Source organism: Allokutzneria sp. NRRL B-24872, from assembly GCF_002155965.1.
GTDB lineage: Bacteria > Actinomycetota > Actinomycetes > Mycobacteriales > Pseudonocardiaceae > Allokutzneria.
Genome location: NZ_MUMH01000169.1, coordinates 1 through 56431, shown reverse-complemented (window position 1 = coordinate 56431; position 56431 = coordinate 1). Strand labels below are relative to the sequence as shown.

Sequence of the window (56431 nt, the reverse complement as noted above, 5' to 3'; positions counted from 1 at the left end):
CGACTACGGCACCGCCGTCTCCGACATCACCGGCGAGGTGGAGCGCGCGGTCAGCCGGATCTCCGCGCAGCTGCCGGAGAACGTCACCCCGCGCGTGGTGGCGGGCACCACCAGCGACCTGCCCGTGGTGCAGCTGGCCGCCAGCGGCGGCTCCGACGAACAGGCGCTGGCCAAGGCGCTGCGGCAGAACGTGCTGCCCGAGCTCCAGGGCATCGAGGGCGTCCGCGAGGCCGCCCTGACCGGAGCCCGCGATCCGCAGATCACGATCACCCCGGACACCGCGAAGATGCTGCGCGCCGGGATGACCTCGCTGTCGGTGAGCAACGCGCTCAAGGCCAACGGCATCGCCATCCCCGGCGGCACCCTCACCGACGACGGCAAGTCCTCCTCGGTCTCCGTCGGCGGCGCCTTCTCCTCCGTCGACGACCTCAAGAACCTGCCCCTGACCTCCACCACCCGCCCCGGCACGACTGTCAAGCTCAGCGACGTCGCCACCGTCGATCAGGGACTGGCCGAGGCCAGCACGCTGACCAGGACCAACGGCCGCCCCAGCCTCGGCGTCGGCGTCACCGCGGGCCCCGACGGCAACGCCGTGGCGATCTCGCACGCGGTCAACGACAAGCTCCCGCAGCTGCGCACCGCGCTCGGCCAGGGCGCCGCGCTGACCGTCGTCTTCGACCAGGCACCCTTCGTCGAGCGCTCCATCGAGGGCCTGACCACCGAAGGACTGCTCGGCCTGGTCTTCGCCGTCCTGGTGATCCTGGTCTTCCTGTTCTCCGTGCGCTCCACCCTGGTCACCGCCGTCTCCATCCCGCTGTCGGTGCTCATCGCGCTGATCGCGCTGTGGATGGGGGAGTACTCGCTGAACATGCTGACCCTCGGCGCGCTCACCATCGCGGTGGGCCGGGTGGTCGATGACTCCATCGTGGTGCTGGAGAACATCAAGCGGCACCTCGGCTACGGCGAACCCAAGGGCGTCGCGATCACCACGGCCGTCCGCGAGGTGGCCGGCGCGGTGACCTCCTCCACGATCACCACCGTCGCGGTGTTCCTGCCGATCGCCGTGGTCGGCGGCATGGTCGGCCAGCTCTTCGCGCCCTTCGCCCTCACCGTCACCGTGGCGCTGCTGGCCTCGCTGGTGGTGTCGCTGACGATCGTGCCGGTGCTGGCGTACTGGTTCCTCAAGCCCTCCACCGTCGACCGCGAGGAAGCTGAGGAGAAGGAGCGCAACGGCTTCCTCCAGCGCAGCTACGTGCCGGTCCTGCGGTGGTCGGTCACCCACCGCGCCACGGTCCTGCTCGTCGCGCTCGGCATCTTCCTCGGCACGCTGGCCCTGGTGCCGCAGCTCAAGACCAACTTCATCGGCGGCGACGGCCAGAACACCCTCTCGGTCAAGCAGGAGATGCCCGTCGGCACCAGCCTCGAGGCCACCGACGCCGCGGCGAAGAAGATCGAGAAGGTGCTCGGCCAGGTCAAGGGCGTGCAGTCCTACCAGGCCACCATCGGCGGCGGGGGCGGCTTCCCCGGGCTCGGCGGCCCGGCGGGCGGCGCGACCTCCGCGACGTTCTCGGTCACCACGGACGTGGAGGCCGACCAGGCCGCGATCGAGAAGGACCTGCGCACCCGGATCACCTCCCTGGTGGAGGTCGGCAAGGTCAGCGTGCAGGCCGCCGGTGGTGGCTTCGACGGCTCCAAGCTGGAGGTCGTCGTCCAGGGCCCCGACGACGCCGCGCTGGCCAAGGCCACCGAGGACGTCCGCCGCACCGTCGCCGAGACCCCCGGCACCACGGACGTGGCGAGCAACCTCACCGCCGACGCCCCGCTGGTCGACGTGAAGGTGGACCGCCAGGCCGCCGCGCGCGCCGGGCTGACCGAGGCCGCGGTCGGCCAGGTCGTCGGCGAGGCGCTGCGCGGGAGCACGCTGAGCAAGGTCGTGGTCAACGGCACCGAGCAGGAGGTCGTGCTGCGCGGCTCCGGCACTCCGTCCAGCGTGGACGGCCTCAAGGCGATGCAGGTGCCGACCCTGGCGGGCCCGGTGCGCCTGGACAGCATCGCCGAGGTGAAGACCTCGACCGGCCCGACGCAGCTGACCAGGACCGACGGCACCCGCAGCGCCACCGTGACCGCCACGGCCACCGGCTCCGACCTCGGCGCGACCAGCGCGGAGCTGGCCAAGCGGTTGCAGGCGCTGAAGCTGCCCGCCGGTGCTTCCTACGAGATCGGGGGAGCGACCTCGCAGCAGCAGGACGCCTTCGCCGACCTCGGCGTGGCCCTGGTCGCCGCGATCGTGCTGGTGTTCCTGGTGATGGTGGCGACCTTCCACAGCCTGGTGCAGCCGCTGATCCTGCTGGTGTCGGTGCCCTTCGCCGCGACCGGCGCGCTGGGCCTGCTGCTGATCACCGGCACCCCGCTGGGCGTTCCCGCGCTGATCGGTCTGCTGATGCTGGTCGGGATCGTGGTGACCAACGCGATCGTGCTGATCGACCTGATCAACCACTACCGGGCCGAGGGCATGGGCGCCACGGAGGCGATCGTGGAGGGCGGGCGGCACCGGCTGCGCCCGATCCTGATGACCGCGCTGGCCACGATCGGCGCGCTGACGCCGATGGCGCTCGGGCTGACCGGTGGTGGCGGGTTCATCTCGCAGCCGCTGGCCGTGGTGGTGATCGGCGGCCTGGTCAGCTCGACGCTGCTGACGCTGGTGGTGGTCCCGGTGCTGTACGCGGTGGTGGACAAGCTGACCGGGCGCAGGCCCGAGGAGATCGACCCGGTGACCGAGACGATGCCCAAGCACGCCCGCCTCTGATCCTCGCGCTGCCAGCGGCCCCCGCCCGAACCTGGGCGGGGGCCGCTTCGTGCGCAGCTCAAGGCACTTGCGCAACCATTAGGTTGACAACGCCGGGGGCGGCTCCTACAGTCTTGCTCAACCAAATGGTTGCAAACGAGCTGGAGGTGACCCGATGACCGCGCCCCAACCCGACGACCGGCTCAACCGGGTCTTCGCGGCACTGTCGGACCCCATCCGCCGCGACATCGTCGCCCGGCTCTCCGTCGCCGACGCGACCGTGGGCGAGCTGGCCGAGCCCTACGAGGTCTCCACCCAGGCCGTCTCCAAGCACCTCAAAGTGCTCGAAGACGCCGGACTGGTCAGCCGCAGCCGCGACGCCCAGAAACGGCCGTGCCACCTCGAAGCGGAGGTGTTCGACCTCATGACCAAGTGGATCGAGCGCTACCGCCGCCAGGCAGAGGAGCGGTTCACCCGCCTCGACGCCCTCCTGGCGGCCATGGACGACACCGAAGACGCACGCGAAGACACCGAAGGAGCAGCGTCATGAGCACCAGGACCAGCAACGAGACCACCATCGAAGCCGACCCGAACCTGCCGACCATCCGCATCACCCGCGAGTTCGACGCCCCCGCCGCCAAGGTCTTCCGCGCCTACACCGACCGCGAGCTCTACGCCAAGTGGATCGGCCCCCGCAGCGTCACCACCGACATCCAGGACTGGGACGCCAGCACCGGCGGCAGCTACCGCTTCACCAACTCCCGCGACGGCGAACTGCTGGCCTCCTTCTACGGCTCCTTCCACGAGGTCCGCGACGGCGAGCGCATCGTCCAGACCTTCACCTACGAGGGCTACCCCGACGGCGTCAGCCTGGAGACCATGACCTTCGAGGACCTCGGCGACGGCCGCAGCCGCATCGTCGGCCTCTCCGTCGTCGACACCATGGAAGCCCGCGACGCCATGATCGCCAGCGGCATGGAGACCGGCGTCGTCGAGGGCTACCAGAAGCTCGACGAACTCCTCGCCGACCTCTGAAGATCCACACCAGACCCCGCTCCGCGCCAGCCACGTAGACTCTTCCCCGTGCACCCCACCGCCCGCACCCCCTCAACGCGCCTCGCGGTGGTCTGGAAACCCCCGTTTCGTACTCATAACGGGAAATAGAGCGCTCCCAAAGGCCGTCATGAGTACGAAACGGAATCTTGGCGCGCCTGGGAGACGTGGAGTGGGCGTTGGCCTGGGGCGGCGCCGACGCCGGCAGACGCGGCTCAACCACGCGCAGGACCGGCGCTAGAGACGACGACGCAACTCCCGCCGCACCAACGTCCCCGCGAAGGTGCGGGGGAGAGCGTCGACCATCTCGAACCGATCCGGCACCGCCACACCACGCCCCCGCAGGTGCTCACGCACAGCCTCGTCGTCGAGAACGTCCGCGACCACGAACGCGCACACCTCGCCCTCCGGCGACGCCACCACCGCGGCCTCCGCAACCAACGGGTGCTCCGCCAACGCCGACTCCACCGCAGACGGCACCACCCGCACCCCGTCCCGCACGATCACATCCCGTACGCGGTCGACATAGCGCAGCAACGGCCCGACGAACTCGAACAGATCACCCGTCCGCAGAAACCCCAGCTCATCAAAGGGATCGTCCCCGGTCCCCAACAGATAGCCCGGGAACACCGTCGGACCCGCCACCCGCAGCTCACCCACGCGGCCAGGCTCAGTGATCTCCCGCTCCGACACCGGATCGACCAAGCGCATCCGCAACGCCCCACGCGGGAACAACCGCGCCCTCGCCTCCGGATCAGCGACATCGGCCGCCGTGCTGAACAGCACCGTCCCCTCGCACGACCCGAAGAAACTCACCACCGGCACACCACGCCGCTCCTGCCACTCCCGCACCACACCAGGGGAGAGCGACCCCGAACCCACCATCGCGCGCACCGACGGCAGCTCCCGCCGCACCAACGACGCCAACAACGCGGGCGGCACCACCGCACACGTCACGTGCTCCGCCGAGATCTGCCGCACAAGATCAACCGGCTGCCCCGCAACCAACCGACATCCCGACAACAACCACGGCAACACCGCACCCGCGATCCCCGCCACGTTCACCAGCGGAAACGCATTCACGATCACATCGTCCGCCGCCAACGCCACCGCGCCGGCACACGCCCGCGCGATCGCCAACCAGTCGTAGTGCGCCCGAGGAACCGCCTTCGGCGTCCCCTCGGTCCCCGACGTCCAGCAGATCGACACGCAATGGTTCGGATCGGCCTCATAACCCCCGACCGGGACCGCCCGCTCCGCCGCGTCCACAGCCACCACCCGACGCGGCACCTTCGGCCCGAACGCCAACACCGTCACCACGTCACCGCACACCTGACGCGCCACCCCCGCCGGCCGCCGCCCACCGATCCGCGTCGCCGTCACCAACGTCCGCACACCAGCCAACGGCAACAGCGCCCGCAGCTCGTACTCCCGGTACCGCGCCGGCAACGGACACACCACACCACCCAGGCGCACCACCGCCAGGAACGTCGCGACCAGCTCCACGCAGCCCGGCAACTGCACACCCACGATGTCGCCCGGCCCCACACCGTTGCGCTGCAACAGCGCCGCCAGCCGGTCCACCTCCACGTGCAACCGCGCCCAACTCCACCGGTGCGGCGCGATCCCCGTCAGCTCCACCTTCTCGGGGGAGTCCACCACCGCCAGCGCACCCGGCCGCTCCCGCACCTGCCGCCGGAACAACCCGTCCACCGTCTCCGGCCCCCACCAACCACGCGCGGTGAACTCCAGCACGCGGGAAAGCGGGTGCAACGCGGAGGCGGTCACGGGTCCTCCCTGGTCCAACAGGGGGTAAGGCCAGCGACGCTACGTCACGGCCCACGCCACCCACACCCGCTCGTCACAACCCGTTACCAGCAGGTAATCGGCTTGCTTTGCACCCTGCCGCAAACGACTGGGCCACCCCTCCGCTGGGTCAGCAACAGAACGAACAAGACCATCAAGGCGATCAAGAGCTGGGGCACGAGGAGCCGCCGCACACTCCGCCCCGGCCAGTCCACGCTCCGAGCACTGGACTACGACGGCGTCGACCTACCGCGCAAAGCCAGCGGCACCAAATCCACTGCTACGACATGCTCATCGTCACGAAACTGCACTGCTGAGCACTCAACCCGCGCACAGACGACAGTCCTCGAACACACCCACGAACAACCCGTGCCGCCCACACCGCCGCAGATGCGCCTCATCGCGCTCGTACTCCCACCAACCCACCACCGACGACAACGGCGGGGCCGGCACGTACCCGCGCACCACCTCGCGATACCGCCGCAGGTAGCCCAACGCCGCAGGCGGGTCGTACCCCAACACCTCCCACCGGTGCCGACCCAACGCCGTGTCCACCACCCGCAGCAGGAACTCCCGCTGCACCGGCCACTCCGCCTCACCCCACGGCAGCTCGTCCAGATCGAACCCGTCGTTGCCCCCACCGATGCGGGAGTTGCAGCACAGCAACGCGAACCGCACCTCCCACTCCGACGCCGCCAGATCGCACGCCGCCAGCGCGAGCACGTCCAGGAACACCTCCGTGCCCCCGTTCGACAGGTACAACCCATGCTCCGCGTCGGCCCGAGACCGCCCGAACGAACTACCCATCGCTCACCCCGCGCCACACCGTGAAGAACCCGTCCGCCCACTGGTCCTCGTCCACGACGCAGCTGGACGTGAAGAAGCAGTCAGGCTCATCAGCGAAACCAGGAAGCTCCCGCGCGCGCTCGATCCGCTCCTGAGCACGCCGCTCCGACGAATAGACACCGAGGAGCTTGAGGTCATCGCCCTCCTCCTCGTCCAAGGCCAGCTCGCCCTCATCGTCGACGTGATCGATCGAGCCGTCCAGGTTCCTCGCGTGCCGCACGTGCCAGAGCAGGACAACCTCCACCTGAGCCACCTCAGCCCCGCACCGCCACCGCTTCGACCTCGACCAACTGGTCGTCATAACCCAGCGCCGCGACACCCAGCAACGTGCTCGGCGCATCGTGGTCACCGAACGCCGCGCGCACGACCTCCCACACCGCCACCAGATCCGCCTGCTCCGACGACCGCACGTACACCGTCGACTTCGCCACCCCCGCCAACGACGACCCCGCCGCACGCAGAGCGACCTCCAGGTTCTCCATCACCTGCCGCGCCTGCCCCACGAAATCGCCGACCGCGACCGTCCGCCCCTCCGCGTCCAACGGACACGCACCCGCCGTGAACACCACACCGTTGGCCACCGACGCGTACGCGTACTCCGCGACATCACTCAGCTTCACACCACGAACAAGCTCAACACCCATGCCACGATCCTGCCGACACCGGCAACCGGATTACTCGCCGACCAACCCGTCAGCGAACTCCCGCAACACATCCAGGTGCCCCACGTGCCGAGCCGTCTCCTGCACCACGTGCGCCAAGACCCACCGCACCGTCCGATCACCACCGACCTCGCGCAGCGCCAGGTCGTCCGGCCCCAACCCCGCCAACGCCTCCTCCGACCGCACCCACTCCGCCTGGTACGCCGACAACACCGCCTCCGGAGTGTCAGCGGGGGAGAGGCGGAACTCCGCGCACTCGTCCTCCGAATCCCACAGCAACGGCACGTCCAACCCACCACCGACGCGCGACATCCAGAACCGCTCCACCGCGGTCAGGTGCTTCACCACACCCAACAAGCTCATCAACGGCGACGTCGGCCACGGAGTCGCCGCCGCCAGCTCCGGCGCCACACCCACCACCTTGTTCACCGCCGTCGCCCGCAAGAACCCCAGGAACTCCCACTGCAACCGCAGCTCGTCCTCAGCGAGCTCCGTCGGCCACGATCGGGCAACACCGTCGAGCCCCCACACCTCATTCGCCATTCCGCTGAGGCTAGACGCGCCTAGAGTCGCCGGTATGACAGATGATCTGGCCGACCGCCTCCACCGAGTCGAGAGCGAACTGGCCATCCAGCGGCTCGTCCACGAGTACTGCCACGGCGCCGACAAGCAGGACCTGCACCGCTTCACCGCCATCTGGCACGAGGACGCCGTCTGGGCACCCACCCCCGGCCGCCGCCACGACGGACTCGACGCCATCCGCGCCGGCATCAAGGCCGAGTGGCAGAAGTACCAGCAGATGCACCACTGGACCGCCAACCACGTCATCACCCTCGACGGCGACCGCGCCAGCGGCGAGGCCGACGCCGAGATCTCCGTCCAGTTCCCCGACGGCTCCTGGGTCCGCGGCGGCGGCACCTACCGCGACGTCTACACCCGCCGCGACGGCGTCTGGCGCATCACCTACCGCGAGATCTCCACGTCCTTCGACATCGACCGCCTCCCACCCGGCGCCAGCTCACCCGCCTGACCCGCGCAGACCCGCGCTCAACACCCCGAACAACCGCGCAGCCCGTTCCGCGGACACCTCGCCGAGCGACGAGTCGTGCAGCCCGGCCAGCACCCCCTTCAACAGCACGACCACATCCGCCGTCTCCAGATCAGCGCGCACCGCACCCACCCGCTGAGCGCCCCGCATCAGCTCACCCAGCACCTCGTGCAGCTCCTCGCGCACCGCGCTCGGCACCGCGATCGCATCCGTCAGGTCCCGCTTCGACACGGCCTGCTCACCCAGCCGCGCCAGGAAGCCGAAGAAGGCGGCGCCGGGGTCCTCGTCCCCGGCCCGCTCCCTGGCCCCGGCCACCAGGTCCTGCACCTGCGCCGTCACCACGGCCTCGAACAGCGCCTCCTTGGTGGGGAAGTGCCGGTAGACCGTGCCCGGCCCCACGCCAGCGCGCGCGGCGATCTCGTCCAGCGGCACCCCGAAGCCGGAGGCCGCGAACACCTCCTTCGCCGCCTTGAGCACCAGTTCCCGGTTGCGCCGAGCGTCGGCGCGCAGCGGACGCTCAGCCACGGCTACCAACCGGGGCGTGCGTTCCGTATAGTCGAAGCGGAGTCACCGTTCCGATTCTACGAGGAGCGCCCATGAGCGCAACGAACCAGCAGGTCGCAGAGCAGGTCCGGCGCATGGTCGAAGGCCGGGAGCACGTCGACTTCGCCGACCTCTTCGCCCCGGACGGCGTCATGACCTTCCCGTTCGCCCCGCCGACGATGACGAGGGAACTCGTCGGCCAGGACGCCATCCGCGCGAACCGGCGCGCCGCGGCGGTGCACCGTGAGCTGATCGACGTCCACGAGGTCGGCCTGGTCACACACCAGAGCACCGACCCCGAGGTGATCGTCATCGAGATCACCCACCACGGCTGGGCCAAGGCGCCCAGCGAGGCATACTCGTTCACCGCGCTGGGCGTCCTGCGCATCCGCGAGGGCAAGATCGTGCGTTACGACGACTACATGGACCCGATCGCCTTGACCCGAATGCTCGGCCGCACTCCCGACCTCATCAACGCCCTTGCCGCCGCCTAGCGTCGCCAGGGGAGCGGTCTCATTTCCCGCTATGAGTACGAAACGGATTCTACGACCCGCTGAGCAGCTCCTTCGCCCATGGGAGAGAGTCGCGCGCGTTCTTGTCCAGGGTGATGCGCCTGCGGGAAGAATTGATCGCGCGAGTAACCACCGTTGCCAGTTTGGTGGATAATTACTGTTATCCACCAAATACGGATGGGGGTCGGTCGTTTCTCCTGAGTCCACACGGGGAGTGCGGGAATGATCCCCGAATTTGCCGGGGTGCGCATTCTCGCTTCCGTGCCGACGTCCGGACACCATGCCCATATGCGTCACTGTGACGAAACGAGGGAAGGTGTCCGGACGTCGGTGGGCGAGCCCCTGGAGGCCCCTCAGTGCCCGGTGGCCGCCTCCGCACCTCGCGGACCCCGTCGCAGCACGACGAGCGGGCGGCACAGCGAAGCGCGCATGAGCAGCGCGTGCGGCAGTCAGCGATCCGCGGGCTGTGCGACCAGCCGCGGAAGCTCGGCACACCAGGCGTTCGAAGCCCCTCTCAGACGTATCCGCCCAGGTCGGCAAAACGCCGATAATCTACATTATGTCAACTAAGCGTTCGGGACCCGTCCCGTCGGCCTCTGGTGATACTCCCCTCCGCAGCTGTCGGCGCACAGAGGGTGAGGTTCGGTGGCGAACGGACTTGGCGCGTTGCTGGCGGTCTTCCGCGAGCTCGTCGACCGCCCGAGGTGGTGGCGTCGGCCGGACAAGGCGATCCGCGGCGACCGCCCGCTCCCCGTGATCTGCTTGATCAAGAACGCCTCGGGTGACGACCACGACTTCGCCAGGATCGACGCCGATGGCGCTGACGAGGCCTGCGCGCGGCGTTGGGAGCCGGCGCGCCGAGGTTCGCTGCCGCTGTTGCCGTTGCTGGACGAGCTGGCGACGCAGTTGAAGGTGAACAGGTTCAGCAGGAACGGTTTGCGGCGGTTCCGGCACTACGGGCTGGTGGACTGGCTGAGCTCGCAGTCGCTGGCGCCGGGCGACGACGGGCACCGGGACATGTTCCGGCGGTTGCAGGACTGGGTACCGGCGGCCCGTCGATCCGGAGAACCGACCGGCCTCGGGCGGGTTCGACGGTGCTCTCCCCCAGCCTTCCTGGTTGTTGACCTTGCTCGCGGTGTGGCGCCGGCCGGTGCGCGCGTGGCTGTGGTGCGTGTTCGGGCGGGAGCCGAAGTGGTTGATGCGCCAGCCTTTCATGGTGCCCGGGCACTCGACGGGGTTCGTCGGTTTCGCTGAGCGGCTGACGCGCAGCGGGCGGTCGACGGAGAACCTGGAGAAGCTGCTGGCGCACGCCTTCCTCCAGGACCTGCGCGCGGAGTACCGGCCTCGTGCGGTGCGGTTGCGGAGGTGGCGGCGGACCTCGTACGTGCCGGTGCTGTTGGAGAACGTGTCCGAGGACAACGGTGGCTGGCGGTTGTTGCGGCTGGTCAACGACATCCGGAACGAGTCGACGGAGCACGGCCCGCTGCTGATCGTGGCGACGGTGTCGGCTCCGGTGGCTGAGGCGAAGGAGGCGTTCGAGGAGTGGCGGGAATGGCTCCCCGCCGGGCGGCAGACGTTGCGGCCGGACGCGCGGTTGCTGTTCTTGGAGCTGCCGGAGGGTGCTGCTGGTGACGGCGATGCGGTGGTGGTGTTCGAGGCGCGGCGGCCGCCGTTGCTGGCGCGGAAGCTGGTTTTCGTCCCGTTGGTGGTGGCGGTGTTGACGGCCGGGGTGCTCGCGGCGGGTGACGGGTTGTACCTGCGGTGGCGGCACGACTGCCTGCGCCCCTTCTCCCCCGGTGTCGAGCTGCGGTGGTTGGACGGGATCAAGGAGTGCGTCGGCTACAGCGACAACGCTTCGCGGGTGTTCGGTGCGGACGCGCGGAGGCGGTGCGGGTGCCCGCGGCGCAGCGGGTCGCGGTGGGTCGAGAGATCCGGGAGTTGCGGTCGTTCGAGGGTGCGTCGGGTCCGGTGGAGTTCGCGGGGTCGCGGACGGGTGAGGCGCGGGCGGTGTCGGTGTTGCGGGTGTCGGATCTGCACGTTCTGGCTCAGGTGCCGTCGTGCGTGTTCGTGGTGCGGGGGTCGGTGCCCTCCCCCGTGTGCTGAGTGGGTGACGGGTGCGAACCGTGACCGGAACGAACTTGGACGCTGATCATGGTTCGGGATAGTCGGGGGTTCGGGGTACCACGACCGGTCGGAGGCGATCACCGTGGACGAGAGCGAGTACGTGGAGCGGGCGAGCGCGGTCGGGCGGGCGTTCAGCCCGGCGGCTCCGATCATGGACCGGGATCTGTTCGCCGGGCGGAAGTCGCAGTTGCGGACGTTGACCGGGGTGGCGGCGCAGCGGGGTCAGCACGCGTTGATCTACGGGGAGCGCGGGGTCGGGAAGACGTCGTTGGCGCGGGTGACGCAGAACCTGTTGCCGGAGACGGTGGTGGCGCCGTACTACGTGTGCAATTCCGAGGACAGCTTCAAGTCGATCTGGACGGGGGTGTTCGAGCAGATCCCGATCCTGACGCAGGAGGCGCGGATGGGGTTCGGGCACTCGGCGCGGCGGGTGTTGCAGTCGGGGACGGAGTTGTTGCCGGGGCGGGTGACGCCGCATTCGGTGGTGCGGGTGCTGGCGATGTTGTGCGAGAGCGTGTCGATCGTGGTGTTGATCGATGAGTTCGACCGGCCGAGGGATCAGCGGGTGCGGACGTTGATCGCGGACACGATCAAGATCCTGGCGGATCGGTCGGTCGAGGCGACCGTGGTGCTGGTGGGTGTCGCGGACACGGTGGACGAGTTGGTGAGTGAGCACGCTTCGATCCAGCGGTCGTTGGTGCAGGTGCAGATGCCGCGGATGACCGATGAGGAGTTGCGGGAGATCGTGCGGCGGGGTGTGCGGGCGTTGTCGATGCAGGCGCAGCCGAAGTTCGTGGACGCGGTGGCGGAGATGTCGCAGGGGTTGCCGCACTACACGCACCTGTTGGGGCAGTACGGGACGACGCGGGCGTTGGAGGCCGGGCGGGAGTTGGTGAAGCGGGCGGACTTCGAGGACGCGTTGACCGATGCGTTGGACGCGGCGTCGCAGAGTGTTCGGGAGCGGTACCACCGGGCGACGCAGAGCAATCGGGAGACGTTGTACAAGGAGGTGTTGTTGGCGTGCGCGGTGGCGGAGAAGGATGATCTGGGGTCTTTCGGTGCGCCTGACGTGCGGGAGAAGTTGCGGTTGATCACGGGGAAGGCCTATGACATCCCGGCGTTCGCGGTGCACTTGAAGAACTTCTCGTCGGAGGGGTCGCGGGGTGGGATTCTGCAGCGGATCGGGTCGTCCCGGCGTTTTCGGTACCGGTTCCGCGATCCCCTGTTGCCGCCGTACATCGTGATCAAGGGCCGCATCGAGAAGCTCGTCTAGAGTCCGTCCGTGCACGTCACGCGCCCGCTCCCCTCTTCGCGCGTGGCCGTGGTCTGACCCCTCCCGGGGTGTGTCTGGGTCAGGGGCGGGTGGCGTGGATGAGGGTGGCGTCGAGGGTGTCGTCGTGGTGGGTGGCGGGGCGGAAGCCGTTGGCGGAGAGGGCTTCCGCGGTGTGCGGGGCTTGGCGTCGGCTGGTTTCGACGAGCAGGTGGCCGTCGGGTGCCAGCCAGTGGGGTGCTTCGGCGGCGATGCGGCGGTGGAGGTCGAGTCCGTCGGTGCCGCCGTCGAGTGCGACGCGGGGTTCGTGCTCTCGTGCTTCGGGTGGCATGAGGGCGAGTGCGTCGGTGGGGACGTAGGGGGCGTTGGCGACGATGAGGTCGATGCGGCCGCGCAGTGCGCTGGGCAGGGCGTCGTAGAGGTCGCCGTGGTGGACCGCTCCCCCGTGCGGGGTGATGTTGTGGTGGGCGCAGGCGACGGCGGCGGGTTCGATGTCGGCGGCGTGGAGGTGGATGCGGGGCTCGGCGGTGGCGAGTGCGGCGCCGAGTGCGCCTGTTCCGCAGCAGAGGTCGAGTACGACGGCGTGCGGGCGCAGCAGTGGTGTGGCGTGGGTGACGAGGTGTGCGGTGCGGCGTCGGGGGACGAAGACGCCGGGGGTGACGGTGATGCGGAGTCCGTGGAACTCGGCCCAGCCGAGGATGTGTTCGAGCGGGAGTCCGGCGACGCGTTGGTCGACCATGGCGTCGAGGTGGGTGGGGCCGGTCGCGGCGGTGGTGAGCAGCTGGGCTTCGTCTTCGGCGAAGACGCAGCCGGCGGCGCGGAGCCGGGTGATGATCGCTTGGTGTGGCATGTCGAGTGCCTTTCGGGGGTGTCCCACGGGCGCTCGCGTGGCCCCTACGGCGTGGGGGTGGGGGTGAGCGCCCGTCCTGCTGGTGCGGACATGGGTTCCCACCTCCCTCGCGGGTTCTGGCGATCGGTCGGGCGTCACCTTACTCGCGGAGCGAGTCGAGCATGCGGGTGAGGGCGGCGATGGTGGCGTCGCGGTCGGTGGCGGTGTTGCCGGACTGGGCGAGCCAGAGCGCGGCCTCGTTCACGGCGCCGGAGAGCAGGCGGGCGAGGGGTTCGACGGGTTGGGGCGGGATGGTGCCGGCGGCGATGAGGGTGGTGAGGGCTTCGGTGAGCAGGCGGGCGGAGGACTGTTCGTCGAGTGCGCGCCAGTCGTTCCAGCCGAGGACGGCGGGGCCGTCGATGAGCATGATGCGCTGGATGTCGGGGTGGGTGCTGGCGTCGAGGAAGGCGCGGCAGCCTTCGACGAGGTAGCTCCAGCAGTCGGGTTGGGCTTCGGCGACGCGCTGGACCTGCTCCCCCACCTCGTTCTGGACGTCGGCGAGGACGTGCCGGAAGAGGACGGCTTTGCTGCTGAAGTGGTGGTAGAGGGCGCCTTTGGTGACGCCCGCTGCCTGGGCGATGGTTTCGAGGCCGACGTGGGCGTAGCCGTGTTCGGCGAACAGGCGCCGCGCGGTGGTGCGCAGTGCGGCGCTGGTCTGTTCGCGTTGTTCGCGCTTGGTGGCCATGGGTGGCGCCCCCTGTTGACATACCGTCGGTCGGTTTCTTATGGTCGATAATACATACCGACAGTCGGTATTGTCGATCTAGGGCGGACACCATGACTCTGACCAGCTTCTACCCGGTGATCATGACGACCAAGCTGACCGAGACGCGGGACTTCTACGTGAAGCACTTCGGCTTCGAGGTGACCTTCGAGGCGGACTGGTACATCAGCCTCCAGCTCGGCACCTACGAGCTCGCGGTGCTCGACCCGGCGCATCCGACCATCCCCGACGGCTACGGCGCGCCGGTGGCCGGACTGCTGCTCAACTTCGAGGTCGGCGACGTGGACGCCGAGTACGAGCGCCTGGTCACCGAAGCGGGACTGCCGCTGGCGCGGTCGCTGCGCAGCGAGGCGTTCGGGCAGCGGCACTTCATCGTCGCCGACCCCAACGGCGTGCTGATCGACGTGATCACCCCGATCCCGCCAACGGGCGAGTTCGTCGACCAGTACAGCGCGGAGGCCTTACCCCAGTGACCGCAGGTGGCGGCCGAACCACGCGATGAGACCGTCGTCGACGGCGCGGGCGTGCGGCAGCTGCGGCGCGGGCTCGATGCCGGGCTCCTCGGCCAACGGGTGCGCCATGTCGGGGATCGACAGCAGCTGCGCGCGCTCCCCCATCGCCTCGGCGAGGCTGATCGCGTCGGCGCGCAGCCCGGGGTGGTCCTGCTCGCCGCTGACGACCAGCAGTGGCGCGCGCTCGGCCAGGACGTCGGCCTTGGCGAGGAAGTCGAGGCTGTCCACGGCCTTGTCGGAGTCGGTGTCGTAGGGGTACTGGCCCGGGAAGAGGTCCACGACCGAGCGCATCCGGATCGCGGCGTTGACCAGCGCTCCCGCGAAGATCGGCGTCTGGGTGTCGGCGAGCACGCGCAACGCGACGGCTCCGCCGAGGGAGCCGCCCAGCACGCCGATCGGGCCGTCACCCACGGGCAGTTGCTCGCGGACGGCGGCCAGCGCGGCGGGGAACTCCCCTGCGGCCTGCTCGACGAACGGGTGCAGGTAGGCCATCAGCGGGTCCTTGTGCACCAGCTCCAGAGCGGCGTCCATGGAGCCGTTGACCATGCGCGCCCCGCACATCGGCATCCCGAGGTGCACCCGCCACGCGGGCAGGCCGTGCATCGGCAGCGCCGCGGCGAAGGCGGGGTCCGAGCGCGGTGCGTCGAGCATGTGCCAGCTGATGATCAGCGGCGCGGGCCCGCCGCCTGCCGGGGCGAGGGCGGTGAACGGCACGCCAGCGGCGGTGCCCGAGATCGGAGTCGTCATGCGGCAACCGTAGGAGCGTGGCGGCCTGGGGGGGTGCCGGTTCCGCCGTCAGCGGAACGGCCGCCCCGATTAGGGTGCTGGGATGGCTGGAAATCTGACGCGGGACGAAGCGCTGGAGCGCTCCCGTCTGCTCACCGTCGACTCCTACGCGGTCGAACTCGATCTGACCACGGGGTCTGAGCACTTCTCCTCCACCACGGTGGCGCGCTTCCGCAGCTCGGAGAGCGGTGGTGAGGTGTTCTGCGACCTCGCCGACGCGGTCGTGCGCGAGGTGACGTTGAACGGCTCCCCCGTCGATCCGGCGCGCTACGACGCGGAGAAGGGGCGCATCCCGCTGACGGGGCTGGCAGAGGACAACGAGTTGCGCGTGGTGGCTGACTGCGCGTACTCGCGCTCCGGGCAGGGCCTGCACCGCTTCACCGATCCGGCCGACGGCGAGGTCTACCTCTACAGCCAGTTCGCCACCGCCGACGCGCACCGGGTGCTCGCCTGCTTCGACCAGCCGGACCTCAAGGCCGCGTTCGCGTTCACCGTCATCGCGCCCGCGCACTGGGAGGTCGTCTGCAACACGGCCTCGTCGTCGGTTTCGGTTTCGGCTGAGGGCGAAGCTCGGCGGTGGAGCTTCCCCGCTTCTGAGCGGATCTCGACCTACCTCGCGGCGGTGTGCGCGGGGCCGTACCACGTGGTGGCCGACGATGACTACGACGGGCGCATCCCGCTGCGGCTGCTGTGCCGGGCCTCGCTGGCCGAGCACCTGGACGCCGAGGCGATCTTCGACGTGACGCGGCGCGGGTTCGGCTTCTACGAGGGCGCCTTCGAGATGCGCTACCCCTTCGGCAAGTACGACCAGGTGTTCGTGCCGGAGTTCAACTTCGGGGCGATGGAGAACCCGGGCTGCGTGACCTTCCGGGAGCAGTACGTCTTCCGGTCGAAGGTCACCGATGCCGACTACGAGCGGCGCGCGACCACGATCCTGCACGAGATGGCGCACATGTGGTTCGGCGACCTCGTGACGATGCGGTGGTGGGACGACCTGTGGCTGAACGAGTCCTTCGCGACCTACGCGGCCTCGCTGGCGTTGGTGTCGGCGACGCGGTGGGACAACGGGTGGGCCAGTTTCGCCGACCGCTACAAGGGATTGGCCTACCAGGCCGACCAGTTCCCCTCCACGCACCCGGTGGTCGCCGACATCGTGGACATCACCTCGATGGAGGTGAACTTCGACGCGATCACCTACCACAAGGGCGCTTCGGTGCTGAAGCAGCTGGTGTCCTCGATCGGCCTGGAGGACTTCCTGGCGGGCCTGCGGCTGTACTTCCAGCGGCACGCGTGGGGCAACACGACGCTGGCGGACCTGCTGCGCGCGGTGGAGGAGAAGTCCGGGCGCGATCTGTCGGACTGGGCCGATCTGTGGTTGCGCACCTCGGGGCCGAACACGCTGCGCCCGGAGTTCACTGTGGACGGTGACGGCCGGTTCAGCTCGTTCGCGGTCGTGCAGACGGCCCCTGAGGACTACCCGGCGTTGCGGCCGCACCGCATCGCGATCGGCTTGTACGACAAGGGGAACCGGCAGCGTCGGGTGGAGCTGGAGATCTCCGGTGAGCGCACCGAGGTCGCCGAGCTGCTCGGGGTGGCGCGGCCGGAGCTGGTGCTGCTCAACGACGACGACCTCACCTACGCCAAGATCCGCCTCGACCCGGAGTCCCTGGCGGCGGTGCTCGGCGGGATCGGTGAGCTCACTGATCCGCTGCCGCAGGCGGTGTGCTGGTCCATCGCGTGGGACATGACCCGCGACGCCGATCTCCCCGCGCGGGACTACGTGCGGTTGGTGCTCTCCGGGGCGCTGTCGGTCGGTGTCACGATCCTGCGGACCCTGCTCAACCAGGCCAGCTCCGCCGCGCAGCAGTACACCTCGCGGTCCACGCGCGCCGAGGTCGTGGGCGCGCTGGCCGAGGGAGTGCTCCGCTTGGCGCGCGAGGCCGAGGCCGGTGGTGAGGAGCAGCTGGCGTACGTGCAGTCCTTCGCGTCGGTGGCGTGCTCCGCCGAGCAATTGGACGTCGTGGCCGGGCTGCTCGACGGGTCGACCGTGCTGGACGGGTTGGCCGTGGACACCGATCTGCGCTGGTCGTTGCTGCGGCGCTTGGTGGTGCACGGGCGCGTGGGTGAGGCGGAGATCGACAAGGAGCTTCAGCGTGATGCCACCGCCAGTGGTGAGCGCAGCGCCGCCGCGTGCCGTGCGGCCGTGAGCACGGCTGCGGCGAAGGCGGCGGCGTGGGAGCGCGTGGTGTCCGGCGAGCTGTCCAACGAGATCCTGCGCTCGGTGCTCGACGGCTTCCAGGACGTCGCTGACGCTCAGGTGCTGGAGCCCTACGCGCAGGAGTACTTCGCGGCGTTGCGGGCGGTGTCGGAGGTGTGGCCGACCGAGTTGACGCGCGTGCTGGCGAAGGCGGGGTATCCGTCGTCGGCGGTGTCGCAGGAGACCTTGGCAAGCACGGAGGCCTACCTCGCCGAGGCCGCTCCGCCGTGGTGGTTGCGGCGCCTGGTGCTCGAATGCGGTGACGAGCTGAAGCGCACGCTGCGCGCCCAGAACGCCTAGCCCCACGTCACCAACGTCGGCAAACCCACCACACAACGGGGTTTGCCGACGTTGAACACCTCGGCGGCGAGGGTTGGGTGCACAGAACCCCGCGACCGACAGGACAGCGCACCTGGCATCTGCGGAGGCCAGCGGCGAGGTGTCCCGTCATCTGGTGGCAGGATCTCCCGGAGAGACTAGGGGGATCGTGGACATCGTCGAACAGGAGATCACTGGCGGCGCTCTGGAGGGGGTGCTTGTCCGCCCTGCTGCCGGAAGCCGAGCTGGGGTGCTCGTTCTCCACGGGTCCTACGGACCCGGCACGCTGGAGCGATGCCGGCTCTTGGCGCACGCCGGGTTGGTGGCGTTCGGGATGCGCTGGTACGGCGGCGAGGGCCAGGCACCGGGAATCTGCGAGATCCCGGTGGAGACGTTCAGCCGTGGACTGGACCTGCTTCAGTCCGAAGGCGCCGAACGGCTCTCCGTCCTCGGTCTGTCCAAGGGGGCTGAGGCCGCTCTGTGGTTGTCCATTCTCGACCAGCGCACAGCAGCCGCGGTGGCCTTGTCGCCACCTTCGGTGACATGGGCGAATCTCGGGCCAGGAACAGACGGGCGGAACCGGCCCTGGCGCTCGTCCTGGACCTGGCAGGGCGAGCCGCTGCCGTTCGTGCCGCGCGATGAGACCTGGGAGCCGGAACAACGTGAGGACGGACTCGTGTCCCTGCGAAGCTGGTACGAACGCAGCGGCGAGCTCTATCCCGACCAGTACAAGGCCGCGGCCATCCCTGTGGAGACCACCACGGCGCAACTCGTCCTGGTCGCCGGCGGAGACGACCGGACCTGGCCGTCCCACTCCTCCGCGCGGGCGCTGAGAGACCGTCGACTGGCCGCCGGGCTTCCCACCGTGCTCATCGAGCGGCACGCTGCCGGCCACCGCCCCCGCCTTCCAGGAGAGGCACCCGCCAGCCCCTCGACGCACCTTCATTACGGGGGGACCGACGCCGACGACTTGGCCTTGGGGGAGGCCGCGTGGCCACACATCCTGGATGCGTTGCGCGGCGCAGAAACATCACCAGCTTCGCCGAGACAGGACACGTCAACTGGGTCCTGAGCACGTCAACTGGGCCAGGACAGCGGAGCTGGAGTTCCCCAAGCCGCGCTACAACGAGCAGTTCCTGGCGCGAATGCGTGCTGACGGGACTTGACCTCAACCGAGGTTGAGTTTCTAGCGTGATCACCATGAGCGAGAACAACAAGGTCCTGGTGATCGGCGCGACCGGCAACGTCGGCGGGAGCGTGGTGCGCCAACTCCAGCAGCGCGGTGTCGGTGTCCGCGCGCTGGTCCGCGACGCAGCCAGCGCCGAGGTGCCGGACGGGGTCGAGCTGGCCGTGGGCGACCTGCACGACACCGCCAGTCTCGCCAAGGCCGCGGACGGGACCGACGCGGTGTTCCTGATGTGGCCGTTCCTGTCACCGGACGGCATCGAGGCGGCCGTCGGGGCGCTGGGAACGCGGCGGCTGGTGTACCTGTCCTCCTTCGGCGTGGACGACGACGCCGAGAAGCAGAGCGACCCGATCAACCAACTGCACTTCACCGTCGAGCGCGCGATCAGGGCATCGAGCGCGGAGTGGACGATGCTGCGCGCGGGAACCTTCGCCGCCAACGCGCTCGGCTGGGCCGAGGAGATCCGCGCCAGCGCCACCGTCCGCGAAGCCCACGGCGCCGCGGCACGCGCGGTCGTGCACGAGCGCGATCTCGCCGCGGTCGCCGCGAAGGTCCTCGTCGAGGACGGGCACGCGGGAGCGAGCTACGTGCTGACCGGGCCGGAGCCGGTGACCCAGGCCGAGCAGGCGCGGATCATCGGCGAGGTCCTGGGCCGCGACGTGCGCTTCGAGGAGCTGAGCCCGGTCGCGGCGCGGCAGCGGATGATCGACCACGGGTGGCCGGTGGAGTTCGCGGACGGACTGCTCGGCGCCTGGGACGGCTTCGAACGCCAGCCCGCGCGCGTCTCCCCCACCGTCACCGAGCTGACCGGGACCGCGCCGCTGTCCTTCCGCGACTGGGTCCGCGACCACGTGCACGACTTCGCCGCCTGACCGAACCGCCTGATCGAGCCGCTAGCAGTCGGGCATGCGCTTCCTGCGGCGGCGCTTGGGTTTCTCCGGCGGTGGCACGTCGAAGGCCACCGCCGGGTCCGAGTGCGGCGGACCAGCCATCAGCCACCCGTGCTCGGCCAGCATGTCGTAGAAGGGGTACCAGAGGCCGTCCTCGCCAAGGCGCAGCTGCCAGCGCTGCCCGGTGAGGGTGAAGCGGCACCCCTTGTCGAACTCGAACTCGCCCAGCTCAGCGGCCTCCAGCGCGGCCCGCGCCCTGGCCAGCTCCAGCGGGGTGAGCGTGCGCTTGCCCTTCTCCACCGCCAAACCCGCCAGGCCGCCGTAGCGCCAGGCCGCCGCGGTCGCGTGCGTTCCCAGGTGGTCGGCGATCAGCTCGGGATAGATCACCGACAGGCGCACGTTGTCCTCGTACATCGACAGCCACGGCGCCGGGTCGGGGTTGACGAGGTCGGCCAACTGCTCCCGGGCGTGCCACATCGCGTTGCGGACCATGCGCGGCACCAGGTGCGGCGGCAGTCCCGGCGGGGGCTCGATGTCGACCTGGGGGTACGGGCCGGTGGGCGGCTCGGCCGAGATCTCCGGCAGCGGTCCCGGCTCCCGCGCGTAGGCGGCGGCGATCGACGTGCCACCCGTCGGCTTGGCGCGCGGGGCGGTGATCTTGCGCGAGCTCAGCCGCCGCGTCAGCTCCTGCTGGTCCATGCCGCGCAGCAGCACCAGCAGGAACGGTTCGGTGTCCAGCAGCCACGACACCTGGTAGCCCAGCGCGGCGCCGTGCTTGCACAGGACCTCGAAGCCCATGTCGCAGTCGCACTCCGGCTCCAGCTCGGCCGCCAACGGGATCAGCGGCAGACCTTCGTCGGCCAGCTCGCCCAGCAGCTCCTCCGGCAGCTCGCCGTCCAGCAGCGCGGCGACGTGCCCGGCGCGGGTGGCGATCTGGTCCAGCACCAGTTTCCAGGTGCGGTCGGTGAACGTCGGCAGCTGGATCAGCGTGGACAGCAGCTCGCCGCTGTCGCCGATCTCCGCCCTGACCCGGCCGGGGCTGAGCGTGATCGGGCCGAGGACGCCGGTGTGGGCGAGCTTGCGCCCGTCCTTGAGCGGCTTCTCGTCGAGGTCGAGCTCCTCCAGCGTCGCGTTCCACGCCTTGCCCCACGCCGTGGCGGCGATCGGGCCGAGCTTGCGCGGAATGCGGCCGAAGGCGGGGAAGCCGCGCGCGGCGTTCATCGGGCGCTCCTCAGCTCGACGAGGTTCGCCAGCTCCGCGTCGCCCAGCTCGGTGAACGCCGCCTCGCCGCCGCTGAGCACCGCCTCGGCGAGCTCGCGCTTGACGGCGAGCATGTCCGCGATGCGGTCCTCGATCGTGCCCTCGGAGACGAAGCGGTGCACCTGAACGGGCCGGGTCTGGCCGATGCGGTAGGCGCGGTCGGTGGCCTGTTCCTCCACGGCCGGGTTCCACCAGCGGTCGAAGTGCACGACGTGGTCGGCGCGGGTCAGGTTGAGCCCGGTGCCCGCGGCCTTGAGCGAGAGCAGGAACACCGGGATCTTGCCGTCCTGGAAGTCCGTGACCAGCTCGTCGCGGGCGGCCACCGGAGTGCCGCCGTGCAGCAGCCGCGCGCTCACCCCGCGCGCGGCCAGGTGCGACTCCAGCAGCCGTGCCATGGCGACGTACTGGGTGAAGACCAGTACCGATCCGCCCTCGGCGACGATCGTGTCCAGCAGTTCGTCGAGCAGTTCGAGCTTGCCCGAGCGCCCGGCCAGTCTGGAGCCGTCCTCGGCGAGGTAGTGCGCGGGGTGGTTGCACACCTGCTTGAGCGAGGTCAGCAGCTTGATGATCAACCCGCGCCTGGTCATCCCGCCGACGGCGGCGATCTCGGCCATGGTCTCGCGCACCACCGCCTCGTAGAGCGCGGCCTGCTCCTTGGTCAGCGGCACCGAGTGGTCGGTCTCGGTCTTCGGCGGCAGCTCGGGCGCGATCCCCGGATCGGACTTGCGCCGCCGCAGCAGGAACGGCGCGATCAGCCGGGCGAAGCGCTCGGCGACGGCCTGGTCGCGCTCGCCCTCGATCGGCTTGGCCCACCGGCCGCGGAAGGCGGCCAGCCCGCCCAGCAGCCCGGGGGTCGTCCAGTCCAGGACCGCCCACAGCTCGGCCAGGCTGTTCTCCACCGGCGTGCCGGTCAACGCCACCCGCGCCGTCGACGGGATCGCGCGCAGGGCCTTCGCCGTGCTGGAGCGGTGGTTCTTCACGTGCTGGGCCTCATCGGCCACGACCAGGTCCCACTCGTGGGCGGCCAGGGTCTCGGAGTCCAGGCGCATCGTCCCGTACGTGGTGAGCACGAAGCCGCTGCCGGCGCCGTCGAGGGAGCGGTTGGCGCCGTGGAAGCGGCGCACCGGCGTGCCGGGGGCGAAGCGGGCGATCTCGCGCTCCCAGTTGCCCAGCAACGAGGCCGGGCACACCACCAGCGTCGGCGCGGTGGCCGCGCGGTGCAGGTGCAGCGCGATCACCGTGATCGTCTTGCCCAGGCCCATGTCGTCGGCCAGGCACGCGCCGAGCCCGAGCGAGCTCATCCGGGCCAGCCACCGCAGTCCCCGCAGCTGGTAGTCGCGCAGTGGCGCGGTCAGCGCGGCGGGCTGCTCGACCACGCCCTCGCCGGAGTCGGGGTCGGCGATCCGCTCGCGCAGGGCCTCCAACCAACCGGTGGAGGCGACCGGGACCGTCGCGCCGTCGACCTCGGCCGTCCCGGTCAGCGCGGCGCCGAGCGCGGCGACCGGGCTCAGCGACTTGATCTTGCGGTTGCGCGCCTTCGCCGCCAGCGCGGGGTCGACCAGCACCCACTGGTCGCGCAGTCGCACCACCGGGCGGTGCGCCTCGGCGAGCTGGTCCATCTCCTCCGGGGTCAGCGCCGCGTCGCCGAGCGCGAGTCGCCAGTTGAAGCTCAGCGGGCGGCCGCGCCCGAAGAAGGCCGCCATGTCCTTGGGCTCGCGCTTGGTGTCGCCGACCACGGTGTGCGCGGTCAGCTCGCGGGCCAGCTCCTTCGGCCAGTGCACGTCAACGCCGACCGCGCTCAGCCGCGTCGCGCCCGCGCCGAGCAGGTCCACGACCTCCTCGTCGCCCAGCTCAAGCTCGTCGGGGACCGTGCTGGCGAGCAGGCTCTCCAGCGGGGTCCACGCGCGCGCGGCCCGGCGCACGGCGAGCATCACGTCGACGTGCGCCCGCGCTCCGAAGGGGTGATCGGGATCGGCCCACAACCGCGCCGCGTCCGCCACCAGGGAGGCGTCGCCGAGGCTGTGCACCTGCACAACGGCATGGAAGCGACCGCGCTCGTAGTCCCCGCCCGCGACCTCCACGCGCAGGGACACCCGCAGCCCGTCATCACGGCCAGCCGCGATCTCCGTGGCCCATTTCCGCAGGTGAGGGACCTTGCGGGCGGTGTCGGGGCGAAACGGCGAGCCCATGGAGAACTCTTGCTTGCCCGCCACGAAGACCGCCGCCTGGGTGCGGGGCAGTCCGTCTGCGACCGCGTCCAGGAACCCGCGCAGCAGCGGCTCGGCGGCGGGCAGCTGTCCGGTCTCGGTCGGGGTGGCGCGCGCCTCGGCGGGCATCGCCTGCGCCAGCTGGCGCAGGCGCGTCAGGTCCTCGCCGGTGAGCTGGGCGATCCGCCACGCGTCTTTGTCGGCGTCGGTCACCCACGGCAGCACTTTGCCGCGCGCGGTGAACTGCAACGCCAGCACGGCCGCGGTGCCCCAGAAGCGGGTCGCCGGGTGCGCCGAGATCGCTGAGCGCGCGCGGGTGAGCGCGGGAACGGACTCGGCGACGCCGATCCGCCGCGCCGGGACGATGTCGATCTCCCCGGTCGGCAGGCCGACGGTGAGCGTGCCGGGGTCGCCCAGATCAGGCAGCTCGGAGCCGTCTGGGCACCAGAACGCCAGCCGGCTCGCCCTCGGTGGGTCGACCGGTTCGAACACCACGGCGCAGCGGCTGAGTTCCGCGATCTGCGCGGCGGTGAACGTGAGCAGGCCGTGCTCGCGGGAACGGGTCACACCTTCGCCTTCCGCATTCCGTTCACGATCAGGGCCAGACCGCGCTCGAAGCGCTCGTCCGGCTTCTCGAAGAGTCCTTCGCCTGCGGCCTGGGCCAGGGGCAGCTCGGCACCGACGCGGTCGGCGCGCGCCTGCGGGTCGTAGCGCGGGTCGCCGGTGCTCGCCTGCTCCTCCACCGCGTGGCCGGTGGCGTAGCAGTGCACGGTCATCAGCCCGGCGACGGCCTCGGCCAGGGAGAACCCGGCGTCGGTGATCACGCGCAGCGCCTGCTCCTGTCCCTTGTAGACGTCGGTTCGGGTGAGGTAGGTGCCGCTGAAGACCTTGGCGCCGTCGCGGTGGCTCAGCAGCGCCCCGCGCAGCGCCCGACCGTAGTTGACCAGCAGCTCCGCCCAGTCGTCACCGTACTCGGCGGCACCGACAGCCTCGGCGAGCACGGTGCTGGCCATCTCGTCGACCAGCTCCTGCTTGTTCTTGAAGTGCCAGTACAGGGCGGGGGCCTGGACGTTGAGCTCGGTGGCGATGCGGCGCAGCGTCAGGTTGTCGACGCCGACCTCGTCGAGCACGCGCAGCGCCGTGCGCACCACGGTGTCGCGGTCCAGGGCCATTCGCGGTCCTCACAGGCTCGGGGCTTGACACCTTAACAGCATTCAAGTCACCCTTAACGCCGTTAGATTTAACGACGTTAAGGAGCGTGTCGTGATCCTCGTCGGCGGAGCCGGGCCCACCGGCCTCACCCTCGCGATCGACCTCGCCCGGCGCGGCGTCGACGTGCGCGTCATCGACAAGGCCGAGCACCACTTCGTCGGCTCGCGCGGCAAGGGACTCCAGCCCCGCACCCTCGAAGTCCTGGCCGACCTCGGCGTCCTGGGGGACGTCCTCGCAGCAGGCTGTCCCTACCCGTTGCTGCGCGTGCACGGCCCCGACGGGCACGTCGACCGCTCGATGCACGAAGCCGACGCCGCCAAGCCCTGGATGCTCGGCCAAGGCGAGTTCGAGGCGATCCTGCGCGCCCGCCTGGCCACCCACGGCGTGCACGTCGAACTTCGCTCAGAGCTGACCGGATTCACCCAAGATGAGGACGGCGTCACCGCCACCGTCAACGGCACCGAGGTCCACGCGGACTACCTGATCGGTGCCGACGGCGGGCACAGCTTCGTGCGCAAGCACCTCGGCGTCGCTTTCCTCGGCCACCCGGTCGAGGACGTGCGCATGGTCATCGCCGACGTCACCTCCCGCGGCCTGGACCGCGACCGCTGGCACATCTGGCCCCAGGCACAGCCCACCATGATCGGCATGTGCCCCCTGCCCGGCGCCCCCGACCGCTTCCAGCTCATGCTCGGCCTCCGCCCGGACGAGCACCCCGACATCACCGAGCATTACCTGCGTGAAGCCCTTCACCAGCGCACCGGCCGCACGGAGGTCACCCTCACCGACCCCACGTGGACCTCGGTCTACCGCTCCAACGCGCGCATGGTCGACACCTACCGGGCCGGCCGCGTCCTGCTCGCCGGAGACGCCGCGCACGTGCACCCGCCCACCGGCGGCCAGGGCCTCAACACCGGCGTGCAGGACGCCTACAACCTCGGATGGAAGCTCGCCGCCGTCCTCAACGGCTCCCCGGAGGCACTGCTGGACACCTACGAGGAGGAGCGCCTGCCCGTAGCCGCCGATGTGCTCGGCCTCAGCACTGATCTGCTCGGCAAGAACGTCCGCCAGGAAGAAGGCGGCCTCAAGCGCGGCAAGGCGACCCAACAACTGCACATCACCTACCGGGGCAGCTCCCTCGCGCGTGGTGAGCACGGCGGCGACCGCGTCCCCGCGCCCGTCCACGGCCCCGACTTCACGCTGCTCACCCTGGACGCCGACCACCCGCTGCGCGAGCACTACGTCCTGGTCCGCCCCGACCGCCACGTCGCGATCAGCACCAACGACCTCGGCGAGGTCCACGACTACCTGCGGCACCTAAGGCTGCACCTTCGCCCATTGGCAGCGCGCGAACCGCGGGCCAGCCTGGAGGCATGAAGATCACGGCCATCGCCCTCGCCACCGCACTGCTGCTGTTCACCGGGACCGCGCACGCCGGAGTGCGCCAGTTCCAGGACGGCTTCGAGGGCTCCCCCGCGACCAAGTGGCGCGCGATCAACCACGCCGGGTTCGACATCAACCTCGGCAACGCCAGGACCGGCCAGAACAACGCGTGGCTGCACACCGACCGAGCGCTGGGCAACCCCGCCGTCGACATCGAGGTCGCGACCGGCACCAACGGGCCGAGCACCTGCACCGCCCGCGTCTACGCCAACGCGCTCAACAACCGCAGCACCGAGATCGACCGCGTCGTGGTCAGCGACTCAGAAGGCCACCTGTACACGACCATGCACGCGTGGCTGACCTACGGCAGCGGCTACGAGCCCATCACCGTCAACAACATCAACATCCAGGGCTACAAGACGCTGAGAGTCCGCTACGAGCTCCAGGACAATAACCGGGGCTTCGACGGCGAATGGGTCCGACTGGACGACTTCACCCTCCAGTGCGCCTACTGAGCCGTCCGCGCAGCTCCATGGCGGTGCGAACCCGGCCCTGAGCCAGCTCCCGCGCCGCCACGTGCGTCGTGCACCGCTGCCGAGCCGCCTCGACCAGCACCAGCTCGGTGTTGGCACGCAGCTTCGCCGAGATCGTCGCGAAGATCTCGGCGGGCTCCGGGCGAAACGCCGAGTAGCGCGCGTCCATCGCGAACCCCGCCGCCACCACACCACCGGCGTTGGCCACGAAGTCCGGCACCACCGCGATCCCGCGCTCCGCCAGCACCCGCTGCGCGGCGGGCGTGGTCGGCAGGTTCGCGCCCTCCACCACCAAGCGGGCCTTCACCTGCCCGGCCAGCTCCTCGGAGAGCACGTCCTGCACGGCGGCGGGCACCAGCACCTCCGCGTCCACCAGCAGCTCTTCGCCCGGCGCAAGCACCGAGCCACCGTAGGAGCGCACCACCGCATCGCCATCCACCGCGCGCAGCTCCAGCAACCGCGCGACGTCCAAACCGGACGGATCGTGCAGCACACCCTCGACAGTGGACACAGCGACCACCGAGGCGCCCAGCTCCGCGAAGCGCTTGGCCGCCGCCCACCCGACCGCGCCGAAGCCCTGGATGGACACCCGCGCCCCGGCCAGCGACACACCGATCACCGCTGAGGCCGCGCACGCCGTCTCCGCCACCCCGAACCCGGTGACGCCCAGCTCGTCGTAGGGCACTCCGCCCAGCTCAGCGGGCGTGCCGACCGCCGCACCGCGATCACCGAGCTCGTCCTGCACGATCGCCGCGTCACGCTCGGTCAAGCCCATGTCCAGGCCGAGCACGTACTCGCGCGGCACCTCGTTGGACAGCCGCCGCACGAACGCCCGCAGCGCCGCCTCCTTGTCCGGCGAGGCCGGGTCGAAGCGGATACCGGCCTTCGCACCGCCGTAGAACAGGTCGACCCCGGCCCACTTCCACGTCATCACCCGGGCCAGGCGCGCCACCTCGGCCACCGACACCGTCGGGGACATCCGCGTGCCGCCCTTGCCCATGCCGCGCGCGGTGTTGTCGATCACCAGCGCTCCGCGCATCCCGGTGCGCGAGTCCGACACGACGACGACCTTCTCCGGGCCCCACTCGTCGATCAGCTCGAACACGGCTCACTCACCCGCGTTCACGGGCCGGTAGATCCGGGGATCGGTCGCGCGCATCGTCGTGGAGACGTTGTGCTGGTTGAAGCCCTTGAAGCCGCCGCGCCGGGCCAGGTTCTCCAGGTGCGAGCCCGCCGCGCCGAGCCTGCCGAACTCCTCGGCGGTCTCCTCGCTGATCTGCCCGGCCGCGACCAGCTCCGCCAGCCGCAGCTGCCGCACGGGCCACCGCTCCGCCTCGGTGAAGGCCTGCCGCAGGTGCGGGAAGTCGGAGAAGGGCTTCATGTGCCCGACGCCGAGCACACCGAGGTCCTCGCGGAGCCGGTCGAAGTCGAACTGGCCCTCCAGGTGGTGCATGCCCGCCGCCAGGATCGACTCGCCGTGCAGCGCGCACCACAGGCCGACCGTCCCGAGCTTGCCGCCCTCGGCCAACTCCACGTGAGCGAAGTCCAGATCCACGTCGGCGGGGTTGAGATCGACGTCGGCGAAGATCACTCCACCACAGCCGGGGTGCTCCAGGACCTGCGCGCCCCACCCCGCCTCGGCGCCAGCGTAGAAGCGCTCCCTGACAGCAAAACCCAAGGTCGTGAGCAGGGTGATCAACCGATCGAAGCACGCCCGGCTCGACCGGAACGTGTGGTGGTCGTTGTTGCCCCAGCCCAGGCCGAGGCGGTCCTGGCGCGAGTGCTGGAGCACCGCGGCTGTGTTGCGGCGCTGCCAGTACTGCCGCTCCAACTCCAGGAAGTAGCTCGCCGCCAGGTCCGCGCCGACGAGCTTCACCACCTGGCCCATCAGCTCCGTCGCCGCGCTCACCTCCTCGGCTCCGCCGGAGCCGCGCGGGCGCTCCGCGAGCAGCCGCCACGCCTGCGCCGAGCGCAGCACCTCGCCCGGATCGAACTCCTGCGGAGTCACCCCGCACGACCACGACCGCCGCTCCACACCCGCGATCACCACCGCGTCCGAGCCCGAGACCACCGCGCTGCGGAAGCCTGAGCGCGGGCTGCCCTGCACACCGGCCGCCGAGCCCTGCGCGACCGCGAACACCCCCGCGTCGTCCACCCGCAACGCCACCAGGCGCCGGTCGCTGGGCACGATCGCGGGCAGCTGAGCGCCGGGGTGCCGCCACAGGTCGGGCTGCACCTCGGCGTAGCCGACCTCGGTCAGCTGCTCGTCGGTGACTGGGCCGCCGATGTGGTCCAGCCAGTCCTGCAACCGCGTCGAGGTCCGCGCGCCCAGGCTCCGCGCGAGCGCCGACAACCTCGGACTGTTGAGCACCGCCGCGTCGACCAGCTCGTCGACCAGTGCCTCCGCCCGAGGCTGCAACTCCCACATGAACTCCGCCATCACCACTCCTACACGCAGTTGAGTTCGGGCCGGTGCTCGTCCGAGCCGAAGCGCTGGGCGCTCAGGCTCGCCACGTCGATCACCGGAGTTCGTTGGAGGTAGAGATCGCGCACCACCTCGCCGACCGCGGGCCCCTGGAGGAACCCGTGCCCGGAGAAACCGGTCGCGTACAGGAATCGGCCGACCGAGGCGGCCTCGCCGATCAGCGCGTTGTGATCGGGGGTGACCTCGTACAACCCGGCCCAGCCCGAGGCCACGCCCACGTCCAGCAGGCCGGGCGCGCGCCGCCGCATCGCCTCGGCGAGCCCGGGCAGCCAGGCGTCGTCGCGGTGCAGGTGGAAGCCGGGCTCCTGGTCGGGATCGGACATGCCCATGAGCAGGCCGCGGCCCTCGCGGTGGAAGTAGAAGGTGCTCGCGAAGTCGATGGTGAACGCCAGCTCCGGCGGCAGGTCGGAGATCGGCTCGGTGACCAGGATCTGCCTCCGCAACGGCGTCACCGGCAGATCAACGCTTACCATCGCGCCGACCTCGCGCGACCATGCGCCCGCCGTGCAGATCACGGTGTCCGTGGTGATCGGGCCCTGGTCGGTGTGCACCGCGCGCACCTCGCCACCAGCGGTCTCGATGCCGGTCACCGTGACGTGCGTGCGCAGCCGCGCTCCAAGCCGCCGCGCGGCCGTGGCGTAGCCGAGCACCACCGACTCCGGCGTGCAGTGCCCGTCCTCGGGAGAGAACGCCGCCGCGAGCAGTCCGTCGGTGTCGATCAGCGGCGATAAGCGACGGGCTTCGGCGACGTCGATCATGCGGCTCGGCACGCCGAGGGAGTTCTGCAACGCCACGTTCCGCTCGAACGCGGCCACGTCCTCCGGCCGCGAGAGCAGGAAGAGGTAGCCGTCGCGGTGCAGGTCGATCTGCTGACCTGGGCGTTCGGCGAAGCGGGCGAACGCGGCGAGGCTGCGCGCGCCCAGCGCGATGTTGATCTCGTCGGAGAACTGGGCACGGACCCCGCCCGCCGCCTTGCACGTCGAGCCCGACCCCAGCTCGGCGCGCTCCAGCAGCAGCACGTCGCGCACCCCGGCCTCGGCGAGGTGAAAGGCGATGCTCACGCCCATCACCCCGCCGCCGACGATCACCACCCGCGCTGTGTCCACTTAGGACAACCGGAAGTCCAGGTCGGCGGAGACCTCCAGCACGTCCATCTGCGCCTTCTGCAACTTGCCCGAGTAGTCCCAGTTCATCGACTGCCAGCGGGTGAACTGGTCCAGCACCCACACCCCGGACTGCCGCGAGCCGTTGCCCGAACGCCCGTTGCCGCCGAAGGGCAGGTGCGCCTCCGCGCCCGAGGTCGAGTTGTTCACGCTCACCATGCCCGCGCCGATGCCGTCCCGGAAGCGGAACGCCTTCGCCGGGTCGGTCGTGTAGATCGAGCACGACAGGCCGTAGCCCGGAAGATTGCCCAGCTCAACCGCCTCGTCAAGCTCGCGGTAGGTCGTCACGCCGATGAGCGGGCCGAAGGTCTCCTCCAGGAAGATCCGGTCGTCGGAGCGCACCCCGTCCACGATCACCGGGTGGTAGAACAGCCCCGCCTCGGGATCACCGACGAAGTCCTTGCGCGGGTTGGCCGAGGTGATCCGGCCCGTGCCCGTGGAGCCCAGCGCGCGGTGGTGCTCGCCGATCCACCCCAGGTGCCGCTCGTGGTTCTCCGCGAAACGCGCGTCCAGCAACGGCCCGAACAGCACGTCCTGCGCCGGATCGCCCACGCGCGCCGCTTCGGTCGCGGTGACCAGGCGGTCCAGGAACTCAGCGTGCACCGACTCGTGCACGATCGCGGTGCCCAGCGAGGTGCAGCGCTGCCCGGCGGTGCCGAAGCCGGAGAACAGCGCGCCCTCCACCGCCAACTCCAGGTTCGCGTCCTCGGTGACCACCATCGGGTTCTTGCCGCCCAGCTCCAGGCACGGCGTCTGGAGGTGACGCCCGCACAGCTCACCGACGCGTGAACCCACCTCGCTCGACCCGGTGAAGCCGACCTTCTGCACCAACCCGTGCTCCAGCGAGCGCTCCAGGCCGCTGAAGGTCTCCGACCCGTCGGCGAAGACCAGGTTCAGCACCCCCTCGGGCAGGCCGCCACGGGTGAACAGGTCGAACACCGCCTTCGCGCTCGCCGAGGCGTACTCGGCGGGCTTCCACACCACGGCGTTGCCGCAGAGCAGCGCGGGCACCAGGTACCAGGACGGCACCGCCACGGGGAAGTTCCCCGCCGTGATCACCGCCGCCACGCCGACCGGCGCGCGGAAGGTGAACAGCTGCTTGTCCGGCATCTCCGACGGCACGGTCTGCCCGTACATGCGGCGGCCCTCGCCGAGGAAGAAGTCGCAGGTGTCGACGATCTCCTGCACCTCGCCGCGTGCCTCCGCCAGCGGCTTGCCGATCTCGCGGGTCACCAGCCGCGCCAGCGCGTCCGCGTTCGCCGACACCAAGCGGCCGATGTTGGCGATCACCTGGCCGCGCACCGGAGCCGGGACCCGCGCCCACTCCCGCTGCGCAGCCTTGGCCGCCTCCGCCGCTTTCACGAAGGTGCCCGCGTCGCCCAGCTCGACCTCCGCGACCAGGTCAGCGGTGTCGGACGGGTTGGTCGAGCGGTAGACGGAGCTGCCCGACACGGGGGCGCCTGCGACAACGGAGGCAAGACGAGACACGAAGAGTCCTTCCTGGGGGCCTCACCCCACCTTGGCGGTGGAGCCCGGCCACGCCAAGAGGGAGCAGACCGCGAGCTGGTGTCCTTGAGCGTAAGTTGTGCTGATGCTCAACCCGTTGCACCTGCGCACGCTGTCCGTCGTGGTGCGCACCGGGTCCTTCGCCGAGGCCGCACGCGAACTCGGCTACACCCCGTCGGCGGTGTCCCAGCAGATCTCCGCGCTGGAGCGAGCCATCGGCATCCCGCTGTTCGAGCGGTCAGCGCACAGCGTCCGCACCGCCGACGCCGCCCACTTCATCGCCGAGCGCGGCGCCGAACTCCTCGCCGCCTTGGAGGGCTTGGAGGAGGAGCTCCGCGCGTTCACCTCCGGGCGGCTCGGGCGGCTTCGGCTGGGCACTTTCCCCACCGCCGGCGCGCGCGTCGTTCCGCACGCCATCGCCAACCTGACCCATGAGCGGCCTGAGGCGGAGATCCTGCTCGATGAGAACGAGCCCGACGACTGCCTGCCCGCCGTGCTGCGCGGAGACCTCGACATCGCTTTGGTCTACGCCTACGACCTCGTGCCGCGCAGCTGGCCGGATGAGCTGACCGCGACCGCGCTGCTGGAGGAATCCCTCGTCGTTCTCCTGCCCGCCTCGCACTCTGCGGCCCAGGGCTCGCGGGTGCCGCTGGAGTCTTTGCGCGAGGCCACGTGGATCGCCAGCCGCGACGGCTCAGCGGGCTCGACGTGCTTGCTGCGGTTGTGCGCCGCCCACGATTTCGTGCCGCGCATCGCTTACCGCAGCAACGACTACGACGTCGTCCAGGGCTTGGTGTCCGCAGGCGTCGGCGTGGCGCTCGTGCCCGCGTTGGGGCACCAAGCCGGTTCCGCGGTCCGTGCGCTTCGACCAGCAGGCGATCCCGTGCGGCGCACCGTCCTCGCGCTGCACCGCACCGCCAACACCAACCCGCTGCTGCCTCCGGCGCTCGCCGCGTTGACCGCCGCGTGCGAGGCCGTGGCCAGCGACTTCCTCACCCCCACGACGCGAGCAAAGACATCGGCCCCTCCGCCTCCGAGTGATGCGCCCCTCAACCTCCTCAGCGCGGACTGAACGACCCGATGTGGCATTGGTTACGCAACGCCGGGCACAAGAAAATGGCCGCTGGGGCCCGATCTTCCCCAGCGGCCGGGTGGTGCGCGGTCAGACGCGCTAGGTGGCCTTCCCCCGCACCCACCAACGCCGTTTGGCGGCGACGCGGACGCGGCGGCCGGTGCGCAGCGCGCGCTCGCGGCGGTAGGCGACCTCGGCCTTGACCTGTTCCTGGTTCCACATGTCCATCTCGGACCCCTTCGCTCTCGGTGTGGTCACCAGAGTTGCCGTAAGGCATGGGGCTGGACATCGGACGATCACGTGCTTCGGGCCTTACGACCCCTTACGCACGACCGTTCGGGCCCCCTTACCCGACACGAGAAGGGGGCCCGAACGGTCGGAGTGGTGCCACGATCACGCCCCACCAATGGCGCAAACGCCAGGAGGGCGCCCCTGCCGCACCCTGCTGTCGTCATCGTGACAACCCGACCGGCAAGTCCACAGTGGACTTCCCGGGACGCTTGTTGTTGAAGCCGAAACAAGCATGCGCCGGGCGCCGGCGGTTACCGAAGCGGAAACACCTGTTCGTTAGCGTTTCGTGGCTGGATCACGTCCCGCTCCCCCGCGTGATCAACTGTCCCACCAAGGACGCCAGCTGCGTGCGCATCCGTTCCCGTGGAACGTCTTTGGCCCCGGCCAGGTACTCCACCAGGTCGGCGCGCGTGGCGGCCAGCAGCGCGTGCGCGGTGAAGTCCCCGTCGTCCACGGCCGGGATCTGCTCCAGCAGTTCGCGCAGCAGGGTGTGCCAGTGCTCGTAGTGCTCGGCGCTGTAAGGACTTCCGCTACCGGCCTGCTCCAGCGCGAGCGCGAGGTGGCGGTTGTCGAGCTTGAAGCACAACACCGCGTCCAACAGCGCCGGAACACGTTGTGCGGGCGGTGTTTGCGGCCCCAGTGGCGGTGGCCCCTCGGCGATGGCGGCCCGCAACGGCTCCATGCGCGCGGCGTGCAGGGCCTGGATGAGCCCGGTGCGGTCACCGAAGGCGCGGAAGAGCGTGGCCTTGCCGACCCCGGCGGCGGTGGCGATGTCGGCCATCGTGACCTCCTCCGGGGTCGCGCAGCGGAGGAAGAGCTCGTCGGCGGCGGCGAACAGGGCCGCCCGGTTGCGGGTGGCGTCCTTGCGCGGCCTGCGCCCGGCGCTGGGCTCGGTCATGCGACTCCTCCGTTGCGATCCGGACCCCGGGTCCGTATTGTCGGCTGAAACGGACCTCGGGTCCGAATCGTAAGGGATGGAGACGGTCATGACCACACCGGTCGAGCTGTACCGGCACGGGCTGAGCCTGTTGCGGGCCAACGACTTCGCCGCATGGGTCGAGCTGTGGGCGCAGGACTGCGCGATGGAGTTCCCGTTCGCGCCACCGGGCTGGCCGAAACGGCTGGACGGGAGGAAGGCGCTCGCCGAGTACCTGAGCGGCTACCCCGACCACATCGAGCTGCACGACTTCCCCGACGTGCGCTTCCACGAGACCACTGACCCGACAACGATCATCGTCGAGCTGCGCGGAGTCGGCCGCCTCGTGCAGAGCGACACCACCTACGACATGAACTACGTCCACGTCGTGACCGTGCTCGACGGCAAGATCACCGCCTGCCGCGACTACTGGAACCCGCTCGGCGTCCCCGACTTCACCGGGGGTGCGCGATGAGCGTTCTGGTCATCGGAGCCACAGGCACCACCGGCAGCCGCGTCACCGCTCAGCTCCGCGCGGCCGGTCACGACGTCAACCCCGCCAGCCGCCGCACCGGCTTCGACTGGTACGAGCCCACCACCTACGCCGACGTCCTCACCGGAGCCGACCGCGCCTACCTCGTCCCGCCCGTCGGCGACCTCGATCCGGCCGCGGTCATGCTGCCGTTCCTCCAGCAGGCGCGCGATGCCGGAGTGCGCCGCGCCGTGCTGCTCAGCGCCTCCGTGACGCCTGAAGGCGGCCCGGTCGCAGGAATCGTGCACGCGGCGCTACCTGGCCTTTTCGCCGAGTGGGCGGTGCTGCGGCCCACGTGGTTCATGCAGAACTTCACCGGCGAACACGTCCATGCCCGCAGCATCCGCGACCAGGGCGTCGTCCTCACCGCGACCGGTCGGGGCCGCGTCGGTTTCGTCGACGCCGACGACATCGCGGCCGTCGCCGTGCACGCCCTCACCGCCGAGCGCGCGCCGAACACCGACTTCGTGCTCACCGGTCCCGAGACGCTCACCTACGACGACATCGCCGCCACCGTTGCGGCGGTCACCGGCCGCCCTGTCGTCCACCGCGCGGTGACTCCCGCACAACTCCGCGATCACATGGCCGCGGAACTCCCCCTGCCCTTCGCCACCTTGCTCGCCGACCTGGATCGCGCCATCGCTGAGGGCTGCGAGGACTACACCACCGACACCGTCCACCGCGTCACCGGCCGTGCCCCCAACACCTTCCACGCCGTAGTGACCCGCGAGCTGACGCTGGGCGCCCCGATCTGACACATCCCCAACCACCCCAAAACCGGCGCCCGCACGCTCACCTCAACGCCCGCCAGGCACGCCAAAACCCGTTTCGTACTCAACTTGGGAAAGAGAGCGCTCCCAAATCCCGCTATGAGTACGAAACGGGAAGGCCTAGACCACGCCGGCGCGCGATGAGGCGAGCGGGAGGGAGGGATGCATGAGGGGATTCTAGCTGGTGAGGTGCGGGGCGTGTGGCGGAGTGCGGCTTGGAGGGCGCGGCGGATGCGGGTGGCGCGGATCGCTGAAGGGGTGGTGCCGGTGGTGATGGGTGGCAGGGCGGCCTGGCACAGCGGTGCGGCCTCGGCGGGAGCGATGTCGGCGAGCAGCAGGGCGCGTTCGTGGGCGGGGAGGTCGGCGTGGTCGAGGGCCCAGCGGTAGAGCGGCAGCCACGGCCACGCGGGACCGTGGCGCTCCTGCTCGCGGACGCGGATCGTGGCGAGCAGGGTTCGCCACCACTCGGCGGAGTCCTCCGGGGCGGGACGGCGGTTGGCCAGCCACTATTCGCGCTCGGCGGGGGTCGCGGAGCGGAGGTGGGTGACGGCCTGCTTGTTCAGGCTCGGGAACTGCTTGGCGGGGCGCGGCTGGTGGGGAGCCCATGCACCACGGACGTGATCGCCCGTGATAACGATCAGCACGCCGGACTCGGGCTGCTACCACGAGCCGTCGGGTAGGTGCCGCAGGGAGAAGCCGCGCTCAGCGACTGCCGAGCGCACGTCGGTGAGCAGCGGTTTCTCGGCGGGAACGACGCTGAACGTCCAACCGGTCCACGGGTCCCGCGGTGTGCGGCGGGTCCACGAGAACTCGACCATCGGGTAGCCGTGGGTCAGCGCGCGGCGGCTGCGGTCAACCAAGAAGTCCGAGCCCAGGATCGCCGTGACCTCCTCGGGCGTGCAGTACGCGTCAGCGCCCCGCACGGTGCCCGAGGTGATCACGTCGACCAGGAAGTCCACTACAGCAACCTGAGCTGCGTGGGCTTGCGGCGCGGAGGCTGGGCCGAACCAAGGCGCTCGACCACGTCGGAGTCCAGTGAGTCGAGGAACGGCGACGGCGGCATGGGACGCGAGGAGCCCTGGCGCACGCGCTGGGCGGCGTGGCTGAGGTAGAGGTGCCGCTGAGCGCGGGTCATGCCGACGAAGAACAGCCGCCGCTCCTCGTTCTCCTCCTCCTGATCCGGCTCGGCGCCCGGCCAGCGCATGGGCAGCAGACCGTCCTCGCAACCGACCATGAACACCACGGGGAACTCCAAGCCCTTCGCGGCGTGCAGGGTGAGCAGCGTGACCAGGTCGGCTTTCGGGTCCCACGTGTCGACCTCGGCGCCCAACGCGATCTCGGTGCGGAAGCGCTCGATGTCGTCGCCGCAGCGCCGCGCGAGCGGGGCGAGCAGGTCGATCGCGGCGTGCGTCTCCGGCGTCGCGGCCTGGTGAATCCGCTCGATCACGCTGCCGGAGGTGCCCTCGAAGTTCAGGTCGCGGACGATCTCGCGCACCCCGGGGCGGTCGGCGAGGCGGTCGTGGGAGCGCTTCTGGAACGGCACGCCCGCCCTGGTCAGCGCCTCCATGACGGCCTTGGCCTGTGCATCAGTGCGGTAGAGCACCGCGAAGTCGGCGAAGCCCAGCCCCTGGCTGCCGTCGCTGGTCACGCGCCCGCTGTCCAGGGAGTGGAAGGACGAGCCACCGAGCAGCTGGTCGATCGTGCGCGCCACGAACGCGGCCTCGCCGTGCTCGTCGGAGGCGTGGTGCAACCCGATCAGCGCAGGCTCGGGGTGGTGCCCGGCGGGCGTCAGCTCACGGCCTGGGACGAGCGAGGTCGGGGTGATCGCCTGCAACGCTCCGGCGAGGATGTGCGGGCCGGAGCGGTAGTTGCGGGTCAGCTGCACGGTCCGCGCGCCGGGGTAGTCCTGCTGGAAGCGCAGGAAGAAGCCGACGTCGGCGCCGCGGAAGCGGTAGATCGCCTGGTCAGGGTCGCCGATCGCGGTGAGGTTGCCGTTCTCCGGCGCGAGCAGGCGCAGCAGCCGGTACTGCGTCTCGTCCACGTCCTGGTACTCGTCGACGGAGATCCACTGGAAGCGCTCGCGGTAGTGCGAAGCGACCTCCGGCGCGGACTCCAGCAGCCGCACGGGCAGCGCGATCAGGTCATCGAAGTCCACCAGGTCCTTCGCGCGCAGAGCCTTGGTGTAGCGGTCGGCCAGCTCCGCGTCGGCGGGCAGCTCCGACAAGGCGCGCTTGGCCGCCTTCTCGTCCTCCAGCAGCTCCGCCAGCACGGCGAGCTGCGCGGCCTCGTCGGCGATGCCGAACCGCGAGGTCAGGCCCACGAGAGCGTGGTTCTCGCGCAGGATGCGCACGCCCAAGGAGTGGAAGGTCGCGATCGTCAGCTTGGCCGCGTGCTCAGGGACGAGGGAGCCCAGCCGCTCGGCCATCTCCTCGGCAGCGCGGCGGGTGAAGGTGATCGCCAGGCACCGCTCGGCCGGGACGCCGCACGCGGTGACCAGGTGCGCGATCTTGTGCGTGAGCGTGCGGGTCTTTCCTGTGCCGGGACCGGCGATGATCAGCGAAGGCCCGTCGGTCAGCTCGGCGGCCGCACGCTGGTCCGGGTCGAGCCCGTCCAGCAGGGCGCTCTCGGCGGCACGGGCGCGCGACAGCTGCGGTGCGGGCTCGATGCCGGGCTCCTCGACGGCAACAGCGGTCTCAACCGGCGCCGCGTAGACCTTGGGCGCCGGAGTCGGCGAGGGCGTGACATCCAGGTCGAACAGGCTGAGGTTGGCCTTGGACTTGACGCGGTCCAGCTCGCCGGGCTCGAAGAGCTTGATCACCCCGTACTCGCCGTCGTAGCCGGAGTCGCGGATCACCTCACCGCGCCGCAGCCGGGCGATCGCCTCGCCGACCAGGGTCGAGGACGCGCTCAGGTCGTCGAGCGGCACATCGTCCAAAATGGACAGTTCGGGCCCGTGCGCCGCGGTCAGCGCGGCGACCTCGGCCTGCACCTTCTTGCTCTTGGGGCCGACGCCGAGGATCTCGCCCATGATCTCCGGGAGCGGGATCAGGTTCCGGAAGCTCGCCGCGCCCTCGGGCCGCGTGCCGTACGGGCGGTCGGCCAGCTCGGAGATCCGGTTGAGCACGCCCACGGTCAGCGGCTTGCGGCACTCCGGGCAGATCGCGCCGTGCGCGCGGGTCTGCTCGGGCTCCATCCGCACATCGCACTTGCGGTGCCCGTCGAGGTGGTACTTGCCCTCCTCGGGGAAGAACTCCACGGTGCCGCCGAAGCCGTCGCCGGTCTCCAGCGCACGGCGGATCGCGAAGTAGTCCATGCCGGTGTCGAAGACCGTGGCCTCGCGCCCGAGCATCGGCGGGGAGTGCGCGTCGGAGTTGCTGACCAGGCGGTACTTGTCCAGGCCGGAGACCTGCCAGTTCATCGCCGGGTCGCTGGAGAGGCCGGTCTCCACCGCGAAGATGTGGTCGGCAAGGTCGACGTAGCAGTCGGAGATCGCGTCGAACCCGGACTTGGAGCCGAGTGCGGCGAACCACGGCGTCCAGATGTGCGCGGGCACCAGGTAACCGCCGGAGCCGCTGGAGAGGGTGATCTCCAGCAGGTCGCGGGAGTCCAGGCCGAGGATGGGGCGGCCGTCCGAGCCCAGGTTGCCGATCCGGCCCAGGCGCGCGTTGAACTCCGCCGCCGACTCGAAGTCCGGCATGTAGATGAGGTGGTGGACCTTGCGGGTGCGCTCACCCCGCTTGTAGATCGTGGAGATCTCCACCGAGAGCATGTAGCGGACCTCGCCGTCCGCGCAGCTCGGCGGCACCATGCGGCGGATGTCGCGGTCGATGTCCTCGCGCATGCGGAACAGCCCCGGCTCGGCGGGCACCAGGCACTCCTGGAGGTGCTCGAACCACGCGGGGTGGGTGAAGTCGCCCGTGCCCACCAGGGAGATCCCCTTGAGCCGCGCGTACTTGGTCAGGTGGTGCAGGTCGCAGTTGCGGCTGCACGCCCTGGAGTACTTCGAGTGGATGTGCAGGTCGGCGTAGAAGCGCACGCGGTGATCTTCGCAGAGGGGTCTGACAGCGCCGCGTGCTGGCAGGATCTCGCCCATGACACAGGAACCCCGGTCGCTGGTGGGCCCGGTGCTGATCAGCTCGCGCACCTTCGCCAACTACCTGAGCCAGTTCGCCGTCACCGAGGCCGACCTGCTGGCCGGTCCGGTGCTGGACTGCCCCGGCGGCGCCGCCGACTTCGCCTCCGAGCTGCGTGCGCGCGGAGGCCGGGCGGTCAGCGTGGACCCCTCGTACGACCTCTCCGTCGACGAGTTGACCGCCACGATCGACGCGGGCCGCACCCAGGTGATCGAGTGGGCCAGGACGCAGCCCGGCCGCTTCAGCTTCGACGAGGACGGCGTCTGGGAGCACTCGCCGGTGTGGGAGGACTCGGCGAAGCGGTTCCTCGCCGACTTCGCCCGCGACCGCGCTGAGGGCACCGACCACTACCGCGCGGCGCTGCTGCCCGAGCTCCCCTTCGAGGACGACAGCTTCGCGCTGGCGCTGTCGGGCTTCCTGTTGTTCACCTACGCCGACCAGTTCGACCACGCCTTCCACCTCGCGGCGCTGCGGGAGCTGCTCCGCGTGGCCCGCGAGGTCCGGCTGCACCCGCTCACCGACTCCTCCGGCGTGCCCTATCCGAGGCTGGAGGAGCTGTTGGACACCCTCGCCGCCGAGGGGGTCCGGTCGCGGGTGCTCACCGTGACGGGGACGAGCGACCCCAACGAGAACGAGACGTTAGTGCTGCTCAGGGACTGATTACTACGGCTGTGGTACTACAGCTGCGGTGACAGTTCCGGTGGTGCCGTCGACCGTCACGAGGTCTCCGTCGCGCAGTACGGAGGTGCCGACGCCGGTGCCAAGGACAGCGGGGACGCGGTACTCGCGGGCGATGATCGCGCCGTGGGCCAGCATCCCGCCGACGTCGGTCACGAGGGCTCCGATGCTGGGGAAGACCACCGACCACACGGGCGCGGTGACGGGGCAGACCAGCACGTCACCGGGCTCGATGCGGCCCAGTTCGCTCTCGTCCAGCACGACGCGCACTCGCCCGGTGTAGCTGCCGGGCGAGCCCGCGACCCCGGACAGCGGCAGGCCGTCACCACTGCCGGGGTTGCCCTGCGCGGCGCGGTCGGAGAGCCACACCAGCATCTGGTTGACGTGCCGCGCGGCCGGCGGGAGCGCGGCCATCGACGGGGGCGGTCCGGGGTCCTTGCCGTAGCTGTCGGGGCCGGGGTGGGCGAGCATCCACGCGCGCTCCCCCTGGCGCCGCCGGACCAGCGCGGCGCGGTCGGAGCCGTCCCGCAGCGCCGCGCGGACCTCCTCCGGGTAGAGGTGGAAGACCTCCTCGCGGGCACCGATCTGACCGCGTCCGGCGAGGCGCCGACCGGCTTCGAGCGCGGCGTAGCGCAGCACCGCGATCGGGCAGCTGACCGTCCAGAACTCGTTGTCCTCGCGGACCGGGTAGGCGGCCTGCGCGCGCTCCAGCAGCCGCGTGAACTCCGCGTGCCGCGACGCGGGCAGCCCGGCCAGCGCCTCCCGCTCTGTCGAGGCCCGCTGACCGTCCGCCTCGGACAGCCGCGCCGGGTCGAACTCGCTGGTGACCTGGTCGGTGAGCAGGCGCATGAGCAGCTGCGGCTCCTCGGCCAGGGTCGCTTCGGCGATCTCGTAGCGCAGCGCGCGCCGCCCGAAGCGCGTGCGGTACTCGGTGATCCGCGCGCTGATCACCGGGTCCTGCTCGGCCAGCACCTCCAACGGCTCAGCGCGCTCGCGAACCAGGGCGGCGATCGCGGCCAGCTCGCGGGCGGGCTCGGTGGAGCGCGAGGACAGGCCGCCGAGCAGGTCGTAGACGCGCGCCTCGGGCCAGGCCAGCTCGCGTTCGCAGAAGCCGACCAGCTCGAACAGCGCCATGCCGACCGCGCCGTGCAGGATGAAGTGGGCGTAGGAGCAGTCGTGCATCAGCTTCGCGGCCCGGTCCAGGTGCGCGATGAAGTCCTCGTCGGACAGTCCGCCGAGATCGGTGTCCAGCAGCGCTCCGCAGCGCTCGGAGAACTCCTCAAGCCACTGCTCGTTCCACCGCGTCACAAGGCGTCCGGGCAGGTCGGAGCGCAGGACTTGCTCAGCCGCCTTCGTCCGCCGCCGCGCCGCTGGGGTGATCCGCACGAGCAGCCACATCAGCCACTTCGGCGGAGGTGGGCCCTGCCGACCGCCCGCCGGGCTGATCGACATGTAGCTCCAGCCGCCGATGTCGGCGAAGGCGAAGTCCAGCAGCAGGCCGAACTCCGGCGTCAGGCGCCCGAACGCGGCGTCGCGGGCGTCGGTGACCGTGCGGTTGAGCGGCGTCGACGGCAGGGGCGCGTGCAGGGCGGCGCGAGCCCAGAAGCCTGGTGGCACCTCCACGGGCACCGGGACCAGCGGCGGGGACGGCTCCGGCAAGGTGGTGATCGGCCGGGCTTGGAGCAGCCAGCAGGTGTCGCCAACCAGAGCCCACTCGATGTCCTGCGGTCCGCCCAGCTCAGCGGCGACGCGGCGCGCGAGGTCGGCGACCATGCGGACCTGACGGGCGGAGAGCACCCCTCGTGACTCTCCGACCGGGGCTTGGTCGCCGATCACCCACTGTTCGGGCTGAGCGACGCCGTCCACGAGCCGATCCCCCAGGCCGTGCACGGCGTTGACGACGATCTCGTCGCGAGCGCCGGTGACGGGGTTGGCGGTGAAGGCCACCCCGGCGGCGTCGGCGGGCACCTGGCGCTGGACGAGCACCGCGATCTCGCCGCTCTCCGACAAGCCCTGCGCGGCGCGATAGCTGCTGACCTGCGCGGTGCGGGCGGACTCCTGGCACTCCTTGATCGCCGTGATCAGCTCCTGCGCGCCGGTGACGCCGAGGACCGTGCGGTACTGGCCCGCGTGCGAGCTGTCCGCGCCGTCCTCCTCCACGCCGGAGGAGCGCACGGCCAGCGGGCGGTCGCCAAGCGCTACGAGAAGGCGTTCGGCCAGCTCAGCGGTGGGTTCGGTGCCGGGAGGCAGCACCATGCCGTCCGGAACGGGCAGCCCGGCCGCCAGCAGCACCGCGAGCGTCGCCGCTTTTCCTCCCACCCGATCGCGGGACACGGCGAGGCATTCGGCGAGCGGAGTGGGACCTTCGTTGACCATGACGACCACGATCGCCGGTCAGGGGCACGCACGCCCATCGGTCGGAGTACGTATCCGACCGGGTGCGGGTGTCCCGCAGGTCGCCGAGGTTCTGCCGTGCGATGCCTTTCCTGCACGGCGGAGCCGACCGGGTGCGGGTGTCCCGCACAACACCGAGAACCGGCGCGGCCGTCACGTACGTCCACACCTGACGTGAGGGATCGACACGACGTCACCACCGCTGACGACGCCGTGCTGCTGCGCGGGGTCGTGCGGGGTGACCGCGCGGCGTTCGACGAGCTGTACCGCCGCCACGCCATCTGGATCACCCTGCGCCTGCGCAGACGCACCCGCGACGAGGACCTGGTCGCCGAGGCGTTGCAGGACACCTTCCTCACCGTGTGGCGCTCGGCGGGTTCCTATGCTGGGCGCGGCGAGGTCGCGGGGTGGCTGTGGACGATCGCGGGCAGCCGGCTCATCGACGCGGTGCGCAGGCGCTCGCGCCGGGTGGAGTCGGTCGGCGAGCCGCATGAAGACGTGCTCACCACCCCCTCCGCCGAGGACGAGGCGATGGTGCCGCTCTACGACGCCAGGCTGGCCGCGGCGCTCAAGGGCTTGGCCCCTGAGCTGCGCGAGGTGCTCCAGGCGACGGTGCTCGACGGTCTGACCTCGAAGGAGGCCGCGGTGCTGCTGGGCATCCCGGAGGGAACGGTCAAGACGAGGGCCCGGCGGGCCAGGGGAAGCCTGAGGGAGGCAATGTCATGAGTCGGCAGTGGCACGTTCCCGAGCCGACGCTGGTCGCCTACGCCGTCGAGGACCTGCCCGACGTGGACAGCTGGTCGGTCGAGGCGCACCTGGTGACCTGCGCCGAGTGCCGGGCGGCGCTGACCAGGGCGAGTGCGGGCACCCCCGCGGCGGCGACGGTGGACCTGGTGCGCGAGCGGATCGCGCTGGACCTGCCCGCGCAGCGCGCGCCGATGGGCTGGCTGCGGCAGTTCCTCCTGGTGCTGCGCGGCGCACCCGGAGCGCGGTCGAGCTGGCTGCTGGCGCTGGCGTTCGTGCTGGTCGCGGCGAGCCTGCTGGACGCCTCGCCACTGTCCAGGGGCTTCGGCGAGCCGGGTTCGTGGTGGTTCGCCCACGGCTCCTACGTCGTGCTGGTGGCGCCGTTGTTGCAGATCGCCGGGGTGGCGCTGTCCTACGGGCCGTGGATCGACCCCTGTCACGAGATGACCGGCAGCGCCCCACTGGGCGGACTGCGGTTGCTGTTGATCAGGACGTTGCTCGTGCTGGTCGCGGTGGTGCCCGCGACGCTGGTCGTCGGCCTCTTCACCGAGCGCGGCACGCCGGTGCTGACGCTGCTGCCGGGGCTCGGGCTGACCTCGTTGACGCTGGCGCTGGGCTCGGTGATCCAACTGCGGCACGCCGCCATGGTGATCGGCGGCGGGTGGCTGACCGCGTGCGCGGTGCCGCTGCTGGTGCAGTCGGTGCCGCAGGTGCTCGCCTCGCCGATGCCGGTGGTGTGGCTGCCAGTGATCGTCCTGTCCTCGGCGACGGTGCTGCTGCGCCGGCGCTCGTTCACCTACGCGCCGCACCTTGTCAGGAGCTGAGGCCGCAATGCCGCAGGTAAAGACGCACAAGCTGGTCTTCGGCCACCGCAGGCGCCAGGTGATCAAGGGGCTGACGCTGAGCTTCGGCACCGGGGTGCACGGGCTGCTCGGGCCGAACGGCGCGGGCAAGACCACGCTCATGCGCATGCTGGCCACGGTGAACCGGCCGGACTCGGGGACGCTCACCGTGCTGGGTGACCCGCTCAGCTCGGAGGCGGGTCTGCGGTCGGTGCGCAGGCGCCTCGGTTACCTGCCGCAGAGCTTCGGCTTCTACCCGCGCTTCACCGTGCGCGAGTTCGTGGAGTACTTCGCGTGGCTCAAGGAGGTGCCCCGTGGGCTGCTCACCGACGCGGTGGACCGGGCGATCGAGCGCGTCGGGCTGAGCGACCGCGCCGACGACCGGCTCAAGACGCTCTCCGGCGGCATGCTCCGGCGCGTCGGCATCGCCCAGGCGATCGTGAACGACCCCGAGGTGCTGCTGCTGGACGAGCCGACGGCGGGCCTGGACCCGGAGCAGCGGATGGACTTCCGGGCGCTGCTGCGCGACATCGGCCGGGACAACTGCGTCATCACCAGCACCCACCTCATCGAGGACGTCGCAGCCGCGTGCACGGCGGTGACCCTGATCGACGCCGGGCAGTCGGTGTTCCAGGGCACCCCCGCGCAGCTCATCGCCGCAGGTGACGCCAACGACGACGGCGACACCCCGGTGGAGCGCGGCTACACCAGCGTGCTGCGCGCCTTCCGGGCGGCGAGCTGAGTGCTGCTCGTCGAGTACCGGCGCGGAGCGGGGCCGCTGCTCACCCTGGCCGTCGCCGTCGTGACCTGGTTGAGCCTGTTCGGGCTGGACTGGCGGTTGACCGGACCGTGGTTGCGGCTGACAGCCACGATCCAGGCGGTGCCGATCCCTCCGCTGGTGTTCGCCGCCGCGGTCTGGCAGGCCAGCCGGGAACGCCGCCGCGACATGGGCGACCAGCTGGCGTCCTCCGCGCGGGCCACGTGGCGGAGAAGGGGGCTGACCTGGGCTTCGGTGGTTCTCGGCGGTTTGCTCGGCGTGCTGGTCCCGTTCGTCGCGGGAGCTGTGCTGATGGTCGTGCACGGGGCCTACCCGGCGCCCGGGTGGTGGTGGCCGTTGCTCACCACCGTGTTCGCGGTCGGCTTCCACGCGGCGTTGGGCCTGCTGGTCGGTGTGGTGATCGATGCTCCGTTGGTGGGGATCGTCCTCGGCATCACGGTCTACGTCGCGGCGAGCGACGGGTACGGCCTGCTCAAGTGGCAGTCTCCGGACGGCGGTTCCTGGGCGCCCGAGCCCGGCGCCTTCGCGCTGAACGCCGTGGCGCTCGCGCTCGGCGTGGTCGTGCTGATCGCGGTGGCCGCGGCGAACAGAGCGATCTTCTTGGCGGTCCCGGCCGTGTTGGCGTACGTGGTCGTCGCGACCGGCACGATCTCGTTCTGGCGGGTGGACGAACGCGGCGCCGAGCTGGTCTGCCGCGAATCCGTGTGCGTCGACCGCGCGTCCGCGCACCAGCTCGACGCGGTGTTCGCGATCGCCAAGCCGTTGCTGGACAAGGTCTCCGGCATCCCGGGCGCCCCGACGACCGCGAGCCCGACCAGGACCGGCGCGAACTTGTGGGTCACCGGCATGATGATGAACTGGCGCGGCGAACAGCTCTACGACGTGGGCGACCGCATCTACCGGCGCACCATGATCGATGCCGTGGTCAGCCCCCGCTGCGCCGACCGCAACGAGCTGTCCGACGCAGCGGCCGCGTGGTGGACGGGCGACGGGAGTGCCTCTCGGGTGGAACGGCTCTCGCCTGAGGCTCAGCGCAGATGGTTCGCCGACTACCTCAGCGCGGCGCGCCGCTGCGACACCGCGGCGTTGGCGGTCCTGAGATGACCCGGGTCCTGTGGGCGGAGTACCGGCGCGGAGCCGGGCCGGTGATCACCGGGGTCACCGCCGTGGTGAGCCTGCTGTTCCTCTACGACGGGGGCGTCGACTGGCCCGGTCCGTGGATGCGCTTCGCGATGAACTTCCGCGCCATGCTGCTCGTCGTCGGCCCGGTCGTGGTGGCGCTCGCCGCGTGGCAGGCGGGCCGGGACCGCCACCACGGGGTGGACGAGCTGCTGACCAGCACCGCGCGAGCGCCGTGGCGGCGGGTGGCGATCACGTGGTGTTCGGTCACGGGCGCGGCCTGGCTCGGCATGCTGGTCACGGTGGCGGTCAACGTCGCGGTGATCGCGCCGCACGGCAGCTACTCGGGCGGCGGGTGGCCGTGGACGATCGCGGGCACGTTCGTCGGGATCGGGGTGCACACGGCGCTGGGCGTCGCGCTCGGATCGGCGCTGCCGGTGCGGCTGCTCGGCCCGGCGCTCGGGCTGGGCCTGGTCGTGGTGTTCGAGCCGATGGTGATGTCACTGGGCGGAGGGACCGGCCAGCTCGTCACACTGCCGTACTTCCCACGGCTGCTCGGGCCGCCGATTCAGGTGTGGGCCTCCACCCAACTGCTCCAGCTGGCGTGGTTCGCCTCGCTGATCGTGCTGTTGCTGGCGGCCGTGGCGGTCCGGCGCGCGAGGCGGCTCGTCGCGCCGACCGCGGTGACCGCGGTGCTCGGGACGGTGTTGGCCCTGGTCCCGGTGGCGGAGGTCATCGGGCAGGACATGCGGGCCTCGGAGCTGGTGTGCGTGCCGAGGGTGTGCGTCACGCGAGCGGACGCGGACCTGTTGCCGCTGGTCACCGACGCGGCGCGGCGGATGCTGGACCGGGTCGCCGACGTGCCGGGTGCCCCGGTGGAGGCACTGCCGAGCACGCGGGCGGGCATGTCCTTGCCGGTGTCGGTGCCGGACGACGTGCGCACGTGGAGCGGGCGCGTCCGCCACAACGACACCGAGCTGCGCCGCTCGATGATCTCCGAGCTCCTGTACTCCCCCTGTGCCAGGGTCGACACCTATTCGCTGCCCGCTGTCGTGGAGGGATGGTGGATCGGGGAGATCTCGCCGAAGAAGGCTTCACAGCGGGTCGTCGCCCGGCTCGCCCGGCTGAAGCAGCTCCCCGTGGCGGAGCAGAACGCGTGGGTGGGCCGCGCGTTGAGCGCACTCCGCGTCTGCCATCCCGCCGACCTGAGGAGCTTCCGGTGAAGCTGCTGTCGTTGCACCTGCGCGCGCGGGGAGCCGCGCTGCCGTCCGTGGTGCTCGGTGTCGCCGCGCTGACCGGCTGGTGGGTGGCGGTGGTGGGAGCGGTGGCTCTCCTCGGCTCGACGCTGGGCGGCGCCGACGCGTCGTTGGAGCGCACCACCGCCGTGCCGTGGCGGTGGTGGCGGCTGACCCACGTGCTGGTGGCGTCGGTGTTGTTGGCGCCGACGGGGGCCACTGGTGTCGGACTCCTCGGGTTGGCGCTGGTCGCAGCGGTGTTCCTGGGGTCGGAGCGCGCGTGGATACCGGTAGTGGCCTACGCCGTGCCCGCCCTCACCACGGAGCTACCGTTGTGGCCGGCGCCCGAGGTCGCGGCCGTGGTGTGGGTGGTGGGCGCGGTGCTCTACAGCAGGCCGTTCTCCATCACGTAGTGCGTGAGCGCGGCGCGCGAGGACACGCCGAGCCGCGCGTAGGCGTGCTGGAGGTGGGTGGTCACTGTGCGGCGGCTCAGGAACAGCCGTTCGGCGATCTCGGCGTTGGAGAGCCCTTCCGCGACGAGCCGGGCCACCTCGATCTCGCGCCGTGTCAGCGCCCCGCTCGGCCGCTCTCGCCCCAGGGTTCGAATTCCCTTGTCGCGCAAGGCTTTCCTCGCCCGATCAGCCAGCGAGTCCGCGTCCTCGGCCTCGGCGAGGTCCAAGACGGTGCGCAGTGACTCCACTGACTCCGCGAGGTCGAGGCGGACGTGGGCGGCTTCGATGCGCATCCCCGCCTGCTCGAAGCGCGCGGCGGCTTCGGTCAGGTCTCCGCGCAGGCGGGCGGCGTAGGCGGAGAGGTACGGCGAGCCCGGGGTCATCCGGTCCAGCCGCCGCGCGACCGCGAGCGCGCCGTCGGCATCGCCCGCATCGCGTTTGGCTTCACCCAGCAGGACCAGGCCATATGGCGGGAACGTCGTGGCGTCCGGGGCGGCCAGCTCCTCGGCGAGGGCGATCGCCGTCGCGTGGTCGCCGGACTGCCGCGCCAGCAGGACCCGCACGCAGCCGGTCAGCTGCCGCACGCGCGCGTCCACCCGCTCCCCGGCCGTGTACCCGGCGGTCGCTTCCTTCAGCAGCGCGGTGGCCTCGGTGCGCTGACCAGCGCCAATGGCGACCAGAGCGCGGCTGGCGAGCCCGACGGTGATCATCCGGGGCTGGTCGACGCGGTGGCCGAAGGCGACGAGGTCAGCGGCGGCTTCCCGGGCTCGGCGCCAGTGCCCGCCGAAGTAGTCGGCGATGACCAGCGCGAAGCGGGCGGAGCTCTCCAGCGCGGGCACCCCGGAGGAGCGCGCCGCGAGCAGACCGCGCTCGGCCGAGGTCCGCGCGGCGTCGACGCCGAAGACGAGCATGTTGATCAGCGTGATCGGCCGGGACACGAACTCCTCCAACAGCGGGTCCCCGGTCTGCCTGGCGCTCGCGATCGCCCTGGTAGCGGCCGCGTGCGCGCCTGGGTAGTCGGTGGCGGCGAGCAGCGCGACGGTGTCGAGCATGCCGGTCAGCGCCTCCGCGCGGGCTCCGGGCAATGCGGCGACCTCGGCCCGGGCGGCGATCATCTCCGGCACGAGGCTGGCCCGGGACTGGAGGCTGATCCGCGTCTCGTGCAGCCGCAGCATGTCCTCCGGCGCCGCGTCCCGAGGCAGCGCCTCCGCAGCGGAGCCCAATGTGGACATGGCGGTGGCGAAATCGCCGTTGTCCCACGCCAGCAACGCGACCCGGCGCAGGCAGTGGCTCCGGCGCACGCCGTCGGTCGCCCGCGCCGCGGCCCGCCAGGCGTCTGCGGCCTCCACTGAGCGCCCGGCGAGGTCGTAGGCCAGCGCCAGCTCTTCGCGCAGCTCAGGCACCAGGTCAGCGCGGTCGAGCCGGTTGGCCAGGCCGAGCGCGGCGACCAGGTGCTGCACGGCGGCATCACCCGCGCGCAGCTCCAACGCGTGCTTCCCGGCCGCCCGGCACACCGCGAGCGCCCGGTGCTGGTCGGCGAGCGCGCCCGCTCCGCGCAGGTGCTTGGCGAGCAGGTCGACGTCGTTGTCCTCCAACGCTTCCGCGACCGCGAGGTGCAGCTGCTGGCGGCGCACAGCGGCCAGCTCGGCGTAGGCGACCTCGCCGTACATGGGGTGCGACGGCCGGTACCGAACTTCTCCGGCGAGCACGTCTTCGCTGATCAGCCCGCGATCGCGCGCGGCGAGCACAGCCTTTATCACCGCGTCCTCGTCGAGTCCGGATGCGGCGCGCACGACGGGGTGCGTGGCGGCTTCACCGGCGACGGCGACGACCTCCAGCAGCACGCGCTCCGGGCGGCTCAGCGTGCCGAGGCGGGTCGCGACCACGTCGCGGACTTGCTGCGGCGTCGTCGGCTCGGCGGTTGGTTTGAGCACCCAACCGCCGCCGCTGCGGGTCAGCGAACCGTCCGCGCGCAGCTGGCTGACCAGCTCGACCAGATACAACGGCAGGCCACCGGCGCGCGCACTCGCCAACTCGACGAGCGCGTTCGGAGGATCGCCGCCGTCGAGCAGTTCACGCAGCAGTGCAGTGCTTCCGTCGCCGTCGAGCGTGCGCACGTCCAGGCTGGGCAGGCGTACGGCCAGCTCGTCCTCGCGGTGCGCGGCGATGAGCAGCACGCGATGCCCGGCGGTGCCTCGGGCGAGGTAGTCGAACAGCTCGACGCTGGTGTCGTCGGCCCACTGGAGGTCGTCGATGAACACCGCGACCGGCTCCAGCACGGCCAGCAGCCGCGACACGGCCTCGAACAGGCGCGAGCGCTCCAGCGCGGGATCGGCCAGCGGCTCCGGTCGTGGCAGGTCGAGCCCACCGAAGAGCCTGCTCAGCTCGGGCAGCTCCCTCAGTCGCGCGCGCAGCCCGGGCGGGAGTCCGCGCAGGTGCGGGCCAAGCGCCTCCAGCCACGGCGCGTAGGCCAGGCCGCGCCCGAGCGGGCGACCGCTGCCGGTGAACGCGCGGAACCCGGCCGCTTCCGCGCGGCTGAGCGCTTCGAGGCCGAGGCGGGTCTTGCCGACGCCTGCCGGGCCGCGCAGCACGAGCGCTCCGCTGCCCGCGTCCACGGTCTCGGCGATCTTCGCGGCCTCATCGGCGCGGCCGACGAGCGCGCTCATCCGGAGTCCACGAGGTCGCGCAGCTGCGAGCGAGCGGTGATGCCGAGCTTGGGGAAGCTGCGGTAGAGGTGCGAGCTGACCGTGCGCGGCGACAGGAACAGCCGCTCGCCGATCTCCTTGTTGGTCAGCCCCCGCGCGGCCATCCGCACGATCGTCTGCTGCTGCGGGGAGAGCTCCGACAGCGCGCTCGGCTCGGCGTTGCCCTCGATGCCCGCCGCCCGCAGTTCGCCCTGCGCGCGCTCGATCCACGGCCGCGCGCCGAGGCGTTGGAAGACCTCCATGGCCGCGCTGAGTTTCGGTCGGGCTTCGGTGATCCTTCGCCTGCGCCGCAACCACTCCGCGTAGTCCAGCAGGATCTGCGCCCGTTCGAACGGCCACTGCTCCCCCGCCGGGTCGGCCAGCGCCGCCTCGAAGAAGCCTTCCGCGTCCTCAGGTCCCGCCAGCAGCGCCCGCGCGCGGTTGACCAGCGCGTTCGTCCGCGCGGAGAACTGGCCTTCGAGGTGCTTCGCGGCCCGTTCGACGACCTCGGCGGCCTCGCGCTGCCGTCCCGCGCGCACGGCGGAGGCGGCCAGCTCGCCGATGCCCGGGTAGGAGCAGTGGTAGTGCACGGGATCGCCCTCGGCGGTGAAGAGCTGCCGGAACTGCTCGTAGGCGGCCTCGTGATCACCGTCGACCACCGCGGCCATGCCGAGCGCCCACCGCGCCCGCACGCCGATCGCCCTGTTCTGGTTCGGGTCCACTATGGACAGTGCGCGGAGCGCGAGTTCCCTTGCCGCGGCGGCGTTCCCGGGCAGGGCGCTGGCCACGGCTTCGAGGGTGTAGGTGCCCGCGACGAGGTGCGGCGCGTCGGCTTCGTCCACAGCGGCCACTGAGCTGGTCGCGGTCTGGCGCGCCTGGGCCCAGCGGCCTCCGTCGAGGTAGGCCCAGCTCGCCGAGCACCCGAGCCCGTCGGGGAGGTCCCCGGCCGCGCGCAGGCGGTGCAGGGCTTCGTCGTAGATCCGCATCGCGGTGGCGTTCTCGTCGAGCATCCACGCCATCACGCCAAGCGTGTTGAGCGCGCGGGGGTTGTCGTTGGCGGCCGTGACCAGCTCCGGCAGCGCCGCGATGAGCTCGGCGCGCTTCTCGTGCGGGTCGGTCACGGAGGCGATCACCGGGTAGCCGAAGGCGGCGTGCTCGCGCACCTGCTGCCGCCACTGCTCGGAGCCCGCGTAGAACACCAGCGTCGCCGCTGAGGCCAACGCCTGCTTCGCCAGCTCGGCCGGCGCGTCGTCGGCGGTGCGCATGAGCAGCTCGTAGGCGGAGGGGAAGCGCACGGTCATCGTCAGGACCTGGCCGAGCCGCAGAGCCGCCCGCGCCCGCAGATCCGGGTCCTCGGTCAGCGCGCTGACCTGCGCGGCAAGCTGCTCCACCCACCGCGCGTGCCCTGTCAGAGCCGCCATGTCGGCCGCTTTGACCAGGCGCCTGGCTCGCGCGTGGGCGTCGGGGCTCAGCTCGGCAGCGCGCTCCAAAGCCGTTGCTGCTGCGGCATATCCGCCTCGGTGGCGGGCTCGGCGGGCCGTGCTCTCCAGGGCTTCGGCGACCTGCTCGTCCGGCCCGGTGCTCGCCGCGGCGAGGTGCCAGGCGCGGCGGTCAGGCTCCTCGCGCAGCAGCTCAGCGAGCGTGCGGTGGGCGCGCAGGCGGTGCTCCATCGGCGCGGTGTGCTGGATCGCGGAGCGCACCAGCGGGTGCCGGAACCGCACTCCGGCTTCGGTGATCTTGATGAGTCCGGCCAGCTCGGCGGGCGCGAGGTCGGCGGCGTAGCGGGCTCCGAGCAGGTCCGCGGTGTCCACGGCGACGAGCAGCAGGGCGTCGCGAGTGGCGTCGGGCAGCTCGTCCAGGTGCGCGGCGAAGATCCGTTCGAGCCGGTCGGTCAGCGGCAGCACGTCCTGGTCGGCGCCGTCGGTGCGGGCCAGCTCCACCAGCGCGAGCGGGTTGCCTGCGGCTTGGTCGAGGATTCGCGTGCGCGCTCGTCCTTGCGGCACTTGGGGTTGCGCGTCGAGAAGCCGGTTCGAGGCGGTCCGGTCCAACGGCGCGAGATCGAGGTGGTCGAAGCCGGGGAACACGGTCCCATCACGCGTTCCGACGAGCACGGCCAGCGGTTCGTCCTCGACGCGCCGCGCGAGGAAGGTCAGCGCGTCCAGCGAACCGCGGTCCAGCCACTGCGCGTCGTCCACCACGACCAGCAGCGGTTCCCGCTCGGCGTGCCCGGAGAGCAGTGTGAGCACGGCGACGTTGATCAGCAGCCGGTCCGGGGCGTGCTCCTCGCCGATCCCGAAGGCTCCGAGCAGCGCGGAGCGTTGCCTCGGCGGCAGATCGGCCACCTCGGTCAGCAACGGCCGTACGAGCTGGTGGAGCGCGGCGAAAGGAAGGTTCGTCTCGCTCTCGCCGCCCACCACGCGCAGCACCCGGCCGGGGCGCGCGAGCGCGGCGAGGTCGAGCAGCGTGCTCTTGCCGACCCCGGGTTCTCCGGTCACGACGAGGGTCCCACTCGTCAGACCGAGCACCTGCGCGCTTTCGCGCTCCCGGCCGACGACGCTCACTCGTCGACCTTATCCGGCTGATCCGGCGTCGTGGTCAGGCCCGCGCTGGTGGCCTGACCACGACATCGGATCGCTCAGGCCTTGACGACCTTGAAGCCGGTCCAGTTCTTGACCTCCTTGCCCCGGGCGGGGCAGGCGATCTTGGTGGAGCCGTTGTAGAGCTGCGGCTTGTAGCCAGACTTGCCCCAGCACGCGGTGACCGTCGCGGCGGTGGAGCCCTTGCTGAACTGGCCGCCCTTGCCCCGGCAGACCCAGTCCAGGCCGCGCACGGTCTCGACCTGGACCCCGGCCACCGCGTTGGCGACGCCCGTGCACGAACCGGCGGCCGAGGCGATGCCGCTCCCGGCGGTGAGCAGCCCGGCGGCGACAACGGTCGCGGCGGCGAACGCGGAGATCTTGCGCATATCGAGTGACCCTTTCCCGCAAACACGAATCCTGCGTTCGCAGGTTGACACGCGCGCGCCCGAGACCCCGCACCACATCGGAATCTCGCGATCGTGTTTCGAGCTGGGCCGAATGGCGCTCAGTAATAGCCCGTCCCGCCGTCGAGCAGTTCCCGAATGGCGTCCATGTGACCGAGGTGGCGCGCTGTCTCCTCCAGCATGTGCAAGAGGACCCACCGCACCGATGCCTGTCCGACCGGCCACTTCCGGTTCTTGCCGATGTCGTCGAGGGAAAGCCCGGCCACGATCTCGTTGGACCTGCCGCACTGCCGCTGGTATTCGTCGAGCAACTGGGTGAGCGGAACGCCGTCGACCTTCATGTCGGCGTCCTCGTCGGATTCGTCGAACTGCGGTCCCTCGGCCGGCGCGTCGAGCAGCATGACCTCGAACCACATCTGCTCGGTCCAGCGCATGTGCGAGAGCAACCCGGCCATCGTCATGTTCGGCGACGCGGGCAGGACGGCGCGGTGCGCGTCGGTCTCGGAGACTCCTTCGCACTTCCAGCGCACGATCTCGCGCTGCATGTCCAGCCAGCCGACGAGCTGGGTCCGCTCGTCCGCGGTGAACGCGGGGCGCTTGCGTTGGCTCATGCGCGGACGCTACGTCACCGCCGTCTCGGCGGCACGGCATTTGCCCGGCCAGGATTTGCCCGGACAGGAGAAAGACCCGGCGCCCCTGCTGCGCCGGGCCTTTCTCATTTCGTCGCGGAAGACTGGGAGCGGAGGGTCATCCCGTCATCCGCGGAAAGCGTCCTTCACCTTCTCGGCGGCCTGCTTCAGGTTCGCCTTCACCTGCTCGCCCTTGCCCTCGGCCTGCCACTGCTCGTTGTCCGTGGCCTCGCCGACCTTCTCCTTGGCCTTGCCCTTGAGCTCATCGGCCTTGTTCTCGATTTTGTCCGAGTCGCCCATGTCGCCTCCGTTGCTCGTGGTGTCGAACATCGGGTTCCCGGCCGCGACACCGCCAAACGCGTTACTCCCGAAAAATCTTGGACCAGGTAGTTGCCTGAAGCACTTCTCGTTGTGACACAACGGAAAGCTTGCCCCGGTACACAGGAGATCATGAAGGGTTACGCCGTCGTCGACGTCGAGACCACCGGACTGCTCCCCGGCATGCACCACCGCGTCGTGGAGGTCGCGGTGGTGCACCTCGGCGCCGACGGCGCGGTGACCGGCGAGTGGTGCACCCTGCTCAACCCGCTGCGCGACCTCGGCCCGCAGCGCATCCACCGGATCACCGCCGCCGAGGTGCGCAGGGCGCCGACCTTCGACCAGATCGCCGGTGAGCTGTCCGCGCAGCTGGCCGGGCGGGTGCTCGTCGCCCACAACCTGCCCTTCGACCTGGGGTTCCTCGCCGCCGAGTTCGACCGCGTCGGTGTCAGCACGCCGCTGGAGCTGGAGTCCGGGCTGTGCACGATGGCGCTGGCTGAGACCTACCTGGACTCGCCGTCGCGGTCGCTGGCCACGTGCTGCCGCGTCGCGGGCGTGGTGCTGGACCACGCGCACTCCGCGCTGCACGACGCGCACGCCGCCGCCGGGCTGCTCTCGGTGTACCTGGCGCGGTGCGGGCGGCCGGAGCCGTGGGCGTCGCTGCTCAGCGCCGCCGCGAGCCTGCCGTGGCCGCACTTCGACGAGCCGGGGCGGCGGCCCGTGCGCCGCGCGGTCGCCGGTGCTGAGACCGAGCACTTCCTGGCGCGCCTGGTGGACACGCTGCCCCGTGTGCACGAGCCCGCCGGTGCCGAGCCGTACCTGGCCGTGCTCGACAAGGCGATGCTGGACCGCTACGTGTCGCTGAGCGAGCAGGACGAGCTGATCGAGGTCGCCGCGACGCTCGGCCTCGACCGCGCGACCGTGGAGCGGCTGCACCTGGGCTACCTCGAAGCCCTCGCGGCTGCCGCGCGGCGTGACGGCTGGGTCGGGGAGTCCGAGCGCGCCGAGCTGCGCGATGTCGCCGGGATTCTCGGCCTGCCCGACGACGCCGTGACCCAGGCGCTGAGCTCCGGGAAAGCCCAGGCGCGCAGGGGTTTCCGGCTCCAACCCGGCGACAGGGTGGTGTTCACCGGCGACACCGTGCTGCCGCGCGAGGAGTGGGAGCAGCGCGCTGTGCGGGCCGGTCTGGTCGTGCGGCCGGATCACGTCAGCGGCAAGACGCGCCTGGTCGTGGCGGCCGACGCGGACACGCTCTCCGGCAAGGCCAGGCAGGCGCGCGAGCGCGGGGTCCCGGTGATCACCGAGGCCGCGTTCCACCGCCTGCTCGCCGCCCTCGACCGGGATCAGCGGTGATCGGCTACGTCGCGATCGGACTGGGTCCTGGGCACGACGGCGGCGACAGCGTCGCGGTCTGGCACGTCGGCTTGGACGGCACGCACACCGGCGCGTGGCTGCTGCCCCCCAGCTCCGCCGCGCACCTGCCCGCCCTGTGCTCCGACCGCTCTCTCGCCGCGTGGGACCCCACGCGCACTGTTCAGCTCTTGCGCGAGCACACCGGCTTCACGCCTCCGCACTGCACTTCCATCCGCCTGCTGCTGAACGAGGTCCTGACCACACGTCGATCCCTTGTGGACAGTCCACAGTGGAGCTACGTGGTCCCTGACCCGCTGCCGGAAACCGCGACGGCGTTCCGCAGGGTCGTCGGCCTCGCCCGCCCGGACGACGCCTGCCCGTCCGCGACCCGCGCGCTCACCACCGCCCGCATGCTGACCTGGGCCATCGCCGCCCACCGCGAAACCCCTGCTCCGCGCGACGTGATGTCCACCCACGCCGCTTCCGGGGTTCAGCACACTTAACGATGACCAGCGAGGGGGTTTGACCGCCTTGAAGCCCCCCAACCC

At 70.9% G+C, this 56431-nt stretch carries 52 protein-coding genes (1 of these 52 cut by a window edge); 26 read left to right on the top strand and 26 right to left on the bottom strand.

Features of this window, described 5'->3' with window-relative positions; genetic code table 11:
* From CCN37_RS33290 to CCN37_RS33280, 3 genes are all read left to right on the top strand, one after another.
* On the top strand, positions 1 to 2806 hold the 3' portion of the coding sequence (locus CCN37_RS33290) for an efflux RND transporter permease subunit (RefSeq protein ID WP_086828629.1). It extends 287 nt beyond the left edge of the window; the window shows 2806 of its 3093 coding nt (coding positions 288–3093); its start codon lies off the left edge, out of view; the stop codon is at positions 2804 to 2806.
* Positions 2807 to 2960: 154 nt separating this feature from the next.
* Complete coding sequence (locus tag CCN37_RS33285) at positions 2961 to 3335, top strand: helix-turn-helix transcriptional regulator (RefSeq protein WP_086828627.1); 375 nt, start codon at positions 2961 to 2963, stop codon at positions 3333 to 3335.
* Entirely contained in the window at positions 3332 to 3820 is a 489-nt protein-coding gene (locus CCN37_RS33280) for an SRPBCC family protein (RefSeq protein ID WP_086828625.1), read from the top strand. Before CCN37_RS33285 ends, CCN37_RS33280 begins: the two co-directional genes overlap by 4 nt.
* Positions 3821 to 4075: 255 nt before the next feature.
* Here the strand turns inward: CCN37_RS33280 and CCN37_RS33275 are convergent, their stop codons facing one another.
* The 5 genes from CCN37_RS33275 to CCN37_RS33255 all read right to left on the bottom strand — a co-directional run bounded on the left by CCN37_RS33275 (position 4076) and on the right by CCN37_RS33255 (position 7695).
* The gene (locus CCN37_RS33275) at positions 4076 to 5626 is read right to left on the bottom strand and encodes a class I adenylate-forming enzyme family protein (RefSeq protein WP_246843460.1); all 1551 of its coding nucleotides are present in this window, start codon (positions 5624 to 5626) and stop codon (positions 4076 to 4078) included.
* Positions 5627 to 5965: 339 nt separating this feature from the next.
* Positions 5966 to 6406, bottom strand: coding sequence for a hypothetical protein (locus CCN37_RS33270; protein ID WP_086828623.1), 441 nt, complete (start codon positions 6404 to 6406; stop codon positions 5966 to 5968).
* Positions 6407 to 6443: 37 nt separating this feature from the next.
* Positions 6444 to 6734 (bottom strand): hypothetical protein, encoded by a 291-nt coding sequence (locus tag CCN37_RS33265; protein ID WP_086828671.1) that lies wholly within the window; start codon positions 6732 to 6734, stop codon positions 6444 to 6446.
* Between the two features lie 10 nt (positions 6735 to 6744).
* Positions 6745 to 7134, bottom strand: a complete 390-nt coding sequence (locus tag CCN37_RS33260) for a RidA family protein (protein ID WP_086828621.1) — start codon at positions 7132 to 7134, stop codon at positions 6745 to 6747.
* Between the two features lie 30 nt (positions 7135 to 7164).
* On the bottom strand, positions 7165 to 7695 hold the full coding sequence (locus tag CCN37_RS33255; protein WP_086828619.1) for a DinB family protein: 531 nt from the start codon (positions 7693 to 7695) through the stop codon (positions 7165 to 7167).
* Positions 7696 to 7729: 34 nt separating this feature from the next.
* Here CCN37_RS33255 and CCN37_RS33250 point away from each other — a divergent pair, with 34 nt between their 5' ends.
* Complete coding sequence (locus CCN37_RS33250) at positions 7730 to 8182, top strand: nuclear transport factor 2 family protein (protein WP_086828616.1); 453 nt, start codon at positions 7730 to 7732, stop codon at positions 8180 to 8182.
* On the opposite strand, the gene CCN37_RS33245 is transcribed toward CCN37_RS33250, so the two are convergent.
* Positions 8171 to 8725 (bottom strand): TetR/AcrR family transcriptional regulator, encoded by a 555-nt coding sequence (locus CCN37_RS33245; protein ID WP_246843459.1) that lies wholly within the window; start codon positions 8723 to 8725, stop codon positions 8171 to 8173. The two genes, CCN37_RS33250 and CCN37_RS33245, sit on opposite strands and share 12 nt — an antisense overlap.
* Before the next feature lie 71 nt (positions 8726 to 8796).
* Here CCN37_RS33245 and CCN37_RS33240 point away from each other — a divergent pair, with 71 nt between their 5' ends.
* The 4 genes from CCN37_RS33240 to CCN37_RS33225 all read left to right on the top strand — a co-directional run bounded on the left by CCN37_RS33240 (position 8797) and on the right by CCN37_RS33225 (position 12652).
* Complete coding sequence (locus tag CCN37_RS33240; RefSeq protein WP_086828612.1) at positions 8797 to 9237, top strand: nuclear transport factor 2 family protein; 441 nt, start codon at positions 8797 to 8799, stop codon at positions 9235 to 9237.
* A 663-nt stretch (positions 9238 to 9900) separates the two neighbouring features.
* Complete coding sequence (locus CCN37_RS33235) at positions 9901 to 10509, top strand: hypothetical protein (protein WP_086828610.1); 609 nt, start codon at positions 9901 to 9903, stop codon at positions 10507 to 10509.
* Positions 10454 to 11404, top strand: a complete 951-nt coding sequence (locus tag CCN37_RS33230; protein ID WP_143261921.1) for a hypothetical protein — start codon at positions 10454 to 10456, stop codon at positions 11402 to 11404. The genes CCN37_RS33235 and CCN37_RS33230 overlap by 56 nt, the downstream gene beginning before the upstream one ends.
* A 57-nt stretch (positions 11405 to 11461) precedes the next feature.
* The gene (locus CCN37_RS33225) at positions 11462 to 12652 is read left to right on the top strand and encodes an ATP-binding protein (RefSeq protein ID WP_086828606.1); all 1191 of its coding nucleotides are present in this window, start codon (positions 11462 to 11464) and stop codon (positions 12650 to 12652) included.
* Positions 12653 to 12731: 79 nt separating this feature from the next.
* Here the strand turns inward: CCN37_RS33225 and CCN37_RS33220 are convergent, their stop codons facing one another.
* Positions 12732 to 13499, bottom strand: a complete 768-nt coding sequence (locus CCN37_RS33220) for a putative protein N(5)-glutamine methyltransferase (protein ID WP_086828604.1) — start codon at positions 13497 to 13499, stop codon at positions 12732 to 12734.
* 139 nt (positions 13500 to 13638) lie between these two features.
* On the bottom strand, positions 13639 to 14223 hold the full coding sequence (locus tag CCN37_RS33215; protein WP_086828602.1) for a TetR/AcrR family transcriptional regulator: 585 nt from the start codon (positions 14221 to 14223) through the stop codon (positions 13639 to 13641).
* Positions 14224 to 14315: 92 nt separating this feature from the next.
* Here CCN37_RS33215 and CCN37_RS33210 point away from each other — a divergent pair, with 92 nt between their 5' ends.
* The gene (locus CCN37_RS33210; protein ID WP_086828600.1) at positions 14316 to 14735 is read left to right on the top strand and encodes a VOC family protein; all 420 of its coding nucleotides are present in this window, start codon (positions 14316 to 14318) and stop codon (positions 14733 to 14735) included.
* Here CCN37_RS33210 and CCN37_RS33205 read toward each other — a convergent pair.
* Positions 14724 to 15521 (bottom strand): S9 family peptidase, encoded by a 798-nt coding sequence (locus tag CCN37_RS33205; RefSeq protein ID WP_086828598.1) that lies wholly within the window; start codon positions 15519 to 15521, stop codon positions 14724 to 14726. The genes CCN37_RS33210 and CCN37_RS33205 overlap by 12 nt on opposite strands.
* A gap of 82 nt (positions 15522 to 15603) precedes the next feature.
* Here CCN37_RS33205 and pepN point away from each other — a divergent pair, with 82 nt between their 5' ends.
* From pepN to CCN37_RS33190, 3 genes are all read left to right on the top strand, one after another.
* Entirely contained in the window at positions 15604 to 18117 is a 2514-nt protein-coding gene (gene pepN / locus CCN37_RS33200; protein ID WP_086828597.1) for an aminopeptidase N, read from the top strand.
* A 187-nt stretch (positions 18118 to 18304) separates the two neighbouring features.
* Positions 18305 to 19207 (top strand): acyl-CoA thioester hydrolase/BAAT C-terminal domain-containing protein, encoded by a 903-nt coding sequence (locus CCN37_RS33195; protein ID WP_086828595.1) that lies wholly within the window; start codon positions 18305 to 18307, stop codon positions 19205 to 19207.
* Between the two features lie 128 nt (positions 19208 to 19335).
* Entirely contained in the window at positions 19336 to 20193 is an 858-nt protein-coding gene (locus tag CCN37_RS33190) for an NmrA family NAD(P)-binding protein (protein ID WP_086828668.1), read from the top strand.
* Between the two features lie 21 nt (positions 20194 to 20214).
* Here the strand turns inward: CCN37_RS33190 and CCN37_RS33185 are convergent, their stop codons facing one another.
* From CCN37_RS33185 to CCN37_RS33175, 3 genes are all read right to left on the bottom strand, one after another.
* A complete protein-coding gene (locus CCN37_RS33185; RefSeq protein WP_086828593.1) occupies positions 20215 to 21432 on the bottom strand; it encodes a hypothetical protein in 1218 nt (405 codons plus the stop codon).
* Positions 21429 to 24044, bottom strand: a complete 2616-nt coding sequence (locus CCN37_RS33180) for a DEAD/DEAH box helicase (protein WP_246843461.1) — start codon at positions 24042 to 24044, stop codon at positions 21429 to 21431. The genes CCN37_RS33185 and CCN37_RS33180 overlap by 4 nt, the downstream gene beginning before the upstream one ends.
* Before the next feature lie 197 nt (positions 24045 to 24241).
* Entirely contained in the window at positions 24242 to 24850 is a 609-nt protein-coding gene (locus tag CCN37_RS33175; protein ID WP_086828591.1) for a TetR/AcrR family transcriptional regulator C-terminal domain-containing protein, read from the bottom strand.
* 91 nt (positions 24851 to 24941) lie between these two features.
* Here CCN37_RS33175 and CCN37_RS33170 point away from each other — a divergent pair, with 91 nt between their 5' ends.
* On the top strand, positions 24942 to 26267 hold the full coding sequence (locus CCN37_RS33170; RefSeq protein WP_086828589.1) for an FAD-dependent monooxygenase: 1326 nt from the start codon (positions 24942 to 24944) through the stop codon (positions 26265 to 26267).
* On the top strand, positions 26264 to 26788 hold the full coding sequence (locus CCN37_RS33165) for a hypothetical protein (protein WP_086828587.1): 525 nt from the start codon (positions 26264 to 26266) through the stop codon (positions 26786 to 26788). The genes CCN37_RS33170 and CCN37_RS33165 overlap by 4 nt, the downstream gene beginning before the upstream one ends.
* Here CCN37_RS33165 and CCN37_RS33160 read toward each other — a convergent pair.
* From CCN37_RS33160 to CCN37_RS33145, 4 genes are read right to left on the bottom strand one after another with little or no spacing between them, the layout of a single operon-like run.
* A complete protein-coding gene (locus CCN37_RS33160; protein ID WP_246843457.1) occupies positions 26766 to 27911 on the bottom strand; it encodes a Glu/Leu/Phe/Val dehydrogenase in 1146 nt (381 codons plus the stop codon). The two genes, CCN37_RS33165 and CCN37_RS33160, sit on opposite strands and share 23 nt — an antisense overlap.
* Positions 27912 to 27914: 3 nt before the next feature.
* Complete coding sequence (locus CCN37_RS33155; protein ID WP_143261920.1) at positions 27915 to 29246, bottom strand: hypothetical protein; 1332 nt, start codon at positions 29244 to 29246, stop codon at positions 27915 to 27917.
* 8 nt (positions 29247 to 29254) lie between these two features.
* On the bottom strand, positions 29255 to 30397 hold the full coding sequence (locus CCN37_RS33150) for an FAD-binding oxidoreductase (protein ID WP_086828582.1): 1143 nt from the start codon (positions 30395 to 30397) through the stop codon (positions 29255 to 29257).
* A complete protein-coding gene (locus CCN37_RS33145; RefSeq protein ID WP_086828580.1) occupies positions 30398 to 31942 on the bottom strand; it encodes an aldehyde dehydrogenase family protein in 1545 nt (514 codons plus the stop codon). It lies immediately after the preceding gene.
* A gap of 103 nt (positions 31943 to 32045) precedes the next feature.
* Between CCN37_RS33145 and CCN37_RS33140 the strand changes: the two genes are divergently transcribed.
* Entirely contained in the window at positions 32046 to 33032 is a 987-nt protein-coding gene (locus CCN37_RS33140) for a LysR family transcriptional regulator (RefSeq protein ID WP_086828661.1), read from the top strand.
* Between the two features lie 99 nt (positions 33033 to 33131).
* Here CCN37_RS33140 and CCN37_RS40295 read toward each other — a convergent pair whose 3' ends face one another.
* A complete protein-coding gene (locus CCN37_RS40295) occupies positions 33132 to 33290 on the bottom strand; it encodes a hypothetical protein (RefSeq protein ID WP_168200982.1) in 159 nt (52 codons plus the stop codon).
* A 328-nt stretch (positions 33291 to 33618) separates the two neighbouring features.
* Positions 33619 to 34221, bottom strand: coding sequence for a TetR/AcrR family transcriptional regulator (locus CCN37_RS33135; RefSeq protein ID WP_086828578.1), 603 nt, complete (start codon positions 34219 to 34221; stop codon positions 33619 to 33621).
* Positions 34222 to 34309: 88 nt separating this feature from the next.
* Between CCN37_RS33135 and CCN37_RS33130 the strand changes: the two genes are divergently transcribed.
* Positions 34310 to 34714: a nuclear transport factor 2 family protein gene (locus CCN37_RS33130; RefSeq protein ID WP_210408312.1), complete on the top strand. Its 405-nt coding sequence runs from the start codon at positions 34310 to 34312 to the stop codon at positions 34712 to 34714.
* Positions 34711 to 35526, top strand: coding sequence for an ergot alkaloid biosynthesis protein (locus CCN37_RS33125; protein ID WP_086828574.1), 816 nt, complete (start codon positions 34711 to 34713; stop codon positions 35524 to 35526). Before CCN37_RS33130 ends, CCN37_RS33125 begins: the two co-directional genes overlap by 4 nt.
* 674 nt (positions 35527 to 36200) lie before the next feature.
* Here CCN37_RS33125 and CCN37_RS33120 read toward each other — a convergent pair.
* Together CCN37_RS33120 and CCN37_RS33115 are read right to left on the bottom strand one after the other, a co-directional pair.
* Complete coding sequence (locus CCN37_RS33120) at positions 36201 to 36500, bottom strand: hypothetical protein (protein WP_086828572.1); 300 nt, start codon at positions 36498 to 36500, stop codon at positions 36201 to 36203.
* Positions 36500 to 39577 (bottom strand): UvrD-helicase domain-containing protein, encoded by a 3078-nt coding sequence (locus CCN37_RS33115; protein WP_086828659.1) that lies wholly within the window; start codon positions 39575 to 39577, stop codon positions 36500 to 36502. The genes CCN37_RS33120 and CCN37_RS33115 overlap by 1 nt, the downstream gene beginning before the upstream one ends.
* Before the next feature lie 55 nt (positions 39578 to 39632).
* On the opposite strand from CCN37_RS33115, the gene CCN37_RS33110 reads away from it, so the two are divergent.
* Positions 39633 to 40334, top strand: coding sequence for a hypothetical protein (locus CCN37_RS33110; RefSeq protein WP_143261919.1), 702 nt, complete (start codon positions 39633 to 39635; stop codon positions 40332 to 40334).
* Between the two features lie 3 nt (positions 40335 to 40337).
* Here the strand turns inward: CCN37_RS33110 and CCN37_RS33105 are convergent, their stop codons facing one another.
* Positions 40338 to 42728, bottom strand: coding sequence for a PEP/pyruvate-binding domain-containing protein (locus CCN37_RS33105; protein WP_086828568.1), 2391 nt, complete (start codon positions 42726 to 42728; stop codon positions 40338 to 40340).
* Between the two features lie 192 nt (positions 42729 to 42920).
* On the opposite strand from CCN37_RS33105, the gene CCN37_RS33100 reads away from it, so the two are divergent.
* From CCN37_RS33100 to CCN37_RS33075, 6 genes are read left to right on the top strand one after another with little or no spacing between them, the layout of a single operon-like run.
* The gene (locus tag CCN37_RS33100) at positions 42921 to 43472 is read left to right on the top strand and encodes an RNA polymerase sigma factor (RefSeq protein WP_086828566.1); all 552 of its coding nucleotides are present in this window, start codon (positions 42921 to 42923) and stop codon (positions 43470 to 43472) included.
* Positions 43469 to 44314 (top strand): zf-HC2 domain-containing protein, encoded by an 846-nt coding sequence (locus CCN37_RS33095; RefSeq protein WP_086828564.1) that lies wholly within the window; start codon positions 43469 to 43471, stop codon positions 44312 to 44314. The genes CCN37_RS33100 and CCN37_RS33095 overlap by 4 nt, the downstream gene beginning before the upstream one ends.
* A gap of 7 nt (positions 44315 to 44321) precedes the next feature.
* Positions 44322 to 45074 carry an ABC transporter ATP-binding protein gene (locus CCN37_RS33090; protein WP_086828562.1) on the top strand — a complete coding sequence of 251 codons (753 nt, stop codon included), beginning with the start codon at positions 44322 to 44324 and terminating at the stop codon, positions 45072 to 45074.
* Positions 45075 to 46214 (top strand): hypothetical protein, encoded by a 1140-nt coding sequence (locus tag CCN37_RS33085; RefSeq protein ID WP_086828560.1) that lies wholly within the window; start codon positions 45075 to 45077, stop codon positions 46212 to 46214.
* A complete protein-coding gene (locus CCN37_RS33080; RefSeq protein WP_086828558.1) occupies positions 46211 to 47452 on the top strand; it encodes a hypothetical protein in 1242 nt (413 codons plus the stop codon). Before CCN37_RS33085 ends, CCN37_RS33080 begins: the two co-directional genes overlap by 4 nt.
* The gene (locus CCN37_RS33075) at positions 47449 to 47877 is read left to right on the top strand and encodes a hypothetical protein (protein WP_086828556.1); all 429 of its coding nucleotides are present in this window, start codon (positions 47449 to 47451) and stop codon (positions 47875 to 47877) included. Before CCN37_RS33080 ends, CCN37_RS33075 begins: the two co-directional genes overlap by 4 nt.
* On the opposite strand, the gene CCN37_RS33070 is transcribed toward CCN37_RS33075, so the two are convergent.
* The 5 genes from CCN37_RS33070 to CCN37_RS33050 all read right to left on the bottom strand — a co-directional run bounded on the left by CCN37_RS33070 (position 47850) and on the right by CCN37_RS33050 (position 54512).
* A complete protein-coding gene (locus tag CCN37_RS33070; protein WP_086828553.1) occupies positions 47850 to 50582 on the bottom strand; it encodes an AAA family ATPase in 2733 nt (910 codons plus the stop codon). The genes CCN37_RS33075 and CCN37_RS33070 overlap by 28 nt on opposite strands.
* Positions 50579 to 53161 (bottom strand): LuxR family transcriptional regulator, encoded by a 2583-nt coding sequence (locus tag CCN37_RS33065; protein ID WP_086828550.1) that lies wholly within the window; start codon positions 53159 to 53161, stop codon positions 50579 to 50581. Before CCN37_RS33065 ends, CCN37_RS33070 begins: the two co-directional genes overlap by 4 nt.
* A gap of 74 nt (positions 53162 to 53235) precedes the next feature.
* Positions 53236 to 53565 (bottom strand): hypothetical protein, encoded by a 330-nt coding sequence (locus tag CCN37_RS33060; RefSeq protein WP_086828547.1) that lies wholly within the window; start codon positions 53563 to 53565, stop codon positions 53236 to 53238.
* A gap of 119 nt (positions 53566 to 53684) precedes the next feature.
* A complete protein-coding gene (locus CCN37_RS33055; RefSeq protein ID WP_086828544.1) occupies positions 53685 to 54194 on the bottom strand; it encodes a DinB family protein in 510 nt (169 codons plus the stop codon).
* 144 nt (positions 54195 to 54338) lie between these two features.
* Positions 54339 to 54512, bottom strand: a complete 174-nt coding sequence (locus tag CCN37_RS33050; RefSeq protein ID WP_086828657.1) for a CsbD family protein — start codon at positions 54510 to 54512, stop codon at positions 54339 to 54341.
* A 150-nt stretch (positions 54513 to 54662) separates the two neighbouring features.
* Between CCN37_RS33050 and CCN37_RS33045 the strand changes: the two genes are divergently transcribed.
* Together CCN37_RS33045 and CCN37_RS33040 are read left to right on the top strand one after the other, a co-directional pair.
* A complete protein-coding gene (locus CCN37_RS33045; RefSeq protein ID WP_086828542.1) occupies positions 54663 to 55883 on the top strand; it encodes an exonuclease domain-containing protein in 1221 nt (406 codons plus the stop codon).
* On the top strand, positions 55880 to 56386 hold the full coding sequence (locus CCN37_RS33040) for a DUF6218 family protein (protein ID WP_086828540.1): 507 nt from the start codon (positions 55880 to 55882) through the stop codon (positions 56384 to 56386). The genes CCN37_RS33045 and CCN37_RS33040 overlap by 4 nt, the downstream gene beginning before the upstream one ends.
* Positions 56387 to 56431 lie beyond the last annotated feature (45 nt).

Bases quoted from the DNA above. Each gene is read 5' to 3' on its own strand.
- CCN37_RS33285 (WP_086828627.1), top strand. From the start codon at position 2,961: ATGACCGCGCCCCAACCCGACGACCGGCTCAACCGGGTCTTCGCGGCA.
- CCN37_RS33280 (WP_086828625.1), top strand. From the start codon at position 3,332: ATGAGCACCAGGACCAGCAACGAGACCACCATCGAAGCCGACCCGAAC.
- CCN37_RS33260 (WP_086828621.1), bottom strand. From the start codon at position 7,134: ATGGGTGTTGAGCTTGTTCGTGGTGTGAAGCTGAGTGATGTCGCGGAG.
- CCN37_RS33255 (WP_086828619.1), bottom strand. From the start codon at position 7,695: ATGGCGAATGAGGTGTGGGGGCTCGACGGTGTTGCCCGATCGTGGCCG.
- CCN37_RS33250 (WP_086828616.1), top strand. From the start codon at position 7,730: ATGACAGATGATCTGGCCGACCGCCTCCACCGAGTCGAGAGCGAACTG.
- CCN37_RS33240 (WP_086828612.1), top strand. From the start codon at position 8,797: ATGAGCGCAACGAACCAGCAGGTCGCAGAGCAGGTCCGGCGCATGGTC.
- CCN37_RS33230 (WP_143261921.1), top strand. From the start codon at position 10,454: ATGCGCCAGCCTTTCATGGTGCCCGGGCACTCGACGGGGTTCGTCGGT.
- CCN37_RS33220 (WP_086828604.1), bottom strand. From the start codon at position 13,499: ATGCCACACCAAGCGATCATCACCCGGCTCCGCGCCGCCGGCTGCGTC.
- CCN37_RS33215 (WP_086828602.1), bottom strand. From the start codon at position 14,223: ATGGCCACCAAGCGCGAACAACGCGAACAGACCAGCGCCGCACTGCGC.
- CCN37_RS33210 (WP_086828600.1), top strand. From the start codon at position 14,316: ATGACTCTGACCAGCTTCTACCCGGTGATCATGACGACCAAGCTGACC.
- CCN37_RS33205 (WP_086828598.1), bottom strand. From the start codon at position 15,521: ATGACGACTCCGATCTCGGGCACCGCCGCTGGCGTGCCGTTCACCGCC.
- pepN (WP_086828597.1), top strand. From the start codon at position 15,604: ATGGCTGGAAATCTGACGCGGGACGAAGCGCTGGAGCGCTCCCGTCTG.
- CCN37_RS33190 (WP_086828668.1), top strand. From the start codon at position 19,336: ATGAGCGAGAACAACAAGGTCCTGGTGATCGGCGCGACCGGCAACGTC.
- CCN37_RS33185 (WP_086828593.1), bottom strand. From the start codon at position 21,432: ATGAACGCCGCGCGCGGCTTCCCCGCCTTCGGCCGCATTCCGCGCAAG.
- CCN37_RS33175 (WP_086828591.1), bottom strand. From the start codon at position 24,850: ATGGCCCTGGACCGCGACACCGTGGTGCGCACGGCGCTGCGCGTGCTC.
- CCN37_RS33165 (WP_086828587.1), top strand. From the start codon at position 26,264: ATGAAGATCACGGCCATCGCCCTCGCCACCGCACTGCTGCTGTTCACC.
- CCN37_RS33155 (WP_143261920.1), bottom strand. From the start codon at position 29,246: ATGGCGGAGTTCATGTGGGAGTTGCAGCCTCGGGCGGAGGCACTGGTC.
- CCN37_RS33140 (WP_086828661.1), top strand. From the start codon at position 32,046: ATGCTCAACCCGTTGCACCTGCGCACGCTGTCCGTCGTGGTGCGCACC.
- CCN37_RS33135 (WP_086828578.1), bottom strand. From the start codon at position 34,221: ATGACCGAGCCCAGCGCCGGGCGCAGGCCGCGCAAGGACGCCACCCGC.
- CCN37_RS33130 (WP_210408312.1), top strand. From the start codon at position 34,310: ATGACCACACCGGTCGAGCTGTACCGGCACGGGCTGAGCCTGTTGCGG.
- CCN37_RS33125 (WP_086828574.1), top strand. From the start codon at position 34,711: ATGAGCGTTCTGGTCATCGGAGCCACAGGCACCACCGGCAGCCGCGTC.
- CCN37_RS33110 (WP_143261919.1), top strand. From the start codon at position 39,633: ATGACACAGGAACCCCGGTCGCTGGTGGGCCCGGTGCTGATCAGCTCG.
- CCN37_RS33105 (WP_086828568.1), bottom strand. From the start codon at position 42,728: ATGGTCAACGAAGGTCCCACTCCGCTCGCCGAATGCCTCGCCGTGTCC.
- CCN37_RS33095 (WP_086828564.1), top strand. From the start codon at position 43,469: ATGAGTCGGCAGTGGCACGTTCCCGAGCCGACGCTGGTCGCCTACGCC.
- CCN37_RS33090 (WP_086828562.1), top strand. From the start codon at position 44,322: ATGCCGCAGGTAAAGACGCACAAGCTGGTCTTCGGCCACCGCAGGCGC.
- CCN37_RS33080 (WP_086828558.1), top strand. From the start codon at position 46,211: ATGACCCGGGTCCTGTGGGCGGAGTACCGGCGCGGAGCCGGGCCGGTG.
- CCN37_RS33070 (WP_086828553.1), bottom strand. From the start codon at position 50,582: ATGAGCGCGCTCGTCGGCCGCGCCGATGAGGCCGCGAAGATCGCCGAG.
- CCN37_RS33060 (WP_086828547.1), bottom strand. From the start codon at position 53,565: ATGCGCAAGATCTCCGCGTTCGCCGCCGCGACCGTTGTCGCCGCCGGG.
- CCN37_RS33055 (WP_086828544.1), bottom strand. From the start codon at position 54,194: ATGAGCCAACGCAAGCGCCCCGCGTTCACCGCGGACGAGCGGACCCAG.
- CCN37_RS33050 (WP_086828657.1), bottom strand. From the start codon at position 54,512: ATGGGCGACTCGGACAAAATCGAGAACAAGGCCGATGAGCTCAAGGGC.
- CCN37_RS33045 (WP_086828542.1), top strand. From the start codon at position 54,663: ATGAAGGGTTACGCCGTCGTCGACGTCGAGACCACCGGACTGCTCCCC.